We start from the raw sequence: 55,329 nt of genomic DNA on the forward strand, positions 1-55,329 counted from the left end.
CGGCGGGCTCGCGGCGGCCCTCGGCCACGACGTGGTCCACGGCCTGGACGTCACCACCGCCCTCGGGCTCGACCGACGCGTTCCCGAGGACCGGCTGCGCGTCCTGCTCGACGAGATCCGGCCCCGCGGCCTGAAGTTCTTCGGCGTCGACCTCACCGGCGTACGGCTGTGCGCGCAGGACATGGACTGGTCCTACGGGCAGCCCGGTGCGGAACCGGTGTACGGCGCGGCCCAGGACCTGCTCCTCCTCGCCTTCGGCCGCAGCCTCCCGCCCGGACACCTCACCGGCGCCGCGGCCGCCCGCTTCACCTCGCCTTCGGACCGCTCACAGATCTGAGCGGAGCCAGTCGGTGTACCAGGCGCGAAAGCCGGGGCTCACCGGCACGAACCCTCCCCAGTCCGGGTCGATCTGCCAGACCTGACCCGAGTACGGGCCGTTCAGGACGAGCCGGACGAACATGCCGCAGCCCCGTTCGGCCAGCATCAGCGTGCCCGGGGTCAGGCGGGAGGTCGGCACCTCGATCCGGCCGGGCGCGGGGGCGGTGAGCGGGAACGGCTCTGCGAGCCGACCGGGCAGCCGGTCCTCCTCCCACTCGTCGTCCACGGCCCAGTCGTCGTCGGCCTCCGGGCGGGGGAGGGGCAACGGCATCAGACCGTGCTCGGGCCAGGCCGGGCCGTCTCCCACCTCCGCGACGAAGGACCGGTACTCCACCGGCAGGGCGATCCCGTGGGACTCCTCGAAGGCCCGGATCTCCGCCTCCGGCAGTCGCGGGCCCAGCGCGTACCGATGCGTGCCGGCCCCGAAACGCTCCCGCCCCGGATCCAGGGCGGCCATCTCCCGTATCCGCGCGCGGACACCGTCCTCGTCCCAATTCCTCATCCGGAGACCGTCTGGACCAGCCGATCTCCCTGCGCGACCTGGCCGGACAGGCCAAGGTCAGCGTGCGGACCCTGACCCGCCGCTTCACCACCGAGACCGGTGTGACCCCGTTCCAATGGCTGCTCCAACAGCGGCTGTTGCGGGCCCGCGAGCTGCTGGGGACCACCGACCTCACCGTCGACCACGTGGCCGCCCGCAGCGGCCTCGGCTCCGGCGAGTCCCTCCGCCAACACCTGAGCCGCCAGATCGGCATGACCCCGGCCGCCTACCGGCACGCCTTCACCCACGGCCCGAGCGTGAAGACCGGTCAGTGACCGTGAGGGGACACGGGGACCTCCTGTGGTCGGCGGTCCGCGCCCTCGCCTGACGGATCACGCCGCGGGGGCGCTCACGCGTGGTCGCCGTCCGCGCCCCTCGCGAGCTTGAGGAACCCGGGCTCGTCGACCGCCGCGACCAGCCGACCGCGTATCCAGTCGACGACCATCGCGTCGCCCGACTGCGGATGCCACGCCTCCACCGGGCGCCGCGTCTCCTGGTCCCCGTCGAACTGCGCCTCGAAGACCGCCACCCAGCCCGAAGGGCCGTACTCGTTCGTCATGGGGCGACCCTAGATCCCGGACCCCGCCTTCCGGTAGCGGTCAGGCCGGTCCGGGCCGTCAGAGCGCCCAGGGCCACACGGTGACGCGGTCACGTGCGACACGGACCTCGACCCACGACCCACCGACGCCCGCCGGGGGAGGCGGCTCGGCCAGGCCGCAACAGTGCCCAGCGCCGAGTGCACCCGGACCAGCACGGGACTCGACGAAGAGGGCCCCACCGCCTCTACGTTGACCAACACCCGACCATCATCCCAGGCCCACGGGACTCAGCCAGCGTGCGGCGACGGAGTCCTCAGGGGGCGGCCTGCTGCTCGATGCGGGTCGGGTCGGCCGCGCCGCCGAGCAGGACCGCGCGTCGGGCGGCGGCCGGAAGTCCCGGACGGCGTCGGGGTAGTTGCGCAACCAGCGCCCCAGCTCACGGACTCCGCCGCACCGTCGTCACGCTTCCCTTGTCGGTGGCACGTGGCACCGTCCTCGATCACCGGGCCAGGGCAGCGGCTCCGGATCGGCCACCCGCCGCCACCATGATCACTAGAGTCAGGGTGTGACGACCACACGAGACGACCTGCTGACAGACCTCATCAACCGCACCGAGATGGACGGCGACGGCCCGCGCATCACGATCGCCACCGAAGGCGTGGTGATCACCGGACGCCTCACCCCCCACCGGCGCTGGGCCGCGGACGTGGCCGGACGGCTCGGCGACGCGGGCCTGCCCGACGAACGGTTCGCCGAGGACTTCGACCGGGAGGCCGCCGAGATCCCCGACTACCCGCCCGCCTTCCTCAACCTCCGTGGCTGCCAGCTGATATCCGGCACCAGCAGCCTCCCCGCCATCCTCGGCGAGTACTTCCGGATCCCGCTCTCCGCGGTCAGCGCGTGGAGCGTGAGATAGCGTGACGTCGAGCGAAGCCAAGTACCTGGAGTACCTGCTGTCCGAACGGCGCGCCTACGCGTGGGTGATGCGACACCACGGCGGGCTGGCGCCCGAGGAGGCCGAAGAAGCCGCCTCGAAGTGGTACGAGTACCGGCCGCCCGAGGAGACGTACCGGGATCTGGTCTTCCACGAAGACCCGTGGCACTGGGCGATGGTTGCGATACACGGCGACTGGTACATGGTGGACCACCCCGAACTGGCACACCCCTCACCCGAGTACCCGGCCCTGGACTAGCCGGCGCCGTCCCCCCGTCGATGCCCTCCTCGGCCCGAGAGCTAGCCTGGCACCCCATCTGACCCCCCAGGGAGCGGAGCAGCGTGCCGCCGTCCTTCGTGCACCGCATCACCAAGTACGACCCCGCCGACCGCGGCGAGCACGGCCACTACACCGGCGCCGAGGAGACGGTCAGCGACCACGGGCCGGTCGAAGCGGCGTACCTGGCGGCGGTCGCCGCCTTCGCGGAGGCATCGGGCATCGAACGGCTGGAGACCCGCGAGCCCGCGGTCACCGGCTTCGTCCACTTCGGCGCCGAGCCACCCGCAGAGGGCCACGGCCTGGCCGGACTCTTCCCGCCCGACCTCACCGGCTACCACGACGGCGCCGAGGTCTCCCTCCCCGTCGCCCTCGAACTGGTCCGGGCCATGCTCCGCGACCAGGGGGCCTGGTGCCGGCTGGAGGCGCCGGGAGAGCGCTTCACCGTGCACGTCGGCTACGACCAGTACGTGTACGTCGGCAGCGACCGGCCCTGCGCCGACGCCGTCGCCCGCACCCGGGAGCTCGGCCTCTTCCCCGAGCCGATGACGGCCTCCCCCTACGCTGCCGATTCCGACGACGCGGAAGCGCCCGGGGCCGCTGACGAGGACTTCTGGACGCGCGTGCGCGCGGTGCTGGACGTACGCCGTTCCGCGCTGCTGGAGGAGGCCTACGTACGCAACGCCGAACGCTGGCACCGCATCGCGCCGGGGAACCTCGACAAGGTACGCGCCGGCCTCACCCCGCGCGCCGTGCTCACCGTCTGGCCCGACCTGACCCCCGACGTCGGCGCGGTCCTGGCCGCGCTGCCCGAGGACGGAGCGGTGGAGTTCGTCTGGGAGGCGCCGGACGGGACGGTGAGCAGCGCGCTCGTCGACGACACCGAGTACCAGGAGCTTGCCGCCCTGGTGGCCGACGCGCGGGCGGCCCGCGCCCTGCCGGTCCACTTCGACGAGCGTGATCCGCTGCTCCGCGCCGTCCTGCCCGATGGCGACGGCGTGGTGAGGGCCCGGTGGTGACCCGATGGTGACTGGGCGGGCGTCGTCCGGACCGCGACCGCTGGCGCCGATCCCCCTCGACGTCGAGGCGGTCTTTCCGGAGCTGGCAGGTCTGGCCCGCGAGACCACCCTCCTCTATCCGCGGGCCGGACAGCCGGGCGCGGGTGACAGCTCCGTGGGCGGGCCGCTGCTGTGGCCCGAGGGCGAGCCCTGGCCGGCGTGCGCCGAACCGGGCCACTACAAGCCGCTCGCCGAGCCCGTCGGCCCCGCACCGGTCGCCATGGTCCCGGTGCTGCAGCTGTACGCCCGCGACGTACCCGGCCTCGTCTTCCCCGCCGGCACGGACCTGCTGCAGATCCTGTGGTGCCCGCTCGTTCACGAGGACGGCCAGTACGCGCCCAACCCCGCTCTCCGCTGGCGCGGCACGGCCACGACGGCCGTCAGCGCCACCGTCGCGGAACCGCCGCGCCCGCACACCGCGGAGGAGGAGTACCTGCCCCGCCCGTGCACGCTGTCGCCGACGCCGGCGGTGGAGTACCCGAACCGGGACGTGCCGGAGGGGCTCGGCGATCTGCTGGTCGAGCGGTTCGAGGCGCTGGAAGCGGAACGGGGCTGCGACTACTTCGACGTGGCCACCACCCAGCAGAGCAAGATCGGCGGCTACCCCGGCTGGACCCAGGCACCCGACTGGCCCGACTGCGCCGGCTGCGGTACCCGCATGGAACACCTGCTCAGCATCACGGCGACCGAACCGGCCGCGGGCCGCTGGCTCCCCCTCGACGACCGCGCCCCCCACCAGGACCGGGCCGAAGCGGATCCGGCCGCGCTCGCCGCGTTCGGGCACGGCATGGACCTGGGCGACCTCGGCGGGGTCTACTTCTTCGTCTGCCGCGCCTGCCCGGACACCCCGTACGCCCACCGCTACGACTGCTGAACCGAGCGGGGGAGTGACGCTCAGGCGCCCGTCGTGGCCGACAGCGTGAACAGAGGACTCGGCCCCGGCAGCAGGATGATCAGCAGCGCCCCCACGGCATAGATCGGCAGATTCTGCACTCCCGGCATCACGCCCCCTCGTCGCCGGGATCGCGGGGGCGCGGCAGGACGTGCCAGGCCGGCTCCAGGGGGAGCGCGTGTCCGGCCATCGACTGGAGGTCGCCTTCGAGGGCGGCGCGGGAACGCAGGGCCGGCAGGTGCCGGGTGGTGTAGCGGTGGTGGGCGGTGGAGCTCGACCACAGGGTCGTGACCAAGTAGCGGTGGGGGTCGAGCCGGGTGACGATCCCGGCCAGCATGCCGCCGGCCGCCGCCATGCCCGGCGCCCACACCTCGCGCTGGACTTCGAGGAAGTGCTCCGCGCGGCCGGGCAGCAGGCGGCAGTCGGCGACGCGTAGGAGAGGGGCGTGCCAGGGAGCGGCGTGTTCGAGAGCGGCGTGTTCGAGGGCGTGGGGCAGGCCGGCCGTGTCTCCCGCCATTTCGAGGACGACCTCGCCCGCCGCGACGTCGATCGCGGTGTAGCTGCCGCTCTGCTGGTTGGCGGCGGCCACGGCGTCGTGTCGTTCGCGCATGAAGCGGCGGTAGGCCTCCTCATCGGTCCACAGCCCCAGCAGATGAGCACGGCCGGTGGCCGGATCCCAGCCGCCCACCTGCCCGACCAGGCCCGGCTGGTCGCTGATCGCGGACCAGGCCCCCTGAGCGGCGGAGAACGGCCCCCGCGCGGCCACCGGCACGGTGCAGCCGATCCACTTGCCCCACATGCGCAGCATCCCCCCAGCCGTAAGGCGCCCGATCAATCCTCTTGTCCCATGATCGTTCGCGGGCCCCGGTCGGCGTCAATCGGCCCAAGGAAGCAGCCGCCTACGACCATGGTCGTACGACTGTGCGAAGCCTAGGGGCTGGGGAAGGCGGTGGGCTGGGCCAGCCCGGGATGCCCGTTGGCCTCCGCCCAGTCGCAGAAGCTGCGGGAGTCGCGGGTCATGTGGGGAAGGAGGCTCTGGTCGGCCCAGGCCCACAGCCACGAGCCCGCTCTGGGGGCGAAGCTGCCGAGGATCTGGGCCGACGCGGTCGCGGTCTTGTCGGGGAAGGTCCAGGTGATGACGCCGGTCGTCTGGTCCAGGTCCCAGCGGTCCGCTGAACCCAAGCCCCAGGACATGTGGGCCCGGCCCACCTGCTCGATCACGTCTTCGCCCTGCAGCAGGAGCACGCTCAGGTCGGCCCTCTCCTCAGCCTGACCAGCACTGTCTGCCTTGTCGGACCGCTTGGACATTCCCATGCCCGCGGAGTCTGCCAGACGCCTTCGCCCGGTCGGCGATGGCCCCTCGCGCCTGCCGAGGCGCGCCCGGCGCAAGCAGGTTCGGGGTTTCTGCCTGTTGGCAGCCTCCGCCGGCATCTGGCTTGGTGGGTGGGCTGTCGGTCATGGCGAACGGTCCTCGCCTTCGCGGGCGTCACCGCAGCTCTCGTCCACTGCCGGAGACTCGCCAGATGAGACGGCTTGTTAGGGTGCGGTATGGCCGTCCCCGAGATCGTCCCCATCGTCCACGAGCCGGATTACCGGACGAGCACCGTCGGCCGGTTCAGCGGCGGCCAGTTCCTGGCTTCGATCACCTACGCGTTCCCGGACGGGTACGTGATGGGGGACGGCTGGGAGGAGCGGCAGCGGCTCTTCGTCGTGCTGCACGAGTTCGACCACGACGGACACCACCAGGAGTCCGACATCTGGTGCGCCGGCACGCGGGCGGAGCAGATGAGGCGTCCGCATGGCGACCGTTCCGTGGTCGCCCGTGCGGAGGCCCGGCTGGCCGCCGTCCTCGACGGTCTCGCGGAGCGCGAGTACTGCGACATCGCGATCCGGCCGTTCAGGCTCACCGTCGACGGTGTGCTCTTCGGCCTCGTCACGGAGTGCCGTGCCGGGGACGGTGAGGACGACCGGGCCGAGTTGTATCCGGACGGGTTGGGGTTCTCGGCTCCGTGGAACGGGGAGTACGACACCTGACAGACCGGGCGGTGGCCGCTGCCCGCGGCCCTGGCGTATGTTCGGCGCCCATGACGTGTGCCCTGAGATCCCGGCCGGTGGCTTCGTGAGCCGGTGGTGGGGTTACCTGGAGGAGCGGACCCGCCGAGAGGTCGACGCCGACGTGTTGCGCGACCGCCGGATGACGGCGGTGAAGTCCGTCTGGGAGGCGTTGCGTCCGCTTGAGGTGGGTCTGCACGCGGCCGAGCTGGTGGTGCAGGCGCGGTACGAGGCACTGGGCGACCGCGTGCGGCGCAGGCCGCCCGATCCGCTGGACCTTCCCTCGCTCGCGGCCCGCACCGCGGCTCTGTCCGGCCGTGTGGCGGTGGTGGAGGCGTTCTGGGACGGGGACACCGTCCACGGCTGGTTCGTACACCTGGCCGTGGTCCTGGACGCACCGGCGGGGGAGGAACACCTGGCGACCGTTTACGACCTCTCCGACGGCCGTCCTCCCGGTGCTGCCGCCGCCGCGGCCGGCCGTGCGTTGGCCGAGCACCTCGACGTGCCCTTCCACTTCGCGTCTCCGGACGTGCCCGATGACGGCCTTCCGCGCTGGAGGGAGGTCAGCGAGAGCGAAGCGGCGCGGGTTCGTCCACGTCGCGGGGGAGAGCGTCGGCGTCGTCCATGACGTGCGGGAGCCGCTGCACCGCGGTCAGCCGCCGTCGACGTAGGCGCGGGCCGCCACCATCACGTCGCGCCGCCGGCCGTCGGCGATGCACTGGGCCGGTGCCTCGTCCTCCAGTTGCGGGTTCATGCCGATCATCCAGGCGCGGGCCGTGTGGAGGCTTTCGGCGTCGTGGATGAGCCGGAAGACCTGCAGCGCGGCGCGCAGGCGCTCATCGGCCTCGGGGCGCGGTTCGGCGGCGCCCGAGGCCCACTTGCCGACCTGCTTGGGGTCGCTGATGTTGGCGATCCGCGCGGTCAGGCGCTGCCCGAGGTTCTCCTGCAGGAAGCGGGCGATCTCGCTGATGCCCATGCGTACGGAGTCCGCGTGGGCGCGCTCGGCGCTGGCGGCGCTCCTCGGGACGGCGACGGCGAGGGCGACGGCGGCGGGGGACGTGGTGGTGTCAGAAGGCATGATCGGGTCTCCCTCGTTGCCCTGACCGCGCGCCCGATCGGCGGCGGGTCGCGTGCTCAGGCGACGGGTGTAGGTGGGTGCGCCCGCGGGGCCCGGCTGTCGCGTACTGCCGTGAGGGCAGACGGAGGGGACGCTCGGTCTCGGCGAGCTGCGAACGCTTCTTGCCGTGTGTCCGGCCCGCCGGTAAGCGTCTGCCAGGGCGGGCGGAATGGGCCGGCCGGCTGGCGGTCTGCGTTCACCATCCACTCATGAGATCCCCCAGGCTCCAAGTCGGTCGGTGTACTGGTTACGTTACCCGTAATCCCCCTCCAACTCCACCTCTTGGGGGGAATCCGGCGGGGTCCGGACGGGTCGTCAAGTTCGGTGTTTTGGTTCGGAGTTCGGTGTTGAGCTGGGGTTTTGTCACCGGCCCGGGGCGGGCCGGTGGCCTGGAGGCGGAGGAGAACCGGGTTGATTTCGTCCTTTCGGGCGATGCGGATGGGGTTGTTTTGGGGTTGGTTTCGCGGTTGGCTTGGAGGTGGGGTTCAGGGGTGGGTTTCAGGGTGGGGTTCTGGTGGGCGTCGGCTCAGAGCATCGTCAGGCCGTACTCGTCCGCCACCCTCAGCAGGGCGTCCGACTGGGGGGAGATGTACGTGGACTCCTCCTGCGTCAGCTCCACGTCGTTGAACACCGCCCAGCACTGGCGCATGCCGAAGCGGGAGCGGTAGGCGATGCCGTGGATGAGGCGCTCCTGCTGCCCGGGGCCGGTGCGCTGGGTGATGGCCCAGGCCGAGATCTGCCGGGTGATGCGGCGGTTGACGCCCTGGACGTGCTGCGTGGTGAGCCGGTCCACCCCCTGTTCGGCCAGCTTGTCCCCGAGTTCGCGCGAGAGCGTCGCGAGCGTCCGCTCGTCGTCCACGTCGAGGAAACGGGCGTCCCGGGGAGGCCGCAGGCGCACCAGGATGTGGCTGGTGGTCCACTCCCGGGTCATCTTGCCGGGGGTCATGAAGGCCGGCTCCGGCCAGTCGTCCGCGATGACCTCCCGCATGGCGGGGTGCACGCGGAAGGGGGCCAGGGCCTCGGCGAAGCAGCCGTCGTGTTCGGAGGCGCAGTAGAGGGTGCCGTAACTGACCAGACTCCAGCGGTTCCCGCCCGTTCGCGCGTGGTCCTCCTGGCTGATCGTCTCGTACTTGACCGGCTCCTTGTACTTCCCCAGGCGCCAGATGCCGTTCGCCGGCGCGGGGACGAGGGCGACGTCCGGCTGTGCGGTGTCCTGGCTCATACGGCCGCTCCTTGCTCCGGCCCGCCCTCCACGGGTCGCCGGCCGGTGATGCTCATGGTTCTCCGGCGGCCGGGCCCGCGGGACGCGGGTCGGTCCGGCCGCCGGGAGAGCCGGGTCTGCTCATGCTCGGGATGTTCGGACGTGCTCATGTGATGGGCAGGTCATGTGCGGAACGCGTTCGCCGAGCGGCGTACCGGTCCGTGACATGTGCCGAACGATCATTTTGGTGCTCGGGTACGACCGAAGCGACCGGGTTGCGGTGGCCGACGGGGGCGCACGAAGGAGCACGGGGGGCGCATGCCGGGGTGATCAGGCCCCACCCGCCCCCCGGCAGCGGGCCAGATCGACCTCCGCCACCACGGCTCCCGCGTCCCCCGTGAAGGACAGCACCACGCGCCCGCCGCCCCCGGCCCCCGCCACCGGGTGTGCGGAGATACCGCGTACGGGGCTCCCCGCGGCCAGCAGCAGCCGGCACCGCCCCGTGACGGCGTCCCAGACGCGTACGGTCCCGTCCGCCGCGCCGGACGCGACGAAGCTGCCGAGCCCGCCGCCCGCGTTCCACGCGGCCAGGGTGAGGACGGCGCCGGTGTGCCCGGTCAGCGGCACGCCCAGCGGGCGGCGTTCGCGCAGGTCCCACAGCCGGACCGTCCCCGTGTCGCCGCCGCTGGCCAGCAGCGGCGGAAGCCCGCCGTCGGGGGAGGGGTTGACGGCGACGGCGTGCAGCAGGCCCTGGTCGCAGCGCAGGGGCGCGCCCAGCTGCCCCTCTTCCACGTCCCACAGGCGTACGGTGCCGTCGGATCCGGCCGACGCCAGCCACTCCTCGCCGTCGCCGCCCGCGCCGGTCGAGGCGGCCGCCACGGCCCGGATCCGCAGGTCGTGCCCGGTCCACTCCGCGAGCTGGCCCGGGACGTCCAGGTCCCACAGCCGTACCGTCTCGTCGTCCCCGCCGCTCAGCAGCAGGTGCCGACCGGCCGCGGTGGTGCAGGCGGCGAGGGCGCGGACCGGGAGGAAGTGCCCTTCGAGGACGTCCGGGAGGGCCTGGCGGGTCTCCGCGTCCCAGAGCCGGATGCCGTGGTCGCCGTACCCGGCCGACACCAGGAGGCGCCCCTCCCGCCGCCGGGCCCAGGCCAGCGCGGACGCGGGCCGGCCGGTGTCGATCCGCGCGACCGCGTCCCCCGTGCCGGTGTCCCGTACCTCGATGTACGGGTGGTCCCCGCTGAGCGCGAACCACGCCGGGCCGCCGCCCGCTTCCCCGCGCCCCTCCGGCGGGAGCAGCGCGCCGCCCGTCGGTGCCGGCGCGGCGGGTGTCCGGGCGGTGGTGAGCGCGCGCTCCAGGACCTCCCGGTTCCACAGGCGCAGCGTGCCGTCGGTGGAGGCGGAGGCGAGCAGTTCAGAGCCCGGGCCCGGGCCCGAGCCCGGCTTCGACTGCGGGTCCGGGTCCGGGACCGTGACCGGGGCGAGGGCCGTCACGGTGGCGGTGTGCCCGCTCAGCAGCCCCGGCGGCTCCTTCGCGGCGGTGTCCCACCGCGATACGTCCCAGACGGCGATGCGGCTGCCGGTCCCGGCGGCGATGAGGTGGCGCGGTTCCGGGCCTCCCAGGGGTTCCGGGCCCGGCAGGGTGAGCGCGGTCAGGCAGGTCACCGGCCCGCCGGCGCCGGTGAGGGTGGCGAGCGGCCCGCCGGTGCCCCAGACGGTGACGCTCCCGTCGGGGTGGCCGGCGGCGACCGTCCCGGGCAGGGTGGTCGGCGCGAGTACGCGTACGTCGGCCGGGAACTCGAAGCGGGCCACCTCCGTCCCGGCCGCCGGATCCCGGAACACCAGGTGCGCGTCGTCGGCGATCGCCAGCAGGGGCCGTCCCGGCGGGTCCTCGACCGCCGCCAGCGCGGTGGCCGTCGTACGAGGTGTGTCACCGGGCAGGGTGAACAGGTCGAGCGCGCCCATGCGTTCGTTCCACCAGACCACCGAGCCGTTCCCGTCGACGCAGACCACCGCGAGCTCGTGCCCGTCGTCGCGGTACGCGCACACGCCGGCGATCCAGATCCCGCCGGGCGCGTGGAACCGGTCGAGGCGCAGGCCCGTCGCCGGGTCCCACAGCCGCAGGGTGCCGTCCGTACTGCCGGACACCAGCAGCGGTGACTGGGCGGGGCGCGGGGCGAGGAGCAGGTGCCGCACGGCTCCGTCGTGCGCGCCGATCGGCTCGCGGACCGCCGTGCCCTCGACGGCGTCGACGAGTTCGATGCGGCCCTCGTCGTCACCGGCCGCGAGGGCGGGCCGCCCGTCGGGGGCGGGCACCGCCGCCAGGGAGCGCACGGTGGTGCGGAGGGCGGCCAGGACGTTCACCGGCGGCGTCCACCGGGACCACAGCACCGCCAGCGGCGCCGCGTCCCCGGGCGTACGCGGGCGCGGGAGCCCGGGGTGGCGCAGCGCCGTGTGCGCCAGGTGCAGGCTGGCCAGCCGCGAGGGGCGGTCCGCCCGGTGCAGGTACGGCTCGACCGCTGCCCACGCCTCCAGCCACAGCCGGTCCTCCCGCCCCCGGCCCGGCCCCAGCAGCCCGCGGACCGGGCTGCCGGTCAGCCACGGCAGTACCTCGGCCGGCACGTGCGCGTCGTCCAGGACCCCGCCGAGGCGGGCGTGGCGCGCGAGGTGGCGGCGTACGTACGGGTGCGGGGCGGTGGCGGTGCCGGCGGCGTCGCCGGTGGTGTGGGGCGCGGCGAGGTCGGCGAGGGCCTCCGCGATGCGGGCGTGCACGGCGGCGTCGCCGCCCGCGTGCGCGCCGCCGTACGCGCCTTCCCCGGCCGAGCCGGACCCGCCAGCCGGTCCAGCCGGTTCAACCAGTCCGGCCTTTTCGGCTTGTTCGGCTTGTCCAGCCTGTTCAGCCCGTTCGGTCCTATCGACAGGGTCGTCCTGAGCGTCCGTCATTCCCATCCCCCCAACAGGCGCCCCGCCCCCCACGGGCCAGGCGCGCAGGACCGCGGCCAGCCGGTCGTGCGCCGGCCGGTACACCCGCTGGTCCTCTTCGACGTCACGGGTGAGATACCCAGCCAGACGCCCTTCCAGCAGCACCCGGATCCTGGCGTCGGCGTCCTCGACGCAGCGCCCGGCGACGGCGGACGCCACGGCCGGCCACACCTCGCCCCAGGCCAGGCCCCGCCCCTGCGCGAAGGCCGTCGCGCGCAGCAGCGCCAGCGCGTCCTGCGCCCCGAGACCGTCCTCCGCCGCCCGCGCGAGGTCGTCCTTCAGCAGCCCGGCCGTACCTTCGCCCAGCCGCCGCAGCCACCCGGCGTCCGCCAGCAGACGCGGCCCCCCGGCGCGCAGCTGGTGCGCCGCCACGCGCGCGTCGAGGAAGGACCGCCCGACCGCCCCGGCCACCGTCCGCGAGACCTCGGCCGGGTCGTGCCCCGCCCAGCCGTCCTCCCCGTCCAGGAGGGCGCGTACGTATCCCGCGACGTCCGCGCTCATGTCCTCGCCGTCGGTGCGCAGCACGGCCGCCTCGGGGAACGCCTCCCGCAGCCGCCCCAGCAGGTCCTGGTCTTCCCCCTCGGCCTCCCCGTCACTGCTGCGCACGGCGACGACCAGCCGCACCCCGCGCCGCAGGGGCAGCGCCGGCCCGGCGGGGGAGGGGTGCGCGAGGTGCCCGGCCAGCGGCACCAGCACCTGGTGCACCAGCGCCGCGGGGTCGGTCGCCTCGTCGAGGGCGTCGACGACGACCGTCACCATCGGCCCGGGTGCGTCGAGGAACCTCCGCAGCCCCTGCTGCCAGCGGCTCAGCGGGTCCCGGCCCGAAGGGTCGGGGGCGGCGCCCAGCCGCTGCGCGATGACCTGCAACAGCCCCAGCGGCTCCCGGTTGTGGGCGGTGACCGCGATGGTCACCGCCCCCTCGTCCGGCACGGTGTACGGCGGGCAGTGACCGACGGCCGCCGCGTACAGGGCCGAGGCCCGGAAGCGCGCGTCGCTCAAGGTCACCGCACGGCCGAGGATGGCCGACTTCCCGCTCGCGGTGATGCCGGTGACGACCAGCACCCCGGGTGCGCCCGTCAGGAAGGAGACCACCGCGGTGTTCAGCTCCCTGCGGCCGGAGAAGTACCAGCCGGGGTCGTCGGCGCCGGTGCGGCCGCTGGCCTTCTCCAGCCAGTAGCCCAGGTCCGCCAGGGTCGCCGCGACCTCCTGCCGGCTCTCCTCCACCGCGGCCTCCTCCGGCCGGTGGCCCGGGTTGGGCAGGGCCGCGGTGGGGACGTGCTGCTTGCCGGCCGTGAGCGTACGGCAGTCCAGGGACAGCGCCCGGCCCCGTTCCCTGCCGATCGTCCGCGCCGCCTGGTACAGGGCGCGGCCGAACTCCTCCATCGTCAGGTACTCGCGGGTGATCCCGCCGGCCGTGCTCAGCCACTCGTGGGCCCGCCGCAGTACGAGCGCGAACTCCCCGCCCATCACCCGCATCCTGGGCGCGGCGGTGGTCAGGACGTTGAGCGTCGCGTGTTCGGTGCGCGTGGCGTCCAGGCTCTCCACGAGGTCCAGCAGTTCGGCGCGGACGGCGGCGGACTCGCACATGTTCACGATGACCAGGACGTCCCGGGCGTGCGAGTCGAGCGCGGCGATCACGATCTCCGCCGTACGCAGGCCCGTGGCCAGGAGCCGGGCGGGGTCGGTGCCGCTCAGGACCGCGAAGTGCCGGCCGGCGCCGCCGGTCAGGCCGTGGCCCGTCACGTACAGCACCACGGGGACGTCGGGTTCCGCCTCCCGGATACCGGCGGTCTCCAGGAAGAGCTCCACGTCATGACGGCACGTCACCGGCGCGCCGGGCGCCACCCGCACGAAGCCGGGCCCCTCCGGCGGCCGCCGTTCCCACCACAGGGACACGGCCTCCAGCTGCGCGCCGACGGCCTGCCGCAGTGCCTCGGTCCCGTCCTCCATGGGAAGCACGTACAGGGTCCCCGCGGAAGGCACTTGCCCTGCTTCCGCCGCTTCCGCCGCCTCCTCCACGGCATCGGCTAAGCCGATCTCGCCTCGCTCCCCGTCCACGGCCCTATTCTTCACTCACATGGACAACCGGCAGCACCAGCACCAGGATCACCGGAACCGGGCCGGGCACTTACCCGACCACGTCACCCAGGACGCGGTGGTCGTCGTGCCCGGCATCATGGGCAGCACCCTGCACGACACGACGACGGGCAAGGACGTCTGGGGCATCGGCGGGATCTCCTGGCTGCTCAAGGCCTGGACCACCCCCTCGGGCCTGAAGTCCCTGACCATGACCGAGGACGAGCTGGCGGGCAAGACCGGCCGCATCAGGGCGACCGGCCTCCTCAGGCACTCCGCCTGGACCCCGTACCTGGCCGGCAGCGAGCCGTACACCGACCTGGTCGACACGATCCGCACCAGCGTCGCGCACGAGGCGGCGATCCTGGAGTTCGCCTACGACTGGCGGCTGCCGGTCGCCGTCAACGGCCGTCTCCTGGCCGACGCGGCGCGCATCCACCTGACCGAGTGGCGCCGCCACCGGGCCCACGCCGAGGCGCGTCTGCACCGGGTCGACCAGCGGGAGGGGCGGCTGGTGTTCGTCGCGCACTCCATGGGCGGGCTCGTCACCCGCGCGGCCCTCGACCCCGGCTACGACGGCGACCTCCAGGGCGACACCCGGGGCGTGATCACGCTCGGCACCCCGTTCCAGGGCTCGGTGAAGGCCGCCGTCATCCTCGCGACCGGCCGCGGCGCCCCCGTGCCACTCCCGCACCGCAAGCTCCGCGCCATGTGCGCCACCATGCCGGGCCTGCACGACCTGCTGCCGCAGTACCGGGCCGTGCGCGCGGGGGACGACGTACGCCACCTCACGCCGAGCGACGTCGCCGGGCTCGGCGGCAGCGCGGAACTGGCCCGTGACGCGGCCCGTTTCCACCACCGGCAGAAGACCGTCACCCTGCCCGGGCACCGCTCGGTCGTCGGCGTCAACCAGCCCACCTGGCAGAACCTGACGATCAGCGGCGGCGGGGCCGAGCCGCACCTGGACGGCGCCCGCCAGAACTCCGACGGCAGCCTCGTCCGCGACCGGCAGGACCGCGTCCGGTACTTCCGGGTGCAGGGGGACGGCACCGTCTACAAGGAGTCGGCGGTCCTGACCGACATCGTCACCCACCTGCCCCTGCAACACGGGGACGTGGCCAGGGCGAGGACCGCCCTGGACGCCGTCACCGAGATCGTCCGCGACGACGTCAACCCCGGCCCGCCCCTGGGAGAAGCCGGCTGCGGTCTGACCGCCCCGGACCTGGTGGAGGCGGGCCGCCCCTGGAAGCTCCGCCTCACGGACGTGACCGCCCTCCCGGGCCTGACCTGCCGCCTCACCGACCTCGATCACCCGTCCCGCCCGGCCTCCCTCCCCCTGACCTGGGAGGACGGCACGGCCACGGCCACGGCGACCGCCCCGGCCCCGGGCCTGTACCGCATCGACGTCCACACCCCGGACGGCTTCACGATCACCCAGCTGGTCATGTCGACCGCCCCCGCCGACCGCCCGGCGGAGGCGGAGGGCTGACGCCCGCCCCGTCTGGAAGCCGCTCGGGCGGTCAGCGGTCAGCGGTCAGCGGTCAGCGGTCGGCGGTCGGCGGTCAGCGGTCGGCCTCGGTGCCGGGACCGGAACCCGTCGCCGGGACGGCCGTCGGCGGGGTGCGGTAGGCGCGGAGCGGGGTGTTGGCGGCGGAGACGGCGGCGACCGCCAGGGTGGCGGTGAGGCCGCCGAGGACCAGGGCGAAGGGCGCCGACGTGGCCGACGCCAGCAGGCCGCCGCGGAAGTTGCCGAGCTCGGGGCCCGCGACGCCTATGACGTGCTCCACCGAGGACACCCGGCCACGGTACGCGTCCGGGGTCTCCAACTGCACCAGGGCGCTCCGGGTGATGACGGACACGGTGTCGGCGGCTCCCGCCACGGCCAGGCAGCAGAGCGCCGGCCACAGGGACTCCGCCAGACCGAAGCAGGTCAGGGCCAGTCCCCAGACGCCGGCCGCGATCAGCTGCACCAGGCCGCCCCGGCGTCGGCGCGTCACCGTGCCGGAGAGCAGACCGGCGCCGATCCCGCCGACCGCGACGGCCGAGAGGAACAGCCCGAGGGTCTGCGGGTCTCCGCCGAAGCGGACCTCGTTGACCAGTGGGAAGAGCGCGATGGGCATGGCGAGCAGCGTCGCGGACAGGTCGGTGGCCATCGAGCCCCACAGCGTCGGCCGGCGCAGCACGAAGCCCCAGCCGCCGCGCTCCGGCCGGCGACCGCCGCCGGACGGGTCCGGGTCAGGGCCCGGGTCCGCGCCTTCGGGCCGCACGGCGGGCAGCCGCGCCACCGTGAGCACCGCGACGGCGGTGGCGGCGGCCTGGGCGGCGTACGCGGCGGGGAAGCCCCAGCGGCCGATGATCAGCCCGGCCAGCGCGGGCCCGGCCAGCATCGCCGCCTGGAAGGAGACGTTGGCCAGCGCGAGACCGGCCGCGACCTGGTCGCCGGGCAGCAGCCGGACCGGGAGGGTGCGCCGGGCCGGGGCGCCGAGAGCGGCGCAGGCCGTTCCGACGGCGACCAGGGCGAGCAGCAGCAGGGCGCTGCGGTTGTCCGACAGCGCCTGGGCGCACAGCCCGGCCGAGGCCAGCAGCTGGCCCGTGGTGGTGGCCCGTACCACCGCGCGGCGGTCGGCGGAGTCGGCCAGCGTGCCGCCGAGCAGCCCGAACAGCAGCATCGGCAGCCCGGTCGCGAGGCCGATGGCTCCGGTGCCCACCGGGCTGCCGGTCAGGTCCCAGACCTGGGCCAGCACCGCCACGTTGGCCATGTGTCCGCCGAGTTGGGACACCGAGGTGCCGATCCACAGGTCGCGGAAGGCGCGGCTGCCGCGCAGCGGGCGGGTGTCGAGGAAGTGGACGCGCCCATGGACACGGCCCTTCATCGCGGTGGCTCGGCCAGGTGCCCGAGGATCCGCTGCCGCATCGACCGGCGTCCGAGCGCACGCCGGACCTCCTCGACCACGGCGGTCATCGCGTACGGGACCTCGCGGTCCAGCTCGGCGACCGTCGCGTGGGTGGCGCGCCACTCGGCCTCCAGGAACGGCACCAGCGCCCGGCCCCGTTCGGTCAGGTCGATCCGCCGGGTCCGGGCGTCGGGTCCGGGCTCGGAGCTGACCAGGTCCTCCTTGCGCATCGCGGCGACGGTCTGGCTGATCGCGGAGTGCGAGCGGTCGAGGGACTCCGCGAGCTCGCGGATGGTCAGCGGTCCGGTGTGGGCGAGCCGGATGAGGGGGTACGCGAACCGGGGCCGTACCCCCTCGATGCCGCGCTCGACGTAGACCTGCTCGATCTCGGCGTCCATGGCGGCCAGCAGCTCGTGCAGGGCGTGCCAGGGGTCCGGCAGCGAGGTGGGGTCCGTTGGGCCGGTTGGATCCGTTGAAGATGTCACAGCGCTAATATAACAGTGCTGTGATAAATCGGACGGGCATCGGGCATCGCCCCGAGAAAGGGAAGACGGAAAAAAGGGTGACGGGAACTGTCACCTTTGGCGTGCACCGTGAAGTCATGGACAAGGACACCACCCCGCCCACCGCCCCCCTCACCGGCCGGATCGCCCTCGTCGCCGGAGCCACCCGCGGCGCAGGACGCGCCCTCGCCGTCGAACTCGGACGCGCCGGAGCCACCGTGTCCGTCACCGGCCGCACCACCCGCGCACGCGTCAGCGAGGTCGGCCGGACGACGGAGACCATCGAGGAGACGGCCGAACTCGTCACCGCGGCCGGCGGCACCGGCATCGCCGTACCCACCGACCACCTGGAGGAGGATCAGGTACGCGCGCTCGTCAGCCGGATCGACCGCGACCACGGCAGGCTCGACATCCTCGTCAACGACCTCTGGGGCGGCGAGAACCTGATCTCCGGCTCCGTCTTCGGCAAGAAGAGCTGGGAGACGCCCCTCGCCGACGGCCTGCGCATCCTGGAACTGGGGGTCCGTTCCCACGTCATCACCGCGGCACTCGCCCTCCCCCTCCTGATCCGCTCGGACGCGCCGCTGCACGTGGAGGTCACCGACGGGACCGAGCGCTCCAACCGCCGCTACCGCGAGAACCTCTACTACGACCTCGCGAAGAGCGCCCCGATCCGCATCGCCTTCGGGCTGGGCCGGGAACTGGCGGAGTACGGCGGCACCGCCGTCGCCGTCACCCCGGGCTTCCTGCGCTCCGAGCAGATGCTCGCCCACTTCGGCGTGACGGAGGAGAACTGGCGCGACGCCGCCGCCCAGGACCCGCACTTCGCCATCGCCGAGTCACCCCACTACCTCGCCCGCGGCGTCGCCGCACTCGCCGCCGACCCCGGCCGGGCGGCCCGCTGGAACGGCAGGTCCGCCTCCAGCGCGGACCTCGCCGAGGCCTACGGCGTACGCGACGTCGACGGCAGCCGGCCGGACGCCTGGGCCTACTTCGAGGACGTCCTGTACGGGGGCAAGGACGCCTCCGCGGACGACTACCGCTGATCCTCCTCCGCCCCGTACAGGGCGGCCAGGGCCTGCGCACGCTCGCGGAAGCGGGCGCGCAGGCCCTGCGGGGCCAGCACCTCCGCCTCCGCGCCCAGCACGCTCAACTGCTCGAACGCGACCTCCTCCGACTCCACCGGCAGTTCGAGCGTGACGCGCCCCGCCGCGTCCGGCGCGCCCGCGGACGCCAGCGCCTCGCCCGCACCCGCCGCATCCACCACGGCCGGCAGACGCCGCAGCCCCTGCTCCGTCACCCGCACGGTGACGCTCGTACGCAGCAACGCGCGGGCGAAGGCGACGGAGTGCTCCTCCCAGTACGCGGCCAGGTCGAACCCCGGATCACGGACGAAGGGCTCCTCGGCGCCGGGAGCCGGCGACAACGCCGTGACACGGTCGACCCGGTACGTCCGCCACGCGCCGCCCCGACCCGGAGCCCCGCCCGGTACCCGGCCCACGAGGTACCAGACCCCCGCCTTCAGGACGAGCCCGTACGGCTCCACCAGCCGGATCACCTCCCGGCCGGGCCGCGCGTACGCCAGCTCGACGGTGCGGTCGGCCCAGACGGCACGGGCCAGCTCCGGCAGCGACTCCGGCGCCGACGGCTCGCGGAACCAGGCCGGGGCGTCGAGGTGGAAGCGGTGTACGGAGGACTCGGCCGCCGCCCGCAGCGAGGGCAGCAGCGTGGCCGACAGCTTCAGCCGTGCCGCGTCCGCCGCCCCCGACAGCCCGAGATCGCGCAGGGCGGCCGGCATGCCCGAGAGGTACAGCGTCTCCGCCTCGGCCGGACGCAGCGTGGTCAGCCGCGTCCGGTACCCCGGCGCCAGCCGGTAGCCACCGGTGCGCCCGCGCTCGGACCGGACGGGAACCCCCGCCTCCTGCAGGGCCTGCACGTCCCGGATCACCGTACGCTCGGACACCCCCAGCTCCAGGGCCAGCGCGGCGGCGGTCAGCCCAGGACTCGACTGGACGAGGAGCGCCATGCGGATCAGACGGGCGGCACGCATCCCCCCATGATCCCGCAACCGGCCGCGGCCGCACGAATACGTGTCAGGTGCCGTCGGCCGCCGCGGACTTCGCCCCCGCGCGGGCCAGGGCGACGGCGCCCGGCAGGCCGTCGGGGACCGGGTGGGGGGTCAGGGCCCGGGCGGAGAGGCGGGTGGTGAGGCGGTGCAGGAGGGGGCCGCCGGGGCCGATCAGGCCGCCCACCGTCACCAGCGGTTCGCCCCGCCGGGGACGGAGCGCCGCCACGCTCCCGGCCAGCAGGTCGGCGGCTTCGTCGAGGATCCCCTCCGCGACGGGGTCGCCGTCCGCGGCCGCGCCGAACACCACCGGGCAGAGCCGGGCCAGCCGCGCGGGCTCGGACGCGGCACGCGCGCCGTCGATCAGGACGTAGCGCAGGGCGTACGGGTCCGCGGGCGCGGCGGAGGCGGCGGAGTCGACGGGGGCCGGTCCGGCGCCGAACGCCGCGGCCAGGCGGGGCAGCAGTTCGGTGGCGGGCCCGCGGCCGTCCAGGCCGCGCAGGGCCCGGCGGACGCCCTCCCGGGCGATCCAGAAGCCGCTGCCGTCGTCGCCGGTGAGCCACCCGCAGCCGTCCACCGCGGCGGCCAGCCGGTGGCCGCGGATCCGGACCGCGGCCGCGCCCGTTCCGGCTACCAGTGCCAGACCGTCCGGCGGCGTCCCGGGAGCCGCCGCGAAGGCCACCTCGGAGTCGGCCATGACCCGTACGGAGGCGGCCCGTACGCCGTGACGCGCGAGCGCGGCGTCCAGGGCCCGGCGCGCACGGGCGCGGCCGTCGTCGCCCGCCGCGCCCGCTCCACCGGTCCCACCCCCGACGCCCGCTCCGGCGATGCCCGCTCCGGCGAAGCCCGCGACGACGCACCGCACCCGCGCCGCCCGGCCGTCGGCGGACAGGACCTCGCCGACGGCTCGTGCGAGGCGTTCCGCAAGGAGCCGTTCCGGGACCGAACGGGCGTTGCCCGCACCGGCCGAGGCCGTCGCGAGCGGCGGGCCGCCGTCCACGGCGGCGACGGCCGCCCGCAGCCCGCTGCCCCCCGCGTCGATGCCCAGCACCAGCGGTGTCAGCGTCATGGCACGAGCGTACGTGCGCCGCGGCACGTAAGCGGCACGTAAGCGGAACGATAGGGGCGGCGGTCAGGGTGGGGTCCGCACCGCCACCACCCGTACTCGGACAGGAGTCACATGTCCCGCCCCACCCCCCGCGCCGACGGCGTCCGACCGCCCCGGCGCCCCCGCCGGCTCGCCGGTCTGGTGACGGCCGCCTGCCTCGCCCTGAGTGCCGTGCTGCTCAGCCCCGCCCCCGCCGGGGCCGCCGGGTCGACCAACCGCGACGCCTTCGAGAACCTCGGGCAGGCGGACCGTGCCGAGTGGATGTGGGGCATCGCGAGCGACACCAAGCTCTCGAACATGTCCATTCCCGGCACCCACGACACGCTCTCCATCCACGGCGGGGCCTGGGTGCAGACGCAGGAGGACTACGGCGACAGCGCGAACACCCTCGCCGCGCAGCTGGACCGCGGCATCCGGGCCATCGACATCCGGGCACGCGTCTCCGGGGGAGCCGCCTTCACGATCCACCACGGCGTGAAGTACCAGAACGCCAACTTCGACGACGTCCTGACCAAGGCGCAGTCGTTCCTGCGCCAGCATCCGACCGAGTCGATCGTGATGCGGCTGAAGGCCGAGTGCGTGTACGGCAGCGAATCCAAGATCACCGAATGCGAGAACGACCCGGACTCGACGACCCCGGACAGGGTCCGGGAGATCTTCGGCGACTACGTGCGGAAGTATCCCGGTCTCTTCTACGCGCCTTCGGTGTCGGGCGGCGGCCGGGCGGGCGTGCCCACGCTCGGGGAGGTCCGGGGCAAGGTGGTCCTGGGCAGCTTCGACAATGCCGGAGCCGACGACAGCCACGGTCTCAAGGGCTTCAACGACCGCAAGGAAGACCACTGGGAGCCGGACAGCGTCGGACAGAAGTGGGGCTACGTCAAGGGCAACGTCAACAAGGCGATCACCGGGAACGCCAATGACCTGTACGTGACCTACTCGTCCGCGTCCAAGTTCCCCAGCCTGTCCCCGACCCTGGTCGCCGGTGGCTACTGGGAGGTCCGGGGCGGGGTGAACACCGAGGTCCCCGCGGTCAACTACGACCTGATGAAGCACCTGAACAGCAGTGCGGGCCGCGTCGGCATCATCATGACGGACTTCCCGGGCTGGGGCCTGGTGAACGCGATCATCGACCACAACGACGACAACATGGTCAAGGGCGGCCAGCGGTCGATCTGGCTGGTCAACGCCGACAAGACGTACTCCAACAGCCAGTACCAGGGCCGGTGCATGGTGCGCGGCCCCGAGTTCGACGCCGGTGACGGAGGTCTGGTCACCCAGCGCCCCTGCCAGTCGAGCCCGCCCAGCAGCCACCAGTGGACGGCCACGAAGCCCGACACGTTCGACGGCAAGGGCTACTTCTGGATCAAGGCGAGCAACGGCAAGTGCCTGACGATGCCGTACAACAACGGCACCGCGCCGGCCGCCGGCACCCAGCTGTTCTGGTGGCCCTGTGAGACCCGCTGGTTCTCGGGCAGCCAGATGTGGAACGTCATGCCGACCAAGCTCGCCACCGCGACCGGGTCCCGGCCGGCGTACTACTTCATCAACAACTGGACGGGCCTGTGCCTGTCGATGGACCCGGCCACCGCGTCCACGTCCGGCGGCAAGGTGACCCAGGACGCCTGCCCGAAGTAGCACCCCTGCCGCCACCGGCCGGGCGGCCTCCTCACGAGGCCGCCCGGCCATCGGCGTCAGCCCCGTTCGCCCAGGTCCAGGCGGTCGAGCAGGCCGGCGGCGGTGAAGGCGGCGATCAGTTCGTCCCGTCCTTCGGTGAAGTGCCCCCAGCTGTCGTAGTGGACGGGCACCACCTGGCGCGCCCCGAGGAGGCGCGCGGCCTCGGCGGCCTGCGTGCTGTCGAGGACGATCAGCGCCCCGTCGAAGAGCCGGGTGAACCGCGGGGCGCCGGCGAACAGGACGGCGGTGTCCACCGGGCCGAACCGCTCGGCGATCTGCCCGACCAGTTCGAGGGACGCGTTGTCGCCGCTGACGTAGACCGTGGGCAGGTCCCGACCGGTGAGGACGAACCCGACGACCTGGCCGGTGAACGGTTCGACCTCCTCGCGCGCGCCCGGTCCGTGCAGGGCGGGCACGCCCGTGACCGTGACGGTGCCGCCGCCGGGACGGTCGAGGTCGACCGACTCCCAGTCGGCGAGCCCCCTGGCCCCCGCCCCCAGGCGCTTGCCGCCCCCGGGCGTGGTCAGGGTCAGCGGGACGTCGGCGAGCAGCGCGCGGCCGGACTCGTCGAGGTTGTCGGGGTGTTGGTCGTGGGAGAGCAGCACCACGTCTATCCGGCCGAGGTCGGCCGGCGTGGCGGCGGCGGGGGCCGTCTTGGCCAGCAGGCCGCCCGGCACGGGGTACTCGCGCGGTGCGTCGAAGGTGGGGTCGGTCAGGAACCGCAGGCCGCCGTACTCGAAGAGGGCGGTCGGACCGCCGAAGACGCGGACGGGCACGGGTGCGGGGGTGGATACGGGCTCAACGGGCGTGCTGGTGTCAGCCATCAGAACCTCACGGATGAGTGGTTGGTTATCCGTGATGATCGTAGAGCTATCTCACGGATGGGCGCAACGCTTAACATGAGATCCATGAGTGAGATCCCGGACGGCGCATCCGCGCCAACACCCGCGCCGGGGGCGGAGGAACGCATCGCCCTCGACTTCGTCAACAGCGCCGTCGCCCTGCCCGGAGGCCAGTACGCCGACCTCCTCGGCACCCCCGAGAGCGCGAACCGCTGGCTGACCGCACACGGCCTCGCGCCCGCCGACGCCGGGGTGCGGGAGATGTGCGCGGCCCAGCTGCGCTCGATGCGCGAACACCTCAGGTCGCTGTTCGCCGCCCGCGCCGCCGGACTGCCCGCCCTGCCCGCCGCACTGGCCGCCGTCAACGACGCGCTGACCAAGGCCCCCACGGCCGCCCTGCTGCACTGGGACGAGAAGAACGGCCCCTACCGCTCGACCCCCTGCCCCACCAGCGAGATCCTCGACCGCGCCCTCGCGGCCCTCGCCGCCGACGCCGCGGACCTCCTCACGAGCCCCGACGCCGACCGCCTCACGGCCTGCGCCTCCCCGCCCTGCAACCGCTACCTGCTGCGCCACGGCCGCCGCCAATGGTGCTCCACCCGCTGCGGCGACCGCGCCCGCGCGGCCCGCGCCTACGCCCGGCGCACCCGGCCGCAGGACGGATGACGAGCCCGGCCCGACACCCCGCGAGCGCAGAAGCCTTTACCCGGTACGACTGATCCACCCGCACGGGTGGAACGCCGTGACGCGGCAGTCCGGCGGCCGATCGCCCCGTCTATAAAGAGGGGGTTTCGCCCTCTGGCCGTCTGACTGATGGGTCGTCATTCCATGCCGCACGCCGTTCTGCGCCTCGCCGCCGCCACCGCCTTCCTCCTGTCCGTCGCCGTCACACCCGCCGCTGCCGCGCCGGCTGCGGAAGAGGACACGACGACCGCCCCGTGCGGACCGGTCGTGGAGTACCGGGCCTGGGACTGGTGGCGCACCACGACGAACACGGAGATCGCCCGCACCGTGGCCGCCACGGCCTCCGGCGAGCGCTGGCAGTGGCGCGAGGACGTGAACACCCTGTGGCGCGGGGACACGAGGGAGAACGTCGAGGAGATCTTCAAGACCGGCTTCACCCCGCGCGGGGACCAGCTCATCCCGCTCGCCGAGTACATCGTCAAGGGCGGCGGCCAGCTCAGCGCCCACCTCAGCACCAGCTGCGACCAGAGCGTCGCCAAGCGGTTCGCGACGTACGGGGCGGAGAAGACCGGCTGGGTCTACGAGATCTACGCGCCGGGCGGCATCGACGTGAACGCCACGGCGCAGGTGAACAACTACCAGTCCCCGTACCTGTGGAACAAGGAGATCGACTTCCCCGGCGGCGTGCGGGGCAACTTCATCAAGGGCGCCTGCAAGTACCGCCTGACGGGCACCGACCCGGTGACCAACGAGAAGACCTGGCAGCAGCTCGGCTGCAAGGACAACGCGGACTTCGCCCCCTACAAGCCCGCCAAGCCCGCGCGGGGCGCGTACAAGCTCGCGAGCTGACGCGCGGGACCACGTCCGGGGCCGGCCGACTACGCCCCCGCGCTCCAGCGGACCCGCTCGACCGGGATCCACAGCTGGGAGCCGGTCTCCGCGCCGAGCTCCGCAGGCCGGGTCCGCAGGAGTTCCGGGCCCGGGCGGGCGGTGTACGGGTTCGAGGGGAACCACTGCGTGAACACGTCGCGCCACAGCTCCTGGAGCGCGCCGGGATGGGGCCCCCGGGCGTCGAAGACCGCCCAGGTCCCGGCCGGCACGTCCAGGACCTCCAGTTCCCCGGCGGCCGTGCCGGGGGCGGTCACCACGCCGATCCAGTAGTCCGCGAGGGCGCCCTCCTCCCGGCTGTCGGTCAGGTACGCCGCGGCCGACAGGATCCCCTCCGGCTCCGCCCGGCCGGGCGGGCCGGCGAGCTCCTTCATCCGTACGACCGCCCGCTCGTCCAGGCCCTCCAGGTGCGCGGAGGCGGCCGCGTTGACCCCCTCGTGCACGAGGGGGACCCGGGCCTTCCTGCCGAGGAAGCGGAACGGCCCCTTCTCCACGATCCGGTACCGCATGGCCGCACCGCCCTCGACGACGACACGGAAGGACATGCGCGGCTGCGCCGTCAGCACCGCCCCCGTGCGCCGGGCCTCGCCGGGCCCGATGCCGTGCACCGAACGGAACGCCCGGGAGAACGCCTCGGCCGAGCCGTACCCGTACCGCACCGCCACGTCGAGCAGCGTCGGCTCCCCGGCCAGAACCTCGGCCCCGGCGAGCGTCATCCGGCGGCGCCGGACGTAGACCGGGAGCGGCATCCCGGCGAGCGCGGAGAACAGCCGCCGGAAGTGGTACTCCGACACGGCGGCGATCCGGGCCACCTCGGCCATGTCGACCTCCTGGTCGAGGTGGGCCTCCAGGTGGTCCAGTGCCAGGTTCAGCCGCTCCAGCACGCGTCCGCGTCCTTCCCCCGCCCGACAGAACCGGTACGGGAACTGTCGGGTGGGAAGCCCGGGCCCTGCCGCAGGCTCTCGTCCATGACTGATGTTAGGGGACTCTGTGAACCTCGGTTCGACGCCGTACGCGCGGCCCTCGCCGCGTCGCTGGCCGGGCACGACGTGGGCGCCTCGGTCGCCGTCCGCCTCGACGGCGAGCCGGTGGTCGACCTGTGGGGCGGGTACGCCGACGCGGGCCGCTCCGTCCGCTGGGAACGCGACACCCTCACCGCCGTGAACTCGACCACCAAGAACATGACCGCCCTGTGCGCCCTCGTCCTGGCCGACCGGGGCCTGCTCGACCTGGACGCGCCGGTCGCCGCCTACTGGCCCGAGTTCGCCGCCGCCGGCAAGGAGGGCGTGCTGGTGCGGCACGTGCTGTCCCACAGCGCGGGCCTGCCGTACCTGACCGGGCCGGCCCCGGCCGTCGAGGAGCTCTACGACTGGGAGGCGGTGACGGCCGGACTCGCCGCCCGGGCCCCCGAATGGGAACCGGGGACGGCCGCCGGCTACCACGCGCTCACCTTCGGGTACCTCATCGGTGAGGTCGTCCGCCGCGTCACCGGCCGCGGCATCGGGGAGTTCTTCGCCGACGAGGTGGCCGGGCCGCTGGGCGCGGACTTCCACATCGGGCTCCCGGCCCGCCACGACCACCGCGTCGCACCGCTCCTCCCGCCGCCGTCACTGACCGACGAGTACGCCGCCACCGCACCGCCCGGACCGGACGGCCGACCCCGCGAGTCCACCGGCCCGGTGGTCCGGGTCAGGGACGCCAACTCGGTGCCCTGGCGCCGTGCGCGGATCCCGGCGGTGAACGGCTTCGGCAACGCCCGCTCCGTCGCCCTCGTGCACTCCGTACTGGCCAACGGCGGAACGGCGGGCGGCGTACGGCTGCTGTCCCCCCGGGGGTGCGAGCCCGCGTGGCAGGAGCTGTTCCGCGGCGAGGACCGCGTGCTGGGGACGCCGATGTGCTGGACGGCGGGCTTCGGCAAGTTCGGCGACGCCTTCGGCTGGGGCGGCTGGGGCGGATCGCTCGTCGTGAGCGACCCCGGCTCACGCCTGACGGTGGCCTACGTCATGAACCAGATGCTCGACCGGGACCGGGAGGAGGACGACCGGGGCATGGAGATCGTCACGGCCGCCTTCGGCGCGCTGCTCTGACGGGTGGTGGGGAGGCGCCGGGCAAATGGTCCGGTTCTGCGGGCTTGACCTTGTCACTGGCGGCAGGGTTGTTCCCTCGGGGCATGGACATCGACACGAACAGCAGCAGGGGCCGGCGCGTCGTCCTGGTCACCGGGGCCGGGACCGGGATCGGGCGGGCGACCGCGCGGGCCTTCGCCGCCGGCGGGGACCTGGTCGTCGCCGTCGGGCGGCGGGAAGGGCCGCTGGCGGGGACGGCCGACGGGCATCCGGGGATCCGGGTGCTCGCCGGGGACGTGGCCGGGCCCGGAGAGCCGGAGCGGATCGTCGGGGAGGTGCTCGCCGCGCACGGGCGGCTGGACGTGCTCGTCAACAACGCCGGGATCGTCCGCGCCGGCCCCCTCGGCGGAGTGACGGCGGACGACGTCGCCGAGCAGCTCGGCGTCAACCTCGTGGCGCCGGTGCTGCTCACCCGGGCCGCGCTCCCCGCGCTGGAGGCGTCCGGGGCGGGGGTCGTCGTGAACGTGAGCACCGCCGTGGGGCAGCGGGGCTGGCCCGGGGCCTCCGTCTACGCCGCCACCAAGACGGCGCTCGACACCCTCACCCGCAGCTGGGCGGTGGAGCTCGCCCCGCGCGGCGTCCGCGTCGTGGCCGTGGCACCGGGTGCGGTGGACACCCCGATCGGGGAGCACCAGGGGCTCAGCCCCGAACGGGCCGCCGAGGTACGGGCGTGGCAGGTGGCGCGCACCCCGCTCGGGCGGGTCGGACGGCCCGAGGAGATCGCCTGGGCGGTGTGCCGGCTCGCGGACCCGGCGGCGTCGTTCCTCACCGGCGTGGTGCTCCCGGTCGACGGGGGAGCGGCAGTGGCCTGAGAACATGGGCGCATGCTGATCGGGGAACTGGCCGGGGCCACCGGCACGAGCGCCCGCGCCCTGCGCCACTACGAGGGCGCCGGGCTGATCTCGTCCGAGCGGGCCCCGAACGGCTACCGGGTCTACGGCGAGCGTGCCGTCGTACGGGTCCGCAACATACGGACCCTGCTCGACGCGGGACTCACCCTGGACGACGTACGCGTCTTCCTGCCGTGCCTGGACGGGGACGTCGCCGCCGGACCGCCCTCCCCGAAGGGGCTGGCGGTGGCCCGGCAGCGGCTCGCCGTCCTGGAGGCCCGGATCGCCGCGCAGACGGCCGCGCGCGACCGGCTGCGGGAGGCGCTGCGCGGTTCCGGCCGCGCGGACGGCTGACTGTCGGCGCCCTCCACCGTCAAGTGACGGATGTGCGGCCCCGGTTCCCGGCGGAGAGTTCTCGGCGCAGGCTTCGTCCTACGGAAGGGAACCCCCGCCATGCATCCCGATCAGTCGCACACGCCGGTGCGTTCGCAGCCCGAGCGGGTGCCGTCGCTGTGCCTGGAGGTGGACCGGATGCCGGACGAGTTCACCCGGCTGCCGGTGCGGGCCACCTTCCGGTTCGACCGGGCGCAGCCGTCGGTCGTCACGGTCGAGTTCGCGGCGGGGCGCGGGCGGGCCCTCGTCCGGAGCATCGGCCGGGAGCTGCTGCACGGCGGTCTCACGGCGATGAGCGGATCCGGGGAGGTGCGGATGTGGCCGACGCTGCCCCGCGAACGGCCGGCTTCGTGGCTGCTGCTGGAATCCCCGGAGGCGCAGGCCCTCTTCGAGGTGCCGACGGCCCGGCTGGCGGCCTGGCTGGAGGCCACCTACCGGGCCGTTCCGGCCGAGGCGGAGTCGGATGGCCTGAACTGGGACGGCTTCCTCAGGGAACTCCTCGACGGGCCGGGGGCGGGGTCCGTCTGAGCCGCGCCCGGCCCATGTGTCCGCCGGAGCCGCGACCCCGGCCTTGCCCCCGCCACCGTCACCTGTCAGCATGGTGATGTGAATCTTGACCATGTCTTCGTGTGCGGGCACCCGGTACTCGACTTCGTCGCGACGCTGCGCGCCCGGCGTTCGACCCGGTTCGAGATGCTCGTGACGCCGGACCGGCTCAACGCCTGGTACCTGGACTCCGGACTCGTGGACACGGTCACGCCCGCCGCCGACGGCGACGTCCGGGAGGCGGTCACCCTGCGCGAGGCCGTGTACCGGCTCGTCGGCAACGGCCGCCTGGGCGAGGACTTCGACCGGCAGGCCCTCGGGCTGCTCAACGCCGCCGCGCGCCAGGTCCCGGCTACCCCCCAGCTCACCCCGGCGGGCCGGCACACCGACGCCACGCCCGCCCAGGCCCTGGCCACCCTGGCCCGGCAGACCGTCGAACTGCTCAGCGGCCCCGACGTCCACCTCCTCAAGGAGTGCGGGAACGAGGAGTGCACGCGCGTCTACCTCGACCGCTCCCGCGGCATGCGGCGGCAGTGGTGCGGCATGGAGTCCTGCGGGAACAAGATCAAGGCCGCCGCCTACCGCGCCCGCAGGAAGGCCTCCCCGGCCCCGGCCGGGCGCTGACCTCCCGCGCCGGCCGCCCGCGGCGCGCGACCCGGCGCCTCTGCGGCGGACCTCGCGCCATCACCCGTCGAAGCGGTGATGCGCCGCCCAGCAGCCCCGTCGGCGGCGCCCACACCGTCCCGATCCGGCCGCCCGTCACGCCGTGCCCGCCCGGCCGCCGCGTGACGGTGCCCCGGACGGCATCTACGCTCTGGATCACGCAGCCCGGCCGAGTCCGCCGCGGCCGCGGCGAACGGAGTTGAGGTGCGGTGGAGTTGAACGCCCGGTCGATGGTCGGCCGTGACGGCGAGCGGGAGGTGCTGTCCGCGTTCGTGGCGGCCGCCGAGGGGCAGGCCCTCGTCCTGCGCGGGGAATCGGGCGTGGGCAAGAGCGCGCTCCTCGACCACGTCGCGGACCTGGCCGCGCCCCGCCACCGGGTGATCAGGGCGGCCGGCGTGGAGGCCGAGTCGCAGCTGCCCTTCGCCGGCCTGCACCAGTTCCTCTACCCGGTCCTCTCCTTCGTGGACCAGCTCGACGAGGCCCACCGCAGGGCCTTCGACGTCGTCTTCGGCCGGAGCGCGGGCGCCCCTCCCTCGGTCATGACGCTCGGCATCGCCGTCCTCGACCTGCTCTCGCTCGTGGCCTCCCGGCAGCCCGTCCTGCTCCTCCTCGACGACGGCCAGTGGCTGGACGCCTCCAGCACCGAGGTGTGCGGGTTCGTGGGGCGCCGGCTCGCGGGCAGCTCCATGAAGCTCGTGGTCGCGCTGCGCTCGGACGTGCCCTGCGGCTTCGACTCCGCCGCACTGCCCGAACTCGCGGTGACCGCCCTCTCCGAACGGGCCTCCGAGGAGCTGCTGGAGCTGCGCCACCCCGGCCTCGCCCCGCCGATCCGGCGCCTCGTCCTGGACGAGGCCCGGGGCAACCCCCTCGCGCTGCTGGAACTCCCGCCCCACGTACGGGCCGGCCGCGCCGGACGCACCCCGCGGGAGCTGTTCGGGTACACGGGCGTCCAGCTGCCGCTGCGCCTCCAGCACGTGTACGGGACGCGCGTCGCGGCACTCGGCGACGCCGTACGGGCCGAGCTGCTCCGCGGCGCCCTGGACGGCGTCGGAGCCGGGACGGCCACCGGCCCGGCGCACGGCTCGCGCTACCGCATGCGGGATGTCGACGAGGCCGCCGCCTGCGGCCTGCTGGACGACGACCCGGCCGGCGGCGACTTCGTCTTCCGGCACCCCCTGGTGCGGTCGACGGTCGTCCGCATGGCCACCCCCAACGAGCGCCGCGCCGCCCACGCGGACCTCGCCCGGGTGCACCGCGACGACGTGGAACGGCACGCCACGCACCTGGCGGCGGCGACCGTCGACCCCGACGCGAGGGCCGCCGCGGCGCTGGAGGCGGCGGCGGAGTCCGCGACCCGGCGGGGCGGCGCGGTGACCGCCGTGGCCTGGCTGACCCGGGCCGCCGAACTGAGCGAGACCCCCCGGGAGCGCTCCAGGCTGCTCGGCGACGCGGCCTTCGTGGCCGGGCACGCCGGACTCCTCGACCACGCCCGCAAGCTCGTCCGCACCGGCACCGCGTCCGGCACCTCCGAATCCGCCGCCTCCGTGGTCACCACGGCCTACGCCGCGCTCTACGAGGACGGCGACGTCCGGTCCGCGCACCCCCAGGTCCTCGCCGCCGTCGAGGAACTGCGCGACAGCGGCCGGCAGGGCAGCGGCGCACCCGGAGGGGACGGGAGCGGCGCACCCGCACGGGACGGCATACCGGCCCGCCTGGTGAACCTGCTCCTGGCCATCAGCCAGTACGCCGGCGACGAGGAGACGTGGCGGCGCACGCACGAACTGCTCCGCTCCCTGGACAGCCGCGTCCCGCACGACTCCCTGATCTACGAGGACACCTGGAGCGACGTCGTCCGCCGCGGCGCCGGCGCCCGCGAGCGGCTCGAACGGGCCTACACCGGGCCGCGCGACATCGAACCGTGGGACCTCACCCGGCTCTCCGTCTCCGCCTACCACCTCGACACCCTCGGCCGGTTCCGCCCGCACCTGGAGCGCACCGTGGACCGCGAGGTCGAGACGGGCGCGGCCGCGACCGGCATGACCATGCTGCACCTGATCATGCTCGACCAGATCGCCGCCGGCGAATGGCAGGAGGCCCGGCGGACCGGCGAGCGCTGCCTCGACCTGACCACCTCGCACGGCTACGCCCTGTTCACCCATCAGACCCGGGCCTACCTGGGACTGCTGGCCGCCCTGCGCGGCGACGCCGAGGAGGCCCGCGAGCTACAGGCCGTGGTGGACGCCTGGGCGCGCCCGCGCGGGGTCGGGTTCCTCACGCAGGTCGCCGACGCCATCGGCACCGCCGCAGCGCTCGGGGAAGGCGACCACGAAGCCGCGTACCTGCACGCCATCGGCATCACCCCGCCCGGGACCTTCGCCCCCTGCGTCCACCAGGCCTCCCGCACCCTCCTCGACCTCGTCGAGGCGGCCCTGCACACCGGCCGCTCGGGGCAGGCGCGCCGGCACGCCCTCGCCGCCGAGGAGGCCGGCCTCCCGGACATCTCCCCGCGCCTGGCCCTGCTGACGTACGGCGCCCTCGCCATGACCGCCCCGGACTCCGCGCAGGCGGACGCCCTGTACGCACGCGCCACCACGCACCCGGACGCCGGCCGCTTCCCCTTCGAGCTCGCCCGGGTCCGCCTCGCCCACGGCGTCCGCCTGCGGCACACGCACGGCTGGAAGGCGGCCCGGCCGGCCCTGACGGCGGCCGCGGAGACCTTCGAACGGCTCGGCGCCGCGGCCTGGACCGAGCGGGCCAGGGCCGAACTGCGCGCGGCCGGGCCGGCCGCGGCTGCGAGGGCGGCCCCGGCACCCACCCTGACCTGGCAGGAGCGGCGGATCGCGGACCTCGCGGCCGGCGGGCTGACCAACAAGGAGATCGGCGCGCGCATGCACCTGTCGCCGCGCACGGTCAGCTCCCACCTCTACCGGGTGTTCCCCAAGCTCGGCATCACCTCCCGGGCCGCCCTGCGCGACGCCCTGGGCAGGCTCCCCGCCGAGTAGGCCGGCCGGTTCAGCGGAGGGCGCGGGCGGGGCGCGCGCCCCCGATGCCGTGTCCGTCCAGCCAGGTCAGCACGTAGTCGGCGACGGACCGCCAGCCGCCGTCGAGGACCAGGCAGTGGCCGCGGTCGGCGAACTGCTTCAGGTCGGTGACGGCCGTGCAGTCGCCGTACCGCTTGTAGGCCGCGCGCGTCACGGAGTCGGGCACCAGCCGGTCCTCCTGCCCGGAGACCAGCAGCAGCGGGCCCCGGGCCGCGTTGCCGGTGTCGGGCAGGACCCCGGGGGCGGGCGCCGCGAGGTCGGCGAGCAGCCGCCGGGGCGAGGGCATCGCGTGACGGGCGAACAGCCGGTCGGACTCGGCGGCTTCGACCGTGTTCGCGAGGACCCGGCGGAACCGGTGCGCCGTCAGGGACACCAGCGGCCCCGTGGCCGCGGGGTCCGGCGGTCTCCACGTCCCGGCCGCGCCGGCCGGCAGGGCGACGCCGCCCACCGGGGCCGGGGCGATGGCCACGGCGGCCCGGCCGACCTCGGCGCCGACGAGGTGCTGCGCCACCAGGGCGCCGACCGAGTGCCCGATGAGGACGGGCGAGCTGCCCAGCGACCGGGCGACCGCGGCGTAGTGGTCCGTCAGGGCGTCCAGCCCCACACCGCCGAGCACGTCCGGGGCCGCCACCGGCGGGCCGGTGCCGGGGCCCTCCCCGGGCCAGGCCGGCGCCAGGGCGCGGAACCCGCGCATCGCGAAGCGTTCCGCCCACGACTCCCACGACGAGGCGCGCAACCACGCGCCGTGGATGAAGACGACGGGCGTACGGTCCACCACTGGTTCCTCCGAGCATGCCCTCCGCCCGTGCACCTGCACCCGGGCGACCGCGCCCCAGCATGGGCCGCGCTCCGGGTCGGCGACGACAGTCGAATGACCCAATTCCCGCCTTTCACAGGCCCCGACGTTCCCACCGAACGTCACCGCCTTGACCGGTGACGGCAGTTGCTGTCATGGTTGCGTCACCACTTCAGCCGGTGACGTTCGGATGGGCGTCCCGGCCGTGCTCTGGAATCGGGAAGGCGGAGAAGGAAAATGACGAACCTGCGCAGGGCGGCATTGCGGCTCGCGGTCAGCGCCGCCGCGGTGACCGGGGTGGTCGCGGTGACCGCGACGAGCGCGAGCGCCGACGTGCTCACCGACATCTCGACCGGCCCCGGAAGGTGCCCCGCCAACTGGGTGTGCCTGTGGAGCGAGAACGACTTCATCAGGGGGAACCCGGGCGGCGGATCCGACTACGGGGCCGTGGGCTCGGACGTGAACCAAACGGACATGGGCCAGTTCTTCTTCGAGGCCAAGCTCGCGCGCTGGAAGGGAATGCAGGACCGCGCGTCCTCGGTCGTGAACAACACCGGCCGCAGCGTCTGCTTCTACGAGCACAACTACTACGGCGGCCTGGAATTCAGGATCGGACCCAGGGAGAAGTGGTCCTCCGTCCCCTCCTGGATCAACGACAAGATCAGCTCCTTCAAGTTCTGCTGAACCCAGAAAGAGGTAACCGGAAATGAAGCGTTCCACGGGAATGACGGTCAGGCTCGGACTCGGCGTCGCGGCCGCCACCGGCCTGATCCTGTCCGCTGCGGCGTCCGCGAGCGCCGCCAGTGTCGTCTCCATCGGCCATGGTGCCGGAGCGTGCCCCGAATCCTTCGTCTGCCTCTGGTCCGAAGGAAATTTCATCGAGGGCAAGTTCGTGAACTACGCCAAGTTCGGCTCGTTCGGCTCGAACCAGAACGTGGGCGACATGGGGAAGCTGAGGCGTGAATCCAGCATCGACAAGGGGATGCAGGACGTCACGTCCTCGGTGCTGAACAACACGGGGAGCAGCATCTGCTTCTACGAGCACAACAACTACGGCGGCCTGGAATTCAAGATCGGCCCCCGGGAGCACTGGCCCTCCCTCCCGTCGTGGATCAACGACAAGATCAGCTCCTTCAAGTACTGCTGACGCCCGACCCGAACCGCACGGAGGCAATGAGAATGCGCAAGAAGACGATGAAGTTCGGCCTGTGCGCCGCGGCCGTCACCGGCCTGATGATGACGGCGGCCACGTCCGCGAGCGCCGCCACGGTCCTCGGCATCGGCTCGGGCTCCGGAGGCTGCCCCACCAACTACGTCTGCCTGTGGTCCGATGGCGACTTCGTCAACGGGCAGCCCCGGGGCAAGTTCGGCTCCATGGCGGCGAACCAGAACGTCACCGACATGGGGAAGCTGGAGCGCGACGGATCCCTCTGGTCGGGCATGCAGGACGTGACCTCGTCGGTGGTCAACAACACGGGGAGCGGCATCTGCTTCTACGAGCACAACAACTACGGGGGCGCGCAGTTCCGGATCGGCCCCTGGGAGAAGTGGCCGGCCGTCCCGGGGTGGATCAACGACAAGATCAGCTCCTTCAAGTACTGCTGACCCGTCCGTGGCGCGGCGCGGGCCGGACGGCCGGGCCCGCCGACCGTTCCCGTCAGCCGGGGTCGACGACGAGGTCGGCGCGGTGGCGCCCGAGGGCGACGAGCCCCGCGTTGACCTCGTCCGACCGGGCCACCCACGCCCGCGCGAGCGCCGCGTCCTTGCCGTGCCGCACGTGCCGGGCGACCAGGCGGTCCACCCGCAGGGCGTCGTCCGGGTCGAGGTACCAGGCCTCGTCCAGCAGGGACCGTACCGGCGCCCAGTCCGCCGCGTCGTGCAGCAGGTAGTTCCCCTCGGTGATCACCAGCGGTACGGCCGGCCCGACGGGGATGCTCCCCGCGATCGGCTCCTCCAGCGAGCGGTCGAAGGCGGGCGCGTACACCGTGGCCCCCTCGGGGGCGCGCAGCCGGCGCAGCAGCCAGACGTAGCCGGCCGCGTCGAAGGTGTCCGGAGCTCCCTTGCGGTCGGCCCGTCCCAGCCGGCCGAGCTCGGCCTGCGCCAGGTGGAACCCGTCCATCGGCACCACCACGGCCCGCTCGGGCCCGAGCGCCCCGGCGATCCGCGCCGCCAGCGTGGACTTGCCGGCCCCCGGCGGCCCGGCGATGCCGAGGATCCGCCGGCCGCCCCCGGCGGCCAGCGCACCCGCCCTCGTCACAAGCTCCGTCGTCCGCACGCCCCCATACTGCCCTGCCGCCCGCCCGGGACGGCGGGGCGGTACGGGAGCGCCGCGGCCTAGCGGTGCCGGGCGTCCACCACCGCGAGGAGCTTGCCGCTGGTCGGGCTGCGGTCCAGCGACGCGCCGTCGACCGGCTCGACCACCAGGTCCAGCAGCCGCTCCGACACCGCCGAGCGGAGCTCCGGGTATCCGGACAGGAAGACCTCCCGCAACCGCTCAGGGTCCGTCGCCGCAGTCCGCTCCACCCGTACGGTCAGCCGCTCGCGGACGTCCGTACCGTCCAGCCGGATCTGCAACTCGCCCCGGTGGCCTCCCTGTTCCTCCGCCAGCGCCAGGAAGCGGCGGAAGCCCAGGAAGTACGTCGCCACACGCATCACGTCACCCGTACGCCCCATCAGCTCGAAGCGCGGCGCCCGCCGGCCGCACGGGCAGCGGCCCGGGACCTCCCGGCCGAGGTCGCCTATCAGGTACCGGCCCAGCCGCTGGCCGCGCCGGGCGTGCGTGGAGAAGACCAGCCGGCCCGTCTCGCCCGGGGCCACCGGCCGGTCCTCGGCCAGGCCCACGATCTCCATCGTGTGCAGGTCGGAGTGCAGGTGGTGGACGCTGCCGGAGCTTTCCGCGCACTGGTAGCCCAGCGGGCCGAGGTCGGTGCTGCCGTACGTGATCGAGCGTACGGTCTCGATCCCGAACTCCGTCCTCAGCGTGCGCCGCTGCTCCTCGGTGAAGTGCTCGCCGCCGTAGAACACCTTGCGCAGGCCCCCGTAGGCGCGCAGCAGGTCCCCCTCCGCGTGCAGCAGCTGCCACAGGTAGGAGGGCATCCCGAACAGGGTGTCGGCCCGGTGCTCGACGATGGCCTCGGCCGTGGCCCGGTGGTCCGGCCCCGCGGACAGCGGCAGCTGCACCCCGCCCAGGCGTTCCAGTACGGAGAAGAAGCTGATGAAGCTGCCGTACATGGCGCCGCAGTAGAACAGGTTGGCGGTGCGGTCCCCGACCGGGTCGTAGCCGGCGGCGAGCAGGCCCCGGGCGGCGGCGTGCATCTGGGTGTCGTAGTCGTCGTAGCTGAACACCGACAGGGCCGGAGCGCCCGTGCTGCCGCCGCTGCGGAAGTACAGCTCGGCATCGGCGCGGCCCAGCTCCCGGGCCGGTCCCTGCACGTCCTCCTTGCCCAGCAGCGGGCCCGCCGGCGCCGGCAGTACGACGGGCCGCACCAGGTCGTCGAGGCAGGCGGTGGTGGCGAACCGGTCCGGGTCCGCCCGGACCGCGACGCGGCGGCTGTAGCGCTGGAGGGCGTAGACCCCGTCGTGCGGCTCGCCCGCGTAGCTCTCCTGCATGGCGCCGACCGGCGTGACCCGGGTGACGCCCGCGGCCAGGGCGGTGCGGGAGAGCTCGGCGATGTCGGACGGGCTGCCCGCGATGCCGGCCGTCTGCAGGTAGCGGCGCATCGGGCGCAGGGTGGCGATCAGCCGCTCGCGGGGCAGCGGCTTGACCCACACGCTGCGGTGCAGCGGCGAGGCCGTCAGCGGCGACCGGGTGTCGGCCATGACCCGCCACGAGCCGTCGGGCGCGGCGAACACCCGCGTCAGGCCGAGGTGTTCCTCCAGCCGGGCCACCAGCTCGGTGGTGGTCAGCTCGGCCGCCCCGGCGGGATCCGGCTCACCGGCCGCCGCGGCGCCCGCGGCCGGCGGCCGGGCCGCGAGGACCGCGGCGAGGCGCTCGGCGAAGGCGAACACCTCCTCCTCGTCCTCGGTGTCCAGGTACACCACCTGGGGGCTGGAACACGCCTGCTGCTCGTACAGGCACACGTCGTCCGCGAGGGCGTCGAGCGTCACCCCGTCCGACCAGACGCCGGCCGTCAGGTACGCGAAGGAGATCCGGTGCCCCCACTCCACCAGCCGGCACCCGGCCGGCACATGGGCCGCCACCCCCTCGACGGCGCCCTCCCCGCCCCATACCGCGACGGCGTCCGCGGGCGCGCACATGAGCCGCAGCCACTCCTGCCGGGAGGACGGGAAGCGCAGGACGACGACCCGCGCGGCCAGTGCGCCACTGGGATCGAGGGCTCCGAGCTCGGCCACCAGGTGCTGCGTGAACAGGCTGTCGGCGCTGCTGGTCTTGAGCACGTTGACGTTCCCGGCGAGCAGCCCCTCGACGATGCTCAGCGGCGCGACCGTCGCCGCGTTGCCGGGGGCGATGTGCGCGACCATGCCGACCGGCGCCCACGCCTCGTAGACCGTCTCGCGCGGATCGGCCCGGTTCAGCCGGCCAGGAGTCGCACTGCCGAGCTCGCGGCGCAGCTTGCGGGTCAGCTCCCGCCGGCCCAGCAGGGTGCCGAGCTCGGCCAGCACGGCCGGGTCCTCCCCCTCGGGCAGGTGCGCCGCGAGCCGGACGCGCACCGGGTGGGCCGGGTCGCACAGGGCGGCGGCGAGCGCGTCGCAGGCCGCCAGCACGGTCTCGGTCTCCAGCACCGTCGCCAGCGCGGCCTCGACGGCGGCCGGCAGGTCTTCGAGGCGTCGCCCGGCCTCCTCGTCGCCGATGAAGGCACCCTGCCAGTAGTGGTGGTGCGCACCGCCGTCGCCGAGCCGCTCGTACGCGGGCCCGGTCATGGTTTCCGTCGTCATGGTCACGCCATGCCCTTCATCAGTTCCGCTGCGGCCACCGCGCAGCTGCGGTTGCGGCTCACCCCGGCACGGCCGTGGACGGTGAACCAGGGGGTCCCCAGCTCGCAGCCGCAGGCGTCGCCCGGCTGGAGGGAGGCGAGGTCGCCCATGACGACGCTCTGCGCCGGCACCGAGGTGATGTACGGCGACACGAGGTGCAGGTAGCCCCGCTCCCCGTACGGCAGCGGTTCGAGCGTGCGCGTGGAGCGGATCGTCACCCGGGACCACACGGGGGCGTGCAGCCGGTGGTGGTCGCACTCGACGTACGGGATGCAGTGCTCCACCGACCCGAAGGTGTCCCGGATCCGCTCGCCCGGGATGCCGAGCTGCTCGGTGACGCGGGCGTACAGCTCCTCCTTCTCGATGCGCCGGTCGGAGTGCCCCTTCCAGCCGCCGCCGAGGACGACGAGGGAGCCCTCGGGCAGGCGCAGCGGCGGCAGCCCCATGGCCCGCATCCGCTCCAGGGTGAAGAAGAGGAAGGCCGGGAAGCCGAGGATGCGGACCGGGTCGTCCTCCCGCTCGAAGCGGCGCAGCGCGGCGATGCAGCCGAAGGGGTCGAACTCGTGGTCGCCGCCGGTGTTGCGCAGTGCGTAAGCGACGCTGCGCGCCGGGGCGAAATCGCACAGGTAGTTGTCGGTGAAGGCGGTCCCCAGGTTGAGGGAGGGCGCCGGCTCGTAGCTGTAGAGGAGGTAGTTGACCTCCTGGTCGGGGGTGATCCAGCCGTTGCGCTCGAAGATCCGGGCGACCATGCGCTGCGCGGAGCGGATGGTCCAGTGGTCGAAGAACATCTGCGACTTCTGGCCGGTGGTGCCGGAGGAGGTCAGGTGCAGCTCGACGTCCTCGCGCGGGACGGACAGCACCTCGTGCCGCTTGAAGAAGTTCGCGTGGACGAGCGGGGTCCGGTACGGCGCCGCCGGGGGAGCGGCCGGGGGAGTGGCCTCGTACAGGGAGCGGAAGAAGGGGGAGCGTTCGACGTGCCAGGCGTTGGTCTCCGCCATGGCGGCGGCGAACAGCTCGTCCACGGCGGGCCCGTGGGCGTACGGGTCGGTCAGGTCGCACAGCTGCTGCACGTGCGGCAGGAGGTCCGGGTCGGGTACGGCGACCGGCGCGAGATGGGGGTTCATGGGGCAACCTCGGGTGTGGTGGGCAGGTGCGTCGACGCCCAGGCCGACACGTAGCAGTCCAGATAGGGCTGGAGGGGCGGTTCGACGGCGACGCCGCGGAAGTCGATGCGCTCGCTGGAGCGGGACAGCACGGCGTAGTCGTGGAAGCCGTCGCCGTCCGCGCGCATGGCCGGGTAGACGGCTCCGGCGACGAAGCCCTCGGCCAGGAAGGCCGAGAGGACCTCGTGGTGCGCGAGCGGCACCAGGGCCTCGACGTAGCCGGCGCCCGCGCGGGCCAGGGCCCGGGTGACGGGTTCGAGGCAGGCGGCCGCGGCGGCCGGGTCGGGGTGGGCGGTCAACAGGGAGCAGTAGCCCCCGGCGCGGTTGAGGTAGGCGTAGACCTCGAACCGGCCGTCCTCGGGCGTGAGCAGCACGTTCGGGGTGTGCAGCGGGTAGAACCAGCCCTCGGCGCCCGGGAAGCGTTCGCGGAAGCGGCGGCGTACGAAGGCCGGAGCCTCGATCATCTCCAGCCGGTCGGCGCCCTGCGGGGCGGGTACCGGGTCGGGGGCGGGTCCCGGCTCCGGGGCGGTCGCGGCCCGCACGCCGGGGTAGCCGATGCCCAGCGCCGCCTCCGAGGTGCGCAGCAACGGCAGGAGCGGGGCGGGCACTTCGGTGATCGGGATCCGGCGGTCCAGCACCCCGGCGGAGTGACGCGCGTAGAGCGCGAGGCTCTCGCGGCTGCGGAGATCCACCGCGTTGGGCAGGATGCCCAGCGGGCGGAAGCCGTTGCGGGCGACGACCCGCTGCGGGCCGGCGCTGACGGTGCGCACGGTCGCGTACACCGAGTCCAGCCGCCCGGTGTCCAGCATGCCCGCGCACAGCGCCCCGGTGAGGGCGGCCGCCAGGCCCGCCGAGCGGTGCTCGGGGTGGACGGCGATGCCCTCCAGGCGGCCGATGCGGCTGCCCGCCTCGCCGTGGATGGCGGCGGACGCGGTCAGGGCCCCGGTGGCGGGGCAGCGGCCGACGAGCCAGAGGGAGTACGGGTCTTCGATGAGCCGGGCCATCTCGGCCGGGTCGGTGCCGAGGGCCACCGGGTAGTGCGGTCCGTAGACGGCGTAGTAGAGCTGGCGCAGCTCGGCGATGTCCGAGCGGGCGGCCGGGGTGATCACGGGGGTGACGACGGGGCTCACCGCTCACCTCCGACCGCGGCGGCGGGGGACTTCAGCATGGCCAGCGCACAGGCCGCGGGGACCAGTCCGACGCCCTGCACCAGGCACAGGGTCTGCGGGGACAGGAAGTCCCCGGCGGAGCCGAACGCCAGGGACGCCAGCGGCAGGGAGGCGCCCAGCACGGCCTGCATCACTGCGAAGAAGCCGGGCTTGTCGGCCGGCGGAACCAGCCGCTGGAACAGCGCCACGAAGCGGACGCTGACGGCCCCGGCGCACCATCCGGCCACCGCCAGGCAGCCCGCGATGACCAGCCGGTGCGCGACCAGCCCCGGCAGCGCGAGGGCGAGGGCCATCAGGCCCAGGCACCAGGCACCGGCGACCGTGGGGCGCCCCGGCACGCGGGCGCCGGTGAAGGCGCCGACCAGCGCGCCGGTGCCGAGCGAGGCCTCCAGCAGGGCCACGGTGCCGCCACCGCCCGCGAGGACCGAGCGGGTGTAGAGGGGGATGACGACGAACACGGCGGTGGTGAAGAGGTTCGCCGCGGTGAAGCAGACCAGGATCCGCCGTACGTAGGGGAGTTCCCCGAGGATGCGGCGCAGCGTGCGCCGCTCGGGCGGGGCGGCCGACGCGCCGGCTCCCGCGTCCGGTGCGTCGGTGGCGATTACGGTACGGAAGCGCGCGCCCGCGACGAGGAGGGCGGCGCCGAGGTACGCGGCCGCGCAGCCGGCGGCCAGCCCGGCCACGCCGGCCCGGTCGACGGTCAGGGCGCCGAGCAGCGCTCCGCCGAGGCCGGCCAGGGACTGGGTGGACAGCTCGAAGCCGGTGGCGGCCTCGATGTCGGCGTCGTCGACGAGTTCGGGCACCGAGGTGGTCAGGCAGGGGTCGAAGAACGCCTGGCAGGTCGCGAGCGCCAGACCGGCGGCGTACACGGTGGCGAGCGGCAGCCCGCCGCCGTACGCCCACAGCGCGAGGGCGCCGGCCGCGCCCCCGGCCAGGGCGGCGGCGGTCCGCAGCACCGAACGGTGCGCGAACCGGGCGACCGCCGCGGCCACCACGGGCGCCAGCGCCACGGCGGGCAGCGTGCAGGCGGCCATGAACAGTCCGGAGGCGAGCCCCCGGGCCTCGTCCACGGCGTACGCGACGATCCACCAGGCCGCGCCGACCTGGAACATCCGTACGGCGCCCTGGGTGAGGACCTGGCCGAGCCACACGGCGCCGAAGGCACGGTTGCGCAGGACCAGCGGAGCGCGCCGCCGGCCGGCTCCGCCCCCGCTCTCCGTCTCCGTCATGAGTGGGGCGGTGGTCATGCCGTCGGCCTCTCGTCGAGGACCCGGACGAGCTTGCCCGAGCGCGGATTGACGGCGAGGTCGCGGTGGCGCACCCACTCCACGGCCATCGGGTGCACGAATCCGTTGCGCACGCTGTCCGGATACAGCGGACGTACGTTCTCCAGCTCCGTGACGACGGCCCCGGCGAGTTCCTCGCGGCCGTGCCGCTCGCCGGGGGCCGTGGCCAGCCGCAGGACGAGGCCGTCGCGGCCCTCCCAGCGGCGGACGACGAGCTGCATGCCGACAACGTGCCCGGCGGTGTCCGCCGCGGTCACGGCGTCCTGGGCGTCCTGGGTGTAGAGGGAGACCGGGCCCACCCGTACGCCCTCCTCGGCGCGGCCGAGGATCCGGAAGTGCCCGTCCCCGCCGCCGGTCCACTCGGCCCGGTCGCCCGCGGGGTAGCGGATGATCGGCATGAGGCGGCGGAAGAGGCTGGTGACGACGACCCGGCCGGGCCGGCCCGGTTCGGTGATGGGCTCGTCGGTGGAGTCGTCGAGGATCTCCACGACCGAGTACGGGGTGAAGGCGCGGTGCACCCGGGCGTCGGCGCCGGGTACCGGGCGGCCGAGCAGGCCCGCGTCGACGCTGGCGTACCCGACGGAACGGGCCTCGGCGCGCGGGAACGCGGTGGCCAGCAGGCGCCGCTGGTCGTCGAAGAGGGCCTCACCGCCGAAGAGGAGCAACTCCACCGAGTCGAGCCGCACTCCGGTCGACACGACCTGCTCGGCGAGCCGGCACAGGGTGGTCGGCGTTCCGGCCAGGACCTGCGCGGCGAGGTCGCGCAGGGTGGGGATGGTCGACTCCAGCGGCGCGCCGCCGCCGATGGGCAGGCGGACGTTGTCCACGGGCGCGTGGGCGAGCGAGTCGAGGACGAAGAGGAAGCTGGCGTACAGCTCCCCGGCGTAGAAGAGGTCGGCGACGCGGTGCCCCGGGCGCAGGCCCGTGTCCACGAGCCCCTGGCCGAAGGCGGTGACGAAGGTGCGCCACTCGTCCCGCGTGTAGACGGAGAACTTGGGGGAGCCGGTGGTGCCGCCGGTCTTGTAGACCGTGGCCTCGCCGAGCGGGCCGGTCAGCACGCGGCTGTCCCGGAGGGTGTTGGCCGCCCAGAACTCCTGCTGGTCGACCACCGGCAGGTCGGTGAGGCGGTCGGCGTGCGGCGGCAGGGACGCGTAGAGGTCCCGGTAGAAGGGCGAGCTGTGACGGGCGAAACGTATGAGGTCCGAGAGCTGCTGGGCGGACATGGGCCTTTGCCTAGGTGACGGAAACGGGGACGGAGCCACGACGGGGCGCGATGTGCGCGAGAACGGGGACCCCCCGGCGCCCCGTCTCCTCACTGCGCGTCAGAACATGACGCGCAGTCACGATGATGAAACATCAGTGCTGCTGTCAGCAAATCAGGAAAGGATTTCCGGCCAGGGCGGCCACATCCATCAAAATTTCAAGCAACTGCCGTGGCTCAGGCCGCCGCTGAGGAGCGGAACGTGCTGGGGCTCAGGCCCTTGTGGCGCTTGAACGCGGCGCTGAAGCCGAAGGCGTCGGCATAGCCGACGGCCCTGCCGATCTGGGCGATGCTGAGGTCCGTGTCGGTCAGGAGCGCCTCGGCCTCGTCCATCCGGCACTCGGTGAGGTAGGCGAGGGGCGGCCGGCCCATGAGCAGGGTGAAGCGCTTGGCGAACAACGCCCGGGAAACGCCCGCGCGGGCGGCCAGCGAAGCCACGGTCCACGTCTCGGCGGGCCGGTCGTGGAAGGCCCGCAGGGCGGGGGCGAGGACCGGGTCGGCCAGTCCCCGGTACCAGCTGGGCGCGTCGGCGCCCGCCTGCTCGAACCAGCTGCGCAGCGTGCACACCAGGGCCCAGTCCAGGAGCCGGTCCATCAGCGCCTGCGAACCGGCCGACAGGCGGGCGGCGTCGACGGCGGCCGTCTCCAGCCAGGCGCAGACCTCGGCGTCCTCCTCGACCACCAGGACGGGCGGCAGGGTGCGCAGGAGCTGCTCGTGGCGGCAGCCCGAGGCGCGGTAGGCGCCCACGATCAGCGCGGTCGCCTCCTCCGCGTCCGCGTCCGGATCCGCGCCCCAGCGGATGCCGCCGAGATCCTCGCCGGAGCACTCGGCGTGCGGGGCGAAGCAGGCGATCTCGTACGCGGCATGGGCGCCCTGCGGGGTGCCGGGGCGGTCCGCGAGGTGGAACGGCGCGGATCCGCTCACGATGGCCGTGTCGCCGGCCGAGACCGCCCGCTCGGTGCCGTCGGGCAGCACCAGCGTTCCCCCGCCGCGCAGCACGCTGATCATGGTGAGCGGCGCGCCGTCGGCGAAGCGGATGGTCCAGGGCGCCGTCAGCACGGCGTGGCTGACGACCGAGCCCTCGGCCCGGATGCCGCTCAGCAGGGAACTCAAAGGGTCCATGGAGCGGAGCGTAGACGATCTCCTATGGTCCGGAGCGTTTCTCCCATGGATCATCCACAACGCCCGGGCTGTACTTGACCCATCGCACGGAACCGAACCGAACCGGACCGGACCGAACCGGACCGGACCGGACCGCACCGCACCGGACCAGCCAGGAGACGAGACACAGTGACGCAGCAGCACGGCAGCACCGACGCCGGCACCAGCACCAGCACCAGCACCAGCACCAGCACCGGCACCGGCACCGGCACCGGCACCAGGACCGCCCTGGTCGTCGTCGCACACCACCGCACCGACTCCCTCACCGCGCACACGGCCCGCCGCGCCGCCGCCCGGCTCGAAGCCGCCGGTTACCGCATCGACGTCCTCGACCTGCACGCCGAGGGCTTCGACCCCCGGATGAACGTGTCCGACCAGCCCGACTGGGGCGACCGGGAGAAGGCGTACTCGGACGAGACGCACGCCCACATGCGGCGCATCCTCGCCGCCGACGTCGTCGTCGCCGTCTTCCCGGTGTACTGGCAGCACCTGCCCGCGATCCTCAAGGGCTGGATCGACCGCGTCTGGAACTACGGCTTCGCCTACGGCCGCAGCAAGCCCCGCCTCGCCGGCAAGCGCATGCTGTGGCTGGGCCTGGCCGGTGCCACCGCCGCCGATCCCGTAGTGGAGGGCATGCGGACCCTCCTCGAAACCAACCTGAGCGAGGGCATCGCCTACTACTGCGGCTTCTCCCACTCGACCGTCGGCCTGCTCACCGACGCCGAGGAGCGCCCGCAGCGCTTCGACGAGGACGGCACCCTCCTGATCGGCGACGCGGTCGCGGGCCCCGAGCGGGACTCCCAGTACGCCGATCTCGACCGGCGCGCCGGTGAGTTCGTGGAACGGTTCCTCGCCGCGGAACTCGTCACGGCCTGAGCGCCCCGTCCGACGGGTGACGCGGCCGCTGTCCGCATGCCGGTCCCGGCCTGCGCCCGGCGCCCGGACCTCGCCATGATGGGCCCATGATGCACAGCGACGACCAGCACACCACCACCGATTCGCCGGCGATTGCCCTGCTCAAGGAGGTGGGGGCGGAGACGACCAAGCACTCCGGCGGCACGCTCCTGACCCACCTGCTGCGCGTCGAGGCGCTGCTCGCGGCGTGGGGTGCGCGGCCCGTGCTGCGGACCGCGGCACTGTGCCACGCCTTCTACGGCACCGACGGGCTGCCGCTCGTACTCCTGGAGCTGTCCGAGCGCGACCGCCTGGCCGGGGCGATCGGTACGGAGGCCGAGGAGCTCGTGTACTTCTACGCCAGCTGCGACCGCAAGGCCTCCTACCCCGGCCTCGCGGCGGCGGACGAGGCGGAGGCGACCTTCCGGGACCGGTTCACCGGTGAGGTGTTCACCCCGTCCCCGCAGCAGCGCCGCGACTTCGCCGAGCTGACGGTGGCCAACGAGCTGGACCTCGCCAAGGTCAACGAGTCCTTCCGCGAGCGCAACGGCGCGGCCCTGCTCGAACTGTTCACGCGCTGGTCCCCCCTCCTGTCGGAGGCGACCCGACGCGAGGTGACCACGGTCCTCGGCTGACCACGAGCGTTGTCACCGGCCGCCAAGTGGCTTGGGAATCCGCAGCGGGGATCCTCGCGGTGGACAGCGGCGTCAGGCTTGGCGGGCAGAGGCGGTGAGCCGGTCCGCGAGCGCGATGACGAGGTCTCGGAGTGCGTCCGGTCGCTCGATGACGAACGGCCGGTCGAGCGAGGCGAGTACGGGCGGCAGCCAGTCGAGCCGCTCTGCTCTCAATTCGACGTGGAGCCAGCGCTCGGTGTGCGGATCTCTTCCTTCCGCGGGCGCGGGCTCCTCCACGCTCGCGACACTGGCGGGCAGCACGGTGCGGATCTGCTCGACCGTCCCATGGATCCGCACGGTCACTTCGTGCCGGTACGCGGCCTTGGCAAGCCCTGACAGGACGCGCTGTGCCGGATCGAGTCCAGCGGGCGGCTCGAACGAACCCGGCAGCGTCCTCGCGTCCGCGATGCGATCGAGCCGGAAAGTCCGGTCCTGGCCGATCTCGGGATCAGTGCCCGTGACGTACCACCGGCCCGTATGGGTGACGATCCCGTACGGGTGCAGCGTGCGTTCGCTTCGTCGGCCGTCCCGGGTGGTGTACCTGATCGAGACCGGGCGGTGATGCCGTACCGCGTCGGCGATGGCGAGCAGCACCGCTGTCTCCGGGGTGGCCGACTCGCCGGGCGGAGCCGTGAAGGCGAGGGATTCCATGACGGCGTCGAGCCGACGGGCCAGACGCTCGGGCAGTGCCCGGCGGATCTTGGCCGCTGCCGTCTCGCCCGCGGTCTCGGTCGCTGTCAGCAACCCCGTCCTGCGGCCGGCGACGAGGCCGAGCAGCACGGCGAGCGCCTCGTCGTCGTTGAGCATGAGCGGAGGCAGACGGTACCCGGCGGCGAGCCGGTACCCCCCGTAGCGGCCACGGACCGACTCGACGGGGATGTCGAGGTCGACCAGGTGGTCCACGTACCGCCGCACGGTGCGTCCGTCGACGCCGAGCCGGTCGGCGAGTTCGGCCACCGTTCTGATGCCGCCCGACTGCAGGAGTTCCAGGAGGGTGAGCACGCGGCTGGTGGGTCGAGCCATGTCCACCAGCCTAGCGTTGATACCGGACCGATTCTGTCCACTATTTGCCTTAGCGTCCGAGGTGCAACGGCTCCACCAACCTGAGGAGAGCACCATGGACTTCGTTTCGATCCGGATCATCACCGGCGATGTCGCGCGCCTCGTCGACTTCTACGAGCGGGCCACCGGAGTGCGGGCGGACTGGTCCACCGGGGACTTCGCCGAACTGAGGACCGCCGGCGCGACCCTCGCGATCGGCAGCACCCGCACCGTGGCACTGTTCGCGCCCGGCTCCGCCCGTCCGGCCGACAACAACACCGTGATCATCGAATTCCTCGTCGCCGACGTGGACGGCGTACACCGGAACCTGGCCGATTCCGTCGCCGACTTCGTGACCGAGCCCACCACGATGCCTTGGGGCAACCGGTCGCTCCTGCTCCGTGACCCCGACGGCAACCTCGTCAACTTCTTCACCCCTGTCACACCTGCCGCCGTCGAGAAGTCCCGGCGTATGCCCGCCGCCGATCAAGTCGCCTCCGGAGCAGTCGAGAACCGGCATCGCGCCGCGATGGCGTGAGAACCCGACCGCAGCCGCCCGCGCACGGAAAGCGGTCCGCGCCGGACGGCGTCTCGCGGTGGGCGGCCCGTCAGCCGGTGCTCTTCGTGCCGTCGAAGGAGTACGGCAGGTTCGACTCGGCCGCGACGGACACCTCGCCCGTGGCGCCCGCCGAGACCTTCAGGAAGGTCAGGGCCATGATCCGCTGGGTGTACGAGGCCCACGGGATGCCCGTCGTGCCGGCCCAGCCGCTGCTGCTGAAGGTCGTCGAGCGTCCCGGGCCCAGCTCCGTGTACACCTTGCTGACCGCGGTGCAGGCCACCAGCGCCCCGCCGTCCGCCGTGCGCCAGACCGGGCCGTGCGGGCTGCGGTTGACGTCGACGCCGAAGTCGACCTCGGCGCCCTTCCCGAGGGACTTGCGCATGCTCTCCAGCCCCTCGGCGGAGGCTGCCTTCCGCTTGGCGACGTCCTGGCTCCACTTCACGCCACCCGCACCGGCGTCGGAGTTCATGTAGTCGCCGTACTGCCCGCAGACCTTCGCCGGGTCGGCCCCGAGCCCCGCCGTGTCCCCGCCGGTGACGGCCCGGCCGTCGGGCCCGACGGCCACCTCGGGCAGCCCCGTCGGCTCGGGAGCGCGGGCGACGAAGGCCGCGAGCCAGGGTGCACCCGGCCGCTGCTGGTGGAACAGCGACCAGCGCAGCACGGCCTCCTTGCCGTCGTCGCCGACGGTGTAGCCCTGGACCTCGTGCGCACCGAGGACCCACCGGTCGCTGCCGTCGTCCTTGCCGGAGCTCCACGTGTGCACCGCCGGGTCCGTCCGCGGGGAGTCGGCGGGCCTCGGCTCCCGGTCGGTGCCGTACTTCCCGCTGGTCTCCACGACGGCGAGCTGCTGCTCCAGCAGCGGGCCCTCGGTGACGCCCTTCCAGTACCCGGCGTCGAAGTTGTCGGCCTCGACCTTGAGCGTGAGGTCCGTGACGACGCGCCGCGCCTCCTCCGCCGTGAGCGGGGGCGCCTTGACCGGGGCCGACGGGCTGCTGCCCGTCACGGGGCCGGCAGCGCTCTTCGCCGGGCCGGCGGCGCCCGCCCCGGCGCCCTGCCCGCCACAGCCGGCCGTGGCGGCGAGGGCGAACACGACGGCCAGGGCCGCGGGTATGGGGCTGCGTACGGGGCGTCTCATCAGGATCCTTCTAGGGAGCGGTGCAAAGGGCTGATGATGCACGATCCCTCCGACACCCCCCACACCGGCTGCCCGATGAAGGCCCTTCCCGGCGCCGGACCGGGCGGAGTCGGGGTTCTGCCGGGGTGACTTGACAGGATTGGGCGGGTCGTCCCCGTTGGTTCCCTGTGGTCTCCCTGCGGGCTTCCTTAAGGGAGTCTGAGGTGGCCGTCCCGGGCGTCTTTTCGGATGATCACCGGCCTAAGCTCGGCGGAGTCCCCTCTTCCCCTTCTCCTGTGAGGTGTTACCCGCATGAGCCGCAACCGAACTCCCGAAACGTCGCCCCGCACCGAGGCGCGCCGGCGGAAGGCGGTGCGCACCCGGATCGTGCTCGGGGTCACCGCGGCGGCCGCGGCGGTTGCGGTGGGGGTGGCGGTGGCCGATTCCGGCGGTGACGGCGGTAAGGACCGGCGGGCCGACACGGCCGGCGCGAAGGCCGGCTCCGGGGCCTCGGGCCCGGCCGACGGCGTCGCCGCCTCGGCCACCGCCGGTACGCCCGCGCCCACCACCACCGCGTCGGCCTCGGCCACGGCGAGCGCGAGCCCGTCCGGGGCGCCCGGCGCCGCCAACTCGGGCTCCCCGGCTCCCGCGAAGCCGGCCGCGGGCGACGCGGAGGGCGGCTCCGATCCGGCTCCGGCCCAGGCGGGCAAGCCCGCGGGCAAGCCCGCCGGGTCCACGGGCGGCGGTTCGGGCTCCGGCTCCGGTTCGGGCTCCGGCTCGGGCTCCGGTTCCGGTTCGGGTGGCTCCGGCGGCTCGCGCGGCACCGGCGGCTCCGGTGGCGGGACGGCCGACACAGACGCCGAGTCCGCGGTCCTCTCCCTGGTCAACAAGGAGCGGGCGGCCGCCGGGTGCGGCCCGCTGACCGCGAACGCCAAGCTGAGCAACGCCGCCCGCGCGTACAGCGACACGATGGCCCGCAGCGGCGTCATGTCCCACACCGGCCCCGACGGCTCCACCATGACCAGCCGCGTTGAGGCGGCCGGGTACGCCTGGTCCGGCCTCGGCGAGAACATAGCCCGCGGTCAGGCCGACGCGGCCGCGGTCATGAAGGCGTGGATGAACAGCTCCGGCCACCGTGCGAACATCCTCAACTGCTCCTTCAAGGAGATCGGCATAGGCGTCCACAAGGGCGACGGCGGTCCGTGGTGGACGCAGGACTTCGGCACCCCGAGGTAGTCCCCTCCCCCTCCGTGCAGACCGGCGGCCCCGACGTCCTCCCACCCCTTCCGGGGTGCGGAGGACGTCGGCGTTCCCGGAACGGGGGAGGCGGTGACGGGGCCGTCCGGGCGTCGGCCAGTATGGGGCGGTGCCCCGGATTCCGCGTTACCTGTTCATATGGCTGTCGTGCACGGCCGCCAGCGTGACCGCCGTGCTCGTCACGGTCCAGTTCGTGGTCGGCACGACCCGCCACACGCCCCCGGTCGCGCGCTCCGCCCCGGTGGTCATCGATACGCCCCCGGCCTGGACGGCGCCGAGCTCCGCGCCGTCCTCGCCCTCCCCGAGCCCGTCCGCCGAAGCCTCCCCGAGCGCCTCCCAGAAGCCGTCCCCCGCGGCCCCGAGCCCCGTCAAGGCCACATCGGCGGCCCCGCGCGGCGAAGGCACGGCGAACCCCGTCGACTGCGGGCAGGGCGGCGCGGGCCTGCACACCATCCCCGCACAGGGCGGCAAGGTCACCGTGCGGTACGGCAGCCGGGGCGTCTGCCTCATCTCCGCGATCCCCGGCCGCGGTTTCAAGGCCACCACCTCGCAGACGGCGGACGACACCCTCACGGTCACGTTCGCCGGCGCGGACCACCAGTCGGTCGTCACGGCCACCATCACCCCCTCGGCGAAGGCCAGCGTCCGCGAGTCCTCCTTCTGACCGGCCGACGGATACGTCCGCTCCGTCCGGGTTCCGGCGAAGCGGAACGTGAGCCCTTCCTTAGGGCAATCTGAAGATCGGCCCGAGGCGGTCACGGCGGAGCCCGGCGGACCTATGCTCGCGTCAGCCGAGCGGCCCTCGGCGCCGGGACGTCCGCACCGCCGGACGTGCCGTACCTGCCGGACGTGCCGACGTGACGCCCGGCGCGGCGTCGGGCCGACGGTCTTCCGCGTACGTGCCGGGAGGCGTTCTCCTCGCCCTTCCCGCGATCCGACCGTGCCCTGGGGTGTATTCGCCATGAGTTCTCGCATGCCTCGACCCGTCCGATCCGCCGCGCCCCTGGGGACGCGCCTCCCGCTCATCGCCGCGGCCGTGGTCGCGGCGGGGCTGACCGCCGCCTGCGGGCCGGCGTCGTCCCAGCCCGCCGGATCCACCGAGCCCGCGTCGGCCGGGCGGACCGCGCAGGCCGTCCCCTCGGAGACGGCGTCCGCGAGCGCCTCCGCCGAGGCGTCCCCGACCGCGTCGGCCTCCCCGTCCGCGTCCGCGTCCGCGAGCGCCGGCACCCGGCCCGCGTCCTCGCCGACCCCCTCGCGCGCCACGAGCGGCTCCACCGCCGGCCGGGGCCCCGCCGCCTCCGACGCCCCCGCCCCCGCGCCGGCGCGCGTACCCGGTCCCGGCTACGACGGTTCGGCCGACGCCCAGAAGCAGATCGAGGCGGCGCTGAGCGCGGCCAAGGCCGACGGGCGGACGGTGCTGCTGGACTTCGGCGCCAACTGGTGCGGCAACTGCAAGGCCGCCGACAAGGTGTTCGCCCAGTCGGCCACCGCGGCGATCCTGGGGGCCGACTACCACCTCGTCAAGATCGACATCGGTGGCAGCAGTTCGGCCAACTCGGCGCTGCTGCGCAAGTACAGCCCCTCAGGCGGGACCTACACGATGCCCGTGCTCGTCGCGGTCTCCTCCTCCGGCAAGGTGCTCACCGACACGCACGTCACCGGCAACCCCTCGCTGACCTCGGACGGCATCAACTCCTTCCTGCGCAAGTGGGCGTCGTGAGACGGTCGCGGCCGCGGTCCGCCGCCGTACCGGCCGCGGCCGGTCTCGCGGTGGCCGCCGCGCTCGTGCTCGCCGGGTTCGCCACGGACGGCAACGGCGACGCCGGCTACGACGACGGCGGCCCCGCGGACGCGGTCGGCACGGCGGCCGGCATGTCGGCAGGCACGGCGACCGGCGCGGTGGCGGGCGCGAACCTCGTCGGCCCCGGAGCCCGCCCGGACGCGCCCGCCCTGGCCGGCGCCGATCTGGACGGGAACCCGGTCAGCCTCGCCGGGCTGCGGGGGCAGGTCGTCGTGGTCAACGTCTGGGGTTCCTGGTGCGGGCCCTGCCGGGCGGAGGCCGACGACCTGGAGCGCCTGAACCGGCAGACCCGGGGCCAGGGGGTCGGCTTCCTCGGGATCAACACCCGGGACCGGGACCGGGCGGCCGCGAAGTCGTTCGTCCGCGCGCACGGCCTCGGCTTCCCCAGCCTGCACGACCCGGAGGGCGACATGCTGCTCCGCTTCCCGCCCGCGCTGCTCAACCCGCAGGCGATCCCGTCGACCCTCGTGATCGACCGGCAGGGCCGCATCGCCGCCGGGATCGGGGGAGCCGTCACCACCGAGGAACTGCGGCCCCTGCTCGCACGCGTGCTGGCGGAGCCGGAACCGGAGCACGACCGGGAGCCGGAGCCGGAGCAGGAGCAGGAGGAGCCGCGAGACCGGGTGCCGGCGCCGTGACGACGGACGGCCCCTGGACGCCCGCCGCCGCCGACACCGCGTCACTCCTGAACGGAACGCTCGTCATCGCCGCCCCCGTGGCCTTCGTCGCGGGCCTGGTCTCGTTCCTGTCGCCGTGCGTACTGCCGCTCGTACCCGGCTACCTCAGCTACGTCACCAGCCTGTCGGTCGCCGACCTGGCCGACGCCCGCGGCGGGCGGCGCGGCCGGATGGCGGGCGGGGCGCTGCTGTTCGTCCTCGGTTTCACGGCGGTCCTCGTCTCCGGCGGCGCCCTGTTCGGCTACTTCGGCCGTACCCTCCTGGCCCACCAGGAGGCGGTCACCCAGGTGCTCGGGGTGTTCACCGTGCTCATGGGACTGTCCTTCACGGGCCTCCTGCCGGGCTTCACCCAGCGGGAGTTCCGCAGCCACCGGCGCCCGGTACTGGGGCTCGCCGGGGCACCCCTGCTGGGGGCGGTGTTCGCCGTCGGCTGGACCCCGTGCATCGGCCCGACGCTGGCGGCCGTCCAGGCGCTGGCCTGGGCCGAGGCGAGCGCGGGGCGCGGCGCCCTGCTGATGGCCGCCTACTGCCTCGGCCTGGGGCTGCCGTTCGTCCTGGCCGCGCTGGCCTTCCGCCGGGCACTGGGCGCGTTCGGCCTGGTCAAACGGCACTACACGTGGGTGCTGCGGGCCGGCGGCGGGCTGCTCGTCCTCGTCGGCCTGGCGCTGGCGACCGGGGTGTGGAACGACCTCGTGTACCGACTGCAGCTGTGGAGCGCCGACTTCGCCACGGCCCTGTAGCGCCCACCCGCTCCTGCACGCACACACCCACGAGAGGAAGGAAGGGAAACCCATGACCGGTCCCACACACGTACGGACGCTCCGCACGGCGGCCGTCCTGGCCTCCGCGGCCGCCATGGCCGCGCTCGCCGCCTGCGGGCAGCAGCCCGCGGAGAAGGCCGGCCCCGCTCCCACGACACGGTTCACCGAGAACGGAGTCACCGTCACCCTCTCGGTCTCCGACTGGCGGTCGTCCAAGGGCACGCTGACCGCCGTCTTCACGCCCGAGAAGCCGGGCTTCCACCTCTACAGCACCGACCTCCCGGCCACCGGCGTCGAGGGCGTGGGCCGCCCGACCGCCGTGGCCGTGGCCGGATCCCTGAAGCCCGAGGGCGAACTCGCCACCACCGCCGAGGCGCGCCCCATCAGCCTCCCCGGGGTCGACGCCCCCGTCCCGGTCTACCCGGACGGCCCGGTCACCACCACGCTGCCCGTCCGCGCCGACGGCACCGGAGGGGCGACGGTCCTGCTCGGCTACGCCAGCTGCAGCACCCGCGAAGGCTGCACCATCCCCGTCGCGGACCGTCCCGTACGCCTGCGCGTCACCGGCGACGGACCGGTGTTCGACGCCCCCTAGAGTGACCCCATGCCGAGCGTCCTGGTCGTGGAAGACGACCCCAGCATCCGCCAGTCCCTGATCGAGGTCCTGGCGGAGTACGGGTATGCCGTGCGCAGCGTGGGCGACGGTTTCGGCGCGCTGCGGGAGGTCACCCAGACGCCCGTCGACGCGGTGGTCCTCGACCTGGGACTGCCCGATCTGGACGGCGGGGACGCGCTCCGGATGATCCGGGGCATATCGTCCGTGCCCGTACTGGTGGCCACCGCCCGCGACGACGAGGCGGAGATCATCAAACTGCTCAACGCGGGCGCCGACGACTACCTGGTCAAGCCGTTCTCCGGCGGGCAGCTCATCGCGCGCCTCCAGGCCGTCCTGCGGCGCACCAGCCACGCCCCGTCCACCGCCGCGACCGCGACCGGCGTCGCCGCCGGAGCCCCGGCGGCGGCCGAGCCGCTGCGCCCCACGACCGTGGGCGAGCTGGCGGTGGACCCGGGGGCGCGCACCGCGCACCTGGCGGGCCGGGAGCTGAGGCTGACGCGCCGGGAGTTCGACCTGCTGGCGTTCCTGGCGCACCACACGGGCCAGGTCGTCTCCAAACGCCGGCTGCTGACCGAGGTGTGGCGGGAGCCGTACGTGGACGACCAGACCGTCGACGTGCACCTCTCCTCCCTGCGCCGCAAGCTCGGCGAGCGCGCGGCGGCGCCGCGCTACCTGCTGACGGTGCGCGGCGTCGGCATCAAGCTGGTGGCCCCGCGGTGAGGCGCTCGCTGGCCGGAGTGGCGCTCGCGGTGACCTCCATGATCGCCCTCTCCTTCCTCATACCCCTGGCCGCCCTGGTGATGTCGCTGGTCAAGGAGCAGGGCGTGACCGCGGCCGAGCAGCAGGCGGCCGCGCTGGCACCGGTGCTCACGCTCACCACGGACCCGGCCGCCCTGCGGGAGTCGGCGGCGAGCCTGGACGCGGCGGAGCGCCTGGTCGTCCACCTCCCCTACGACGGCGCGCTCGGCCCGTCCCGGGCGCCCGCGGCCCTGCTCGAACGGGCGCAGCGGGGCCGGGAATCCATCTCGCAGGAGATTCCGGACGGCTGGATCTGCCTGCAGCCGGTGGTACTCGCCGACGACCAGGTCGCGGTGATCGAGAACTTCGTCCCCGAGGCGGAACTGACCCGCGGGGTCACGGAGTCGTGGGTGGTCATGGCCTTCCTCGCCGTGGGGCTGATCGCCGGCTCGGTGCTGGTGGCCGACCGCCTCGGCGCGAAGGTCGTACGGTCGTCCAGGCGGCTGGCGCAGGCCTCGCACGCCCTGGGCCAGGGGGACCTGGAAACCCGGGTGGAGCCGATGGGGCCCAGGGAACTGCGGGACGCGGGCGTCGCCTTCAACGCGATGGCCCACCGGATGACGGAACTGCTCGCCGTCGAGCGCGAGCTGGTCGCCGACCTGTCCCACCGGCTGCGCACCCCGCTGACCGCCCTGCACCTGGCGTCCGAACGCATGGCCGGTACGCCGGAGTCGGCCAGGGTCGAGGTGGCCGTGGCCCAGCTGGAGGAGGAGCTGCGGGCCATCATCGCGGCGGCGCGCACCCCGCTCGCCGTGGGCCCGATGGGCCAGGGCATGCTCGGCACGGAAGCCGCCCCGGGCCACCCGGCAGGCGCCCCGCGCGGTGAGGTCGCCGAGGTCGTGAGCCGCCGTACGGCCTTCTGGTCGGTGCTGGCGGAGCAGCAGGACCGCTGCTGCGCCCTGGACCTCACCCAGGAGCCCACGGCCGTCGCCCTCTCCGACGACGACATCGCCGCCGTGGCGGACGCGCTCATCGGCAACGTCTTCCGGCACACGGCCCCCGGTACCCCGCTCGGCGTCCGGGTCGTGCGCACGGCCCAGGCCGTGGAACTGGTCGTGGAGGACG

The 55,329-nt window shown here is 74.0% G+C and carries 55 protein-coding genes and 1 pseudogene (2 of these 56 only partly in view); 33 read left to right on the top strand and 23 right to left on the bottom strand.

Annotated features, from left to right (window positions below; all coding sequences use genetic code 11):
* Nucleotides 1–337 carry the final stretch of a maleylpyruvate isomerase family mycothiol-dependent enzyme gene (locus OG553_RS36555; RefSeq protein ID WP_331728304.1) on the top strand. 353 nt of this gene lie to the left of the window's left edge, so the window shows 337 of its 690 coding nt (coding positions 354–690); its start codon lies off the left edge, out of view; the stop codon is at nucleotides 335–337.
* Here the strand turns inward: OG553_RS36555 and OG553_RS36560 are convergent.
* Nucleotides 326–880, bottom strand: coding sequence for an SMI1/KNR4 family protein (locus OG553_RS36560; RefSeq protein WP_331728307.1), 555 nt, complete (start codon nucleotides 878–880; stop codon nucleotides 326–328). The two genes, OG553_RS36555 and OG553_RS36560, sit on opposite strands and share 12 nt — an antisense overlap.
* Nucleotides 881–891: 11 nt before the next feature.
* Here OG553_RS36560 and OG553_RS36565 point away from each other — a divergent pair.
* Nucleotides 892–1,194, top strand: a pseudogene (locus OG553_RS36565) (helix-turn-helix domain-containing protein); the annotation flags it as partial.
* Nucleotides 1,195–1,268: 74 nt separating this feature from the next.
* Here the strand turns inward: OG553_RS36565 and OG553_RS36570 are convergent.
* Nucleotides 1,269–1,478: a hypothetical protein gene (locus tag OG553_RS36570; protein ID WP_331728310.1), complete on the bottom strand. Its 210-nt coding sequence runs from the start codon at nucleotides 1,476–1,478 to the stop codon at nucleotides 1,269–1,271.
* Between the two features lie 545 nt (nucleotides 1,479–2,023).
* On the opposite strand from OG553_RS36570, the gene OG553_RS36575 reads away from it, so the two are divergent.
* The 4 genes from OG553_RS36575 (at nucleotide 2,024) to OG553_RS36590 (ending at nucleotide 4,601) form a co-directional block, all read left to right on the top strand.
* Nucleotides 2,024–2,374, top strand: a complete 351-nt coding sequence (locus OG553_RS36575) for a hypothetical protein (protein WP_331728312.1) — start codon at nucleotides 2,024–2,026, stop codon at nucleotides 2,372–2,374.
* A 1-nt stretch (nucleotide 2,375) separates the two neighbouring features.
* On the top strand, nucleotides 2,376–2,651 hold the full coding sequence (locus tag OG553_RS36580; RefSeq protein ID WP_331728314.1) for a hypothetical protein: 276 nt from the start codon (nucleotides 2,376–2,378) through the stop codon (nucleotides 2,649–2,651).
* Between the two features lie 83 nt (nucleotides 2,652–2,734).
* Nucleotides 2,735–3,688 carry an RNA-binding protein gene (locus tag OG553_RS36585; protein WP_331728317.1) on the top strand — a complete coding sequence of 318 codons (954 nt, stop codon included), beginning with the start codon at nucleotides 2,735–2,737 and terminating at the stop codon, nucleotides 3,686–3,688.
* A 4-nt stretch (nucleotides 3,689–3,692) separates the two neighbouring features.
* Nucleotides 3,693–4,601, top strand: coding sequence for a hypothetical protein (locus OG553_RS36590; RefSeq protein ID WP_331728319.1), 909 nt, complete (start codon nucleotides 3,693–3,695; stop codon nucleotides 4,599–4,601).
* Nucleotides 4,602–4,728: 127 nt separating this feature from the next.
* Here OG553_RS36590 and OG553_RS36595 read toward each other — a convergent pair whose 3' ends face one another.
* Nucleotides 4,729–5,427, bottom strand: a complete 699-nt coding sequence (locus OG553_RS36595) for a DUF4937 domain-containing protein (RefSeq protein ID WP_331728321.1) — start codon at nucleotides 5,425–5,427, stop codon at nucleotides 4,729–4,731.
* Between the two features lie 122 nt (nucleotides 5,428–5,549).
* A complete protein-coding gene (locus tag OG553_RS36600; protein ID WP_331728323.1) occupies nucleotides 5,550–5,933 on the bottom strand; it encodes a DUF6882 domain-containing protein in 384 nt (127 codons plus the stop codon).
* Nucleotides 5,934–6,167: 234 nt separating this feature from the next.
* On the opposite strand from OG553_RS36600, the gene OG553_RS36605 reads away from it, so the two are divergent.
* Complete coding sequence (locus tag OG553_RS36605) at nucleotides 6,168–6,653, top strand: hypothetical protein (protein ID WP_331728326.1); 486 nt, start codon at nucleotides 6,168–6,170, stop codon at nucleotides 6,651–6,653.
* An 85-nt stretch (nucleotides 6,654–6,738) separates the two neighbouring features.
* A complete protein-coding gene (locus tag OG553_RS36610) occupies nucleotides 6,739–7,299 on the top strand; it encodes a hypothetical protein (RefSeq protein ID WP_331728707.1) in 561 nt (186 codons plus the stop codon).
* A gap of 24 nt (nucleotides 7,300–7,323) precedes the next feature.
* Here OG553_RS36610 and OG553_RS36615 read toward each other — a convergent pair whose 3' ends face one another.
* The 3 genes from OG553_RS36615 to OG553_RS36625 form a co-directional block, all read right to left on the bottom strand.
* Nucleotides 7,324–7,749: an XRE family transcriptional regulator gene (locus OG553_RS36615; protein WP_331728329.1), complete on the bottom strand. Its 426-nt coding sequence runs from the start codon at nucleotides 7,747–7,749 to the stop codon at nucleotides 7,324–7,326.
* Between the two features lie 565 nt (nucleotides 7,750–8,314).
* Nucleotides 8,315–9,010 carry an RES family NAD+ phosphorylase gene (locus OG553_RS36620; protein WP_331728332.1) on the bottom strand — a complete coding sequence of 232 codons (696 nt, stop codon included), beginning with the start codon at nucleotides 9,008–9,010 and terminating at the stop codon, nucleotides 8,315–8,317.
* Between the two features lie 309 nt (nucleotides 9,011–9,319).
* On the bottom strand, nucleotides 9,320–13,918 hold the full coding sequence (locus OG553_RS36625) for a hypothetical protein (protein WP_405983251.1): 4,599 nt from the start codon (nucleotides 13,916–13,918) through the stop codon (nucleotides 9,320–9,322).
* Nucleotides 13,919–14,045: 127 nt separating this feature from the next.
* Here OG553_RS36625 and OG553_RS36630 point away from each other — a divergent pair, with 127 nt between their 5' ends.
* Nucleotides 14,046–15,533, top strand: coding sequence for a lipase/acyltransferase domain-containing protein (locus OG553_RS36630; protein WP_331728336.1), 1,488 nt, complete (start codon nucleotides 14,046–14,048; stop codon nucleotides 15,531–15,533).
* Between the two features lie 73 nt (nucleotides 15,534–15,606).
* Here OG553_RS36630 and OG553_RS36635 read toward each other — a convergent pair whose 3' ends face one another.
* Both OG553_RS36635 and OG553_RS36640 read right to left on the bottom strand, forming a co-directional pair.
* The gene (locus tag OG553_RS36635) at nucleotides 15,607–16,917 is read right to left on the bottom strand and encodes an MFS transporter (RefSeq protein ID WP_331728339.1); all 1,311 of its coding nucleotides are present in this window, start codon (nucleotides 16,915–16,917) and stop codon (nucleotides 15,607–15,609) included.
* On the bottom strand, nucleotides 16,914–17,336 hold the full coding sequence (locus tag OG553_RS36640) for a MarR family transcriptional regulator (protein WP_331728709.1): 423 nt from the start codon (nucleotides 17,334–17,336) through the stop codon (nucleotides 16,914–16,916). Before OG553_RS36640 ends, OG553_RS36635 begins: the two co-directional genes overlap by 4 nt.
* A gap of 203 nt (nucleotides 17,337–17,539) precedes the next feature.
* Here OG553_RS36640 and OG553_RS36645 point away from each other — a divergent pair, with 203 nt between their 5' ends.
* A complete protein-coding gene (locus tag OG553_RS36645; protein WP_331728342.1) occupies nucleotides 17,540–18,487 on the top strand; it encodes an SDR family oxidoreductase in 948 nt (315 codons plus the stop codon).
* On the opposite strand, the gene OG553_RS36650 is transcribed toward OG553_RS36645, so the two are convergent.
* Both OG553_RS36650 and OG553_RS36655 read right to left on the bottom strand, forming a co-directional pair.
* A complete protein-coding gene (locus OG553_RS36650) occupies nucleotides 18,478–19,491 on the bottom strand; it encodes a WYL domain-containing protein (protein ID WP_331728345.1) in 1,014 nt (337 codons plus the stop codon). The two genes, OG553_RS36645 and OG553_RS36650, sit on opposite strands and share 10 nt — an antisense overlap.
* Nucleotides 19,492–19,534: 43 nt before the next feature.
* Nucleotides 19,535–20,575, bottom strand: coding sequence for a BadF/BadG/BcrA/BcrD ATPase family protein (locus OG553_RS36655; RefSeq protein WP_331728348.1), 1,041 nt, complete (start codon nucleotides 20,573–20,575; stop codon nucleotides 19,535–19,537).
* A gap of 111 nt (nucleotides 20,576–20,686) precedes the next feature.
* Between OG553_RS36655 and OG553_RS36660 the strand changes: the two genes are divergently transcribed.
* A complete protein-coding gene (locus OG553_RS36660; RefSeq protein WP_331728351.1) occupies nucleotides 20,687–22,249 on the top strand; it encodes a phosphatidylinositol-specific phospholipase C domain-containing protein in 1,563 nt (520 codons plus the stop codon).
* 56 nt (nucleotides 22,250–22,305) lie between these two features.
* Here OG553_RS36660 and OG553_RS36665 read toward each other — a convergent pair whose 3' ends face one another.
* Nucleotides 22,306–23,112 (bottom strand): MBL fold metallo-hydrolase, encoded by an 807-nt coding sequence (locus tag OG553_RS36665; protein WP_331728354.1) that lies wholly within the window; start codon nucleotides 23,110–23,112, stop codon nucleotides 22,306–22,308.
* Between the two features lie 84 nt (nucleotides 23,113–23,196).
* Between OG553_RS36665 and OG553_RS36670 the strand changes: the two genes are divergently transcribed.
* Both OG553_RS36670 and OG553_RS36675 read left to right on the top strand, forming a co-directional pair.
* Nucleotides 23,197–23,796, top strand: coding sequence for a CGNR zinc finger domain-containing protein (locus OG553_RS36670; protein ID WP_331728356.1), 600 nt, complete (start codon nucleotides 23,197–23,199; stop codon nucleotides 23,794–23,796).
* Nucleotides 23,797–23,958: 162 nt separating this feature from the next.
* Nucleotides 23,959–24,663 carry a hypothetical protein gene (locus OG553_RS36675; RefSeq protein WP_331728357.1) on the top strand — a complete coding sequence of 235 codons (705 nt, stop codon included), beginning with the start codon at nucleotides 23,959–23,961 and terminating at the stop codon, nucleotides 24,661–24,663.
* 29 nt (nucleotides 24,664–24,692) lie between these two features.
* On the opposite strand, the gene OG553_RS36680 is transcribed toward OG553_RS36675, so the two are convergent.
* A complete protein-coding gene (locus OG553_RS36680) occupies nucleotides 24,693–25,586 on the bottom strand; it encodes an AraC family transcriptional regulator (RefSeq protein ID WP_331728359.1) in 894 nt (297 codons plus the stop codon).
* Nucleotides 25,587–25,670: 84 nt separating this feature from the next.
* Between OG553_RS36680 and OG553_RS36685 the strand changes: the two genes are divergently transcribed.
* From OG553_RS36685 to OG553_RS36710, 6 genes are all read left to right on the top strand, one after another.
* Nucleotides 25,671–26,789: a serine hydrolase domain-containing protein gene (locus OG553_RS36685; RefSeq protein ID WP_331728361.1), complete on the top strand. Its 1,119-nt coding sequence runs from the start codon at nucleotides 25,671–25,673 to the stop codon at nucleotides 26,787–26,789.
* 83 nt (nucleotides 26,790–26,872) lie between these two features.
* A complete protein-coding gene (locus tag OG553_RS36690; RefSeq protein ID WP_331728363.1) occupies nucleotides 26,873–27,640 on the top strand; it encodes an SDR family oxidoreductase in 768 nt (255 codons plus the stop codon).
* Between the two features lie 12 nt (nucleotides 27,641–27,652).
* Nucleotides 27,653–28,012, top strand: coding sequence for a MerR family transcriptional regulator (locus OG553_RS36695; RefSeq protein WP_331728365.1), 360 nt, complete (start codon nucleotides 27,653–27,655; stop codon nucleotides 28,010–28,012).
* 99 nt (nucleotides 28,013–28,111) lie between these two features.
* Nucleotides 28,112–28,579 (top strand): SsgA family sporulation/cell division regulator, encoded by a 468-nt coding sequence (locus OG553_RS36700; RefSeq protein ID WP_331728367.1) that lies wholly within the window; start codon nucleotides 28,112–28,114, stop codon nucleotides 28,577–28,579.
* A gap of 78 nt (nucleotides 28,580–28,657) precedes the next feature.
* Nucleotides 28,658–29,221, top strand: coding sequence for a CGNR zinc finger domain-containing protein (locus OG553_RS36705; protein ID WP_331728369.1), 564 nt, complete (start codon nucleotides 28,658–28,660; stop codon nucleotides 29,219–29,221).
* 269 nt (nucleotides 29,222–29,490) lie between these two features.
* Nucleotides 29,491–32,262, top strand: a complete 2,772-nt coding sequence (locus tag OG553_RS36710) for a LuxR family transcriptional regulator (RefSeq protein WP_331728372.1) — start codon at nucleotides 29,491–29,493, stop codon at nucleotides 32,260–32,262.
* A 10-nt stretch (nucleotides 32,263–32,272) separates the two neighbouring features.
* Here the strand turns inward: OG553_RS36710 and OG553_RS36715 are convergent, their stop codons facing one another.
* The gene (locus tag OG553_RS36715) at nucleotides 32,273–33,076 is read right to left on the bottom strand and encodes an alpha/beta hydrolase (RefSeq protein ID WP_331728375.1); all 804 of its coding nucleotides are present in this window, start codon (nucleotides 33,074–33,076) and stop codon (nucleotides 32,273–32,275) included.
* A gap of 258 nt (nucleotides 33,077–33,334) precedes the next feature.
* Here OG553_RS36715 and OG553_RS36720 point away from each other — a divergent pair, with 258 nt between their 5' ends.
* The 3 genes from OG553_RS36720 to OG553_RS36730 are packed head-to-tail and all read left to right on the top strand — an operon-like array spanning nucleotide 33,335 to nucleotide 34,702.
* The gene (locus OG553_RS36720) at nucleotides 33,335–33,781 is read left to right on the top strand and encodes a peptidase inhibitor family I36 protein (protein WP_331728377.1); all 447 of its coding nucleotides are present in this window, start codon (nucleotides 33,335–33,337) and stop codon (nucleotides 33,779–33,781) included.
* Nucleotides 33,782–33,803: 22 nt separating this feature from the next.
* Nucleotides 33,804–34,244: a peptidase inhibitor family I36 protein gene (locus OG553_RS36725; protein WP_331728380.1), complete on the top strand. Its 441-nt coding sequence runs from the start codon at nucleotides 33,804–33,806 to the stop codon at nucleotides 34,242–34,244.
* A 32-nt stretch (nucleotides 34,245–34,276) separates the two neighbouring features.
* Nucleotides 34,277–34,702 (top strand): peptidase inhibitor family I36 protein, encoded by a 426-nt coding sequence (locus OG553_RS36730; RefSeq protein ID WP_331728383.1) that lies wholly within the window; start codon nucleotides 34,277–34,279, stop codon nucleotides 34,700–34,702.
* A 52-nt stretch (nucleotides 34,703–34,754) separates the two neighbouring features.
* Here the strand turns inward: OG553_RS36730 and OG553_RS36735 are convergent, their stop codons facing one another.
* The 7 genes from OG553_RS36735 to OG553_RS36765 form a co-directional block, all read right to left on the bottom strand.
* Nucleotides 34,755–35,372, bottom strand: coding sequence for a nucleoside/nucleotide kinase family protein (locus OG553_RS36735; protein ID WP_331728385.1), 618 nt, complete (start codon nucleotides 35,370–35,372; stop codon nucleotides 34,755–34,757).
* A 59-nt stretch (nucleotides 35,373–35,431) separates the two neighbouring features.
* Complete coding sequence (locus OG553_RS36740) at nucleotides 35,432–37,993, bottom strand: acyl-CoA reductase (protein WP_331728711.1); 2,562 nt, start codon at nucleotides 37,991–37,993, stop codon at nucleotides 35,432–35,434.
* Between the two features lie 2 nt (nucleotides 37,994–37,995).
* A complete protein-coding gene (locus OG553_RS36745) occupies nucleotides 37,996–39,156 on the bottom strand; it encodes an acyl-protein synthase (protein ID WP_331728387.1) in 1,161 nt (386 codons plus the stop codon).
* Nucleotides 39,153–40,325, bottom strand: a complete 1,173-nt coding sequence (locus tag OG553_RS36750) for a GNAT family N-acetyltransferase (RefSeq protein ID WP_331728390.1) — start codon at nucleotides 40,323–40,325, stop codon at nucleotides 39,153–39,155. Before OG553_RS36750 ends, OG553_RS36745 begins: the two co-directional genes overlap by 4 nt.
* Nucleotides 40,322–41,611: an MFS transporter gene (locus OG553_RS36755; protein WP_331728393.1), complete on the bottom strand. Its 1,290-nt coding sequence runs from the start codon at nucleotides 41,609–41,611 to the stop codon at nucleotides 40,322–40,324. The genes OG553_RS36750 and OG553_RS36755 overlap by 4 nt, the downstream gene beginning before the upstream one ends.
* Entirely contained in the window at nucleotides 41,608–42,873 is a 1,266-nt protein-coding gene (locus OG553_RS36760) for a phenylacetate--CoA ligase family protein (RefSeq protein WP_331728394.1), read from the bottom strand. Before OG553_RS36760 ends, OG553_RS36755 begins: the two co-directional genes overlap by 4 nt.
* A gap of 215 nt (nucleotides 42,874–43,088) precedes the next feature.
* A complete protein-coding gene (locus OG553_RS36765) occupies nucleotides 43,089–44,033 on the bottom strand; it encodes an AraC family transcriptional regulator (protein WP_331728396.1) in 945 nt (314 codons plus the stop codon).
* 267 nt (nucleotides 44,034–44,300) lie between these two features.
* Between OG553_RS36765 and OG553_RS36770 the strand changes: the two genes are divergently transcribed.
* A complete protein-coding gene (locus OG553_RS36770) occupies nucleotides 44,301–44,948 on the top strand; it encodes an NAD(P)H oxidoreductase (RefSeq protein WP_331728712.1) in 648 nt (215 codons plus the stop codon).
* Between the two features lie 86 nt (nucleotides 44,949–45,034).
* The gene (locus tag OG553_RS36775; RefSeq protein ID WP_331728399.1) at nucleotides 45,035–45,601 is read left to right on the top strand and encodes a DUF6817 domain-containing protein; all 567 of its coding nucleotides are present in this window, start codon (nucleotides 45,035–45,037) and stop codon (nucleotides 45,599–45,601) included.
* Nucleotides 45,602–45,673: 72 nt separating this feature from the next.
* Here OG553_RS36775 and OG553_RS36780 read toward each other — a convergent pair whose 3' ends face one another.
* Complete coding sequence (locus OG553_RS36780; RefSeq protein ID WP_331728401.1) at nucleotides 45,674–46,663, bottom strand: YafY family protein; 990 nt, start codon at nucleotides 46,661–46,663, stop codon at nucleotides 45,674–45,676.
* A 94-nt stretch (nucleotides 46,664–46,757) separates the two neighbouring features.
* On the opposite strand from OG553_RS36780, the gene OG553_RS36785 reads away from it, so the two are divergent.
* Nucleotides 46,758–47,219: a VOC family protein gene (locus OG553_RS36785; protein WP_331728403.1), complete on the top strand. Its 462-nt coding sequence runs from the start codon at nucleotides 46,758–46,760 to the stop codon at nucleotides 47,217–47,219.
* A 70-nt stretch (nucleotides 47,220–47,289) separates the two neighbouring features.
* Here the strand turns inward: OG553_RS36785 and OG553_RS36790 are convergent, their stop codons facing one another.
* Nucleotides 47,290–48,375, bottom strand: coding sequence for a hypothetical protein (locus OG553_RS36790; protein WP_331728405.1), 1,086 nt, complete (start codon nucleotides 48,373–48,375; stop codon nucleotides 47,290–47,292).
* 291 nt (nucleotides 48,376–48,666) lie between these two features.
* On the opposite strand from OG553_RS36790, the gene OG553_RS36795 reads away from it, so the two are divergent.
* From OG553_RS36795 to OG553_RS36830, 8 genes are all read left to right on the top strand, one after another.
* Nucleotides 48,667–49,590, top strand: coding sequence for a CAP domain-containing protein (locus OG553_RS36795; RefSeq protein WP_331728406.1), 924 nt, complete (start codon nucleotides 48,667–48,669; stop codon nucleotides 49,588–49,590).
* Between the two features lie 130 nt (nucleotides 49,591–49,720).
* Nucleotides 49,721–50,275 carry a hypothetical protein gene (locus tag OG553_RS36800; protein ID WP_331728408.1) on the top strand — a complete coding sequence of 185 codons (555 nt, stop codon included), beginning with the start codon at nucleotides 49,721–49,723 and terminating at the stop codon, nucleotides 50,273–50,275.
* 309 nt (nucleotides 50,276–50,584) lie between these two features.
* Entirely contained in the window at nucleotides 50,585–51,331 is a 747-nt protein-coding gene (locus OG553_RS36805; RefSeq protein WP_331728409.1) for a thioredoxin family protein, read from the top strand.
* Complete coding sequence (locus OG553_RS36810; protein WP_331728412.1) at nucleotides 51,328–52,050, top strand: TlpA disulfide reductase family protein; 723 nt, start codon at nucleotides 51,328–51,330, stop codon at nucleotides 52,048–52,050. Before OG553_RS36805 ends, OG553_RS36810 begins: the two co-directional genes overlap by 4 nt.
* Nucleotides 52,047–52,829: a cytochrome c biogenesis protein CcdA gene (locus tag OG553_RS36815; RefSeq protein ID WP_331728415.1), complete on the top strand. Its 783-nt coding sequence runs from the start codon at nucleotides 52,047–52,049 to the stop codon at nucleotides 52,827–52,829. Before OG553_RS36810 ends, OG553_RS36815 begins: the two co-directional genes overlap by 4 nt.
* A gap of 52 nt (nucleotides 52,830–52,881) precedes the next feature.
* Complete coding sequence (locus OG553_RS36820) at nucleotides 52,882–53,445, top strand: hypothetical protein (protein ID WP_331728417.1); 564 nt, start codon at nucleotides 52,882–52,884, stop codon at nucleotides 53,443–53,445.
* Between the two features lie 9 nt (nucleotides 53,446–53,454).
* The gene (locus OG553_RS36825) at nucleotides 53,455–54,186 is read left to right on the top strand and encodes a response regulator transcription factor (protein WP_331728420.1); all 732 of its coding nucleotides are present in this window, start codon (nucleotides 53,455–53,457) and stop codon (nucleotides 54,184–54,186) included.
* Nucleotides 54,183–55,329 carry the 5' portion of a HAMP domain-containing sensor histidine kinase gene (locus tag OG553_RS36830; protein WP_331728422.1) on the top strand. The gene runs 242 nt beyond the window's last position, so only the first 1,147 of its 1,389 coding nucleotides appear in the window; its start codon is at nucleotides 54,183–54,185; its stop codon lies off the right edge, out of view. Before OG553_RS36825 ends, OG553_RS36830 begins: the two co-directional genes overlap by 4 nt.

Source organism: Streptomyces sp. NBC_00158 (assembly GCF_045160885.1).
GTDB lineage: Bacteria > Actinomycetota > Actinomycetes > Streptomycetales > Streptomycetaceae > Streptomyces.

Coding starts and splice junctions, on each gene's coding strand:
- OG553_RS36560 (WP_331728307.1), bottom strand. CDS start 880: ATGAGGAATTGGGACGAGGACGGTGTCCGCGCGCGGATACGGGAGATG.
- OG553_RS36570 (WP_331728310.1), bottom strand. CDS start 1,478: ATGACGAACGAGTACGGCCCTTCGGGCTGGGTGGCGGTCTTCGAGGCG.
- OG553_RS36590 (WP_331728319.1), top strand. CDS start 3,693: ATGGTGACTGGGCGGGCGTCGTCCGGACCGCGACCGCTGGCGCCGATC.
- OG553_RS36595 (WP_331728321.1), bottom strand. CDS start 5,427: ATGCTGCGCATGTGGGGCAAGTGGATCGGCTGCACCGTGCCGGTGGCC.
- OG553_RS36600 (WP_331728323.1), bottom strand. CDS start 5,933: ATGGGAATGTCCAAGCGGTCCGACAAGGCAGACAGTGCTGGTCAGGCT.
- OG553_RS36605 (WP_331728326.1), top strand. CDS start 6,168: ATGGCCGTCCCCGAGATCGTCCCCATCGTCCACGAGCCGGATTACCGG.
- OG553_RS36615 (WP_331728329.1), bottom strand. CDS start 7,749: ATGCCTTCTGACACCACCACGTCCCCCGCCGCCGTCGCCCTCGCCGTC.
- OG553_RS36620 (WP_331728332.1), bottom strand. CDS start 9,010: ATGAGCCAGGACACCGCACAGCCGGACGTCGCCCTCGTCCCCGCGCCG.
- OG553_RS36625 (WP_405983251.1), bottom strand. CDS start 13,918: ATGGAGGACGGGACCGAGGCACTGCGGCAGGCCGTCGGCGCGCAGCTG.
- OG553_RS36630 (WP_331728336.1), top strand. CDS start 14,046: ATGGACAACCGGCAGCACCAGCACCAGGATCACCGGAACCGGGCCGGG.
- OG553_RS36635 (WP_331728339.1), bottom strand. CDS start 16,917: ATGAAGGGCCGTGTCCATGGGCGCGTCCACTTCCTCGACACCCGCCCG.
- OG553_RS36640 (WP_331728709.1), bottom strand. CDS start 17,336: ATGGACGCCGAGATCGAGCAGGTCTACGTCGAGCGCGGCATCGAGGGG.
- OG553_RS36645 (WP_331728342.1), top strand. CDS start 17,540: ATGGACAAGGACACCACCCCGCCCACCGCCCCCCTCACCGGCCGGATC.
- OG553_RS36650 (WP_331728345.1), bottom strand. CDS start 19,491: ATGCGTGCCGCCCGTCTGATCCGCATGGCGCTCCTCGTCCAGTCGAGT.
- OG553_RS36655 (WP_331728348.1), bottom strand. CDS start 20,575: ATGACGCTGACACCGCTGGTGCTGGGCATCGACGCGGGGGGCAGCGGG.
- OG553_RS36660 (WP_331728351.1), top strand. CDS start 20,687: ATGTCCCGCCCCACCCCCCGCGCCGACGGCGTCCGACCGCCCCGGCGC.
- OG553_RS36665 (WP_331728354.1), bottom strand. CDS start 23,112: ATGGCTGACACCAGCACGCCCGTTGAGCCCGTATCCACCCCCGCACCC.
- OG553_RS36670 (WP_331728356.1), top strand. CDS start 23,197: ATGAGTGAGATCCCGGACGGCGCATCCGCGCCAACACCCGCGCCGGGG.
- OG553_RS36675 (WP_331728357.1), top strand. CDS start 23,959: ATGCCGCACGCCGTTCTGCGCCTCGCCGCCGCCACCGCCTTCCTCCTG.
- OG553_RS36685 (WP_331728361.1), top strand. CDS start 25,671: ATGACTGATGTTAGGGGACTCTGTGAACCTCGGTTCGACGCCGTACGC.
- OG553_RS36690 (WP_331728363.1), top strand. CDS start 26,873: ATGGACATCGACACGAACAGCAGCAGGGGCCGGCGCGTCGTCCTGGTC.
- OG553_RS36695 (WP_331728365.1), top strand. CDS start 27,653: ATGCTGATCGGGGAACTGGCCGGGGCCACCGGCACGAGCGCCCGCGCC.
- OG553_RS36700 (WP_331728367.1), top strand. CDS start 28,112: ATGCATCCCGATCAGTCGCACACGCCGGTGCGTTCGCAGCCCGAGCGG.
- OG553_RS36710 (WP_331728372.1), top strand. CDS start 29,491: ATGGTCGGCCGTGACGGCGAGCGGGAGGTGCTGTCCGCGTTCGTGGCG.
- OG553_RS36720 (WP_331728377.1), top strand. CDS start 33,335: ATGACGAACCTGCGCAGGGCGGCATTGCGGCTCGCGGTCAGCGCCGCC.
- OG553_RS36725 (WP_331728380.1), top strand. CDS start 33,804: ATGAAGCGTTCCACGGGAATGACGGTCAGGCTCGGACTCGGCGTCGCG.
- OG553_RS36730 (WP_331728383.1), top strand. CDS start 34,277: ATGCGCAAGAAGACGATGAAGTTCGGCCTGTGCGCCGCGGCCGTCACC.
- OG553_RS36740 (WP_331728711.1), bottom strand. CDS start 37,993: ATGACGACGGAAACCATGACCGGGCCCGCGTACGAGCGGCTCGGCGAC.
- OG553_RS36745 (WP_331728387.1), bottom strand. CDS start 39,156: ATGAACCCCCATCTCGCGCCGGTCGCCGTACCCGACCCGGACCTCCTG.
- OG553_RS36755 (WP_331728393.1), bottom strand. CDS start 41,611: ATGACCACCGCCCCACTCATGACGGAGACGGAGAGCGGGGGCGGAGCC.
- OG553_RS36760 (WP_331728394.1), bottom strand. CDS start 42,873: ATGTCCGCCCAGCAGCTCTCGGACCTCATACGTTTCGCCCGTCACAGC.
- OG553_RS36765 (WP_331728396.1), bottom strand. CDS start 44,033: ATGGACCCTTTGAGTTCCCTGCTGAGCGGCATCCGGGCCGAGGGCTCG.
- OG553_RS36775 (WP_331728399.1), top strand. CDS start 45,035: ATGATGCACAGCGACGACCAGCACACCACCACCGATTCGCCGGCGATT.
- OG553_RS36780 (WP_331728401.1), bottom strand. CDS start 46,663: ATGGCTCGACCCACCAGCCGCGTGCTCACCCTCCTGGAACTCCTGCAG.
- OG553_RS36785 (WP_331728403.1), top strand. CDS start 46,758: ATGGACTTCGTTTCGATCCGGATCATCACCGGCGATGTCGCGCGCCTC.
- OG553_RS36790 (WP_331728405.1), bottom strand. CDS start 48,375: ATGAGACGCCCCGTACGCAGCCCCATACCCGCGGCCCTGGCCGTCGTG.
- OG553_RS36795 (WP_331728406.1), top strand. CDS start 48,667: ATGAGCCGCAACCGAACTCCCGAAACGTCGCCCCGCACCGAGGCGCGC.
- OG553_RS36805 (WP_331728409.1), top strand. CDS start 50,585: ATGCCTCGACCCGTCCGATCCGCCGCGCCCCTGGGGACGCGCCTCCCG.
- OG553_RS36820 (WP_331728417.1), top strand. CDS start 52,882: ATGACCGGTCCCACACACGTACGGACGCTCCGCACGGCGGCCGTCCTG.
- OG553_RS36825 (WP_331728420.1), top strand. CDS start 53,455: ATGCCGAGCGTCCTGGTCGTGGAAGACGACCCCAGCATCCGCCAGTCC.